Raw genomic sequence first — 56,049 nt, 5'->3', positions numbered from 1 at the left:
TCGATGCGTGCCATCGCTTCCTCCTCAGGCCGCCAGCTTCGACGCAGTCACCGCGCGGCCGTTCTGGTCGAAGACCATGATGTGGCGCGGGTCGATGAACACCTCGACCTCGTCGTCGGTCTCGAAATCGAGGATGCCGTGCGCGAGCATCACCCAGCGCGCGTCGGCGAAGTCGAGATGGACGAAGCTTTCCGAGCCGGTGATCTCGGTGATGGTAACCTTGGCCCGCACCGGCACGGCGCCGGGGTTGGGACGCTCCAGCGACAAATGGTGCGGCTGGAAGCCGATCGTGTAGCTGGCATCCGGAATGCCGAGCAGTTCGGGCGGCACCGGCAGCTTCACGCCTCCTTCGAGAAGGAAGTCCAATCCCTTCTTGGCGAGCACAATGGTGTTGAGCGGAGGGTCGGCGAAGGTCCGCGCCGTCACCAGGTCGACCGGCTTGCGGAACACCTCGACGGTTGGGCCGAACTGCGTGACGCGACCTTCCGAAAGCGTTGCCGTGTTGCCGCCGAGCAAAAGCGCCTCGTGCGGCTCGGTCGTGGCATAGACGAAGATGGTGCCCGCCGCGGCGAAAATCTTCGGCAGTTCGGCGCGCAATTCCTCGCGCAGCTTGTAGTCGAGATTGGCGAGCGGCTCGTCGAGCAGCACCAGGCTGGCGTTCTTGACGATGGCGCGGGCGAGCGCCGTGCGCTGCTGCTGGCCGCCCGAGAGGTTGAGCGGCGTGCGGTCGAGATAGGGCGTGAGTTTGAGAAGTGCCGCAGCGTTGCGGACCTCCTTGTCGATCCTGGCCTGTTCGATGCCGGCAACCCGAAGCGGCGAGGCGATGTTCTCGTACACCGTCATCGCCGGATAGTTGATGAATTGCTGGTAGACCATGGCGACGTTGCGCTTCTGCACCGGCTGTCCGGTGACGTCCTTGCCGTCGAACCACACCGAGCCGGAAGTTGGCGCGTCGAGCCCGGCCATCAGCCGCATCAGGCTGGTCTTGCCGGAAAGCGTCGGCCCGAGCAGGACATTCAGCGAGCCGTGCTGAAGCGTCAGCGACACGTCGCGGATATGCTCCTGCGCGCCGACCGTCTTCGTCACGTTCCTCAGTTCCAGCATCACGCCTCCTCCCAGGCCTTGCGCATCAGCGCTCGATCCTCATTCCGCCGCGGCGACATGGCGGCTGCTCAACCCGCGCATGAATTCTTCCAATGCCGCCGTCTGCTCGCGGCTGAAATGCAGGCCGCGTTTGGTCCTGCGCCACAGCACGTCCTCGGCGGTGATCGCCCACTCGTTCTCGACCAGGTAGCGCACCTCGGCTTCGTAGAGGTCGGCACCGAAATTGCGGCCGAGATCGGCATTCGACTTGGCGAGGCCAAGCAGCTTCTCCGCGCGCGTGCCGTAAAGCCGGGTCAACCTGCGTGCCAGCCGTTGGTCGAGGAACGGATAGGCGTTCTTGAGCCTCGATACCTGCGCGTCGAACCCGGTCGCCGGAAAATCGCCGCCGGGCAGCGGCGCGTTGGCGGTCCATGGCTTGCCGCGCTTGCCGAGAAAGCCTTCGATCTTCTCCAGCATCGATTCCGCCAGCCGGCGGAACGTGGTAATCTTGCCGCCGAAGGCGTTGAGCAAGGGGGCAGCACCCTCCCCGCCATCGGCCTTCAGCACATAGTCGCGCGTCGCCTCCTGCGCCTTCGAGGCGCCGTCGTCATAAAGCGGGCGCACCGCCGAATAGGTCCAGACGATGTCCGAACGCTTGACCGGCTGGGCGAAATATTCGCTCGCGGCGGCGCAAAGATAGTCGATCTCGGCATCGCTGATCTTCACCTCATGCGGATCGCCCGGAAAGTCGCGGTCGGTGGTGCCGATCAGCGTGAACTCTTCCTCGTAAGGAATGGCGAAGATGATGCGCCCGTCCTTGTTCTGAAAGAAATAGGCGCGCGGATCGTTGAACTTCTTGCCGATGACGATGTGGCTGCCCTGCACCAGCCGAACATTGTGCACATCGTTCTGGCCGACCGATTTTGCCAGCACCTGATCCACCCAGGGCCCGGCGGCGTTGACGAGAAGACGGGCGCGGACTTCCTCGGTCTCGCCGGTCAGCACGTTCTGGATCTTGATCGTCCACAGCGCGCTCTCGCGGCGCGCGCTGACCACCTTGGTGCGAGTGCGGATGACGGCGCCGCGGTCGGCCGCGTCGCGGGCATTGAGCGCCACCAGGCGGGCATCGTTGACCCAGCCGTCCGAATATTCGAACGCCTTGCGGAACAGCGGCTTCAGCGGCTTGCCGGCCGGATCGGTGGCCATGTCCAGCGTCTTGGTCGCCGGCAGCAGCTTGCGCCCGCCGATATGGTCGTAAAGGAAAAGGCCGAGCCGGATCAGCCAGGCCGGACGCAGGCCCTTGGCGTAGGGCAGCACGAAGCGCATCGGCCAGATGATATGCGGCGCGTTCTTCCACAGAACCTCGCGCTCCATCAGCGCTTCGCGCACCAGCCGGAATTCGTAGAACTCGAGATAGCGCAACCCGCCATGGATCAGTTTGGTCGAGCCGGAGGAAGTCCCGCTGGCGAGATCGTTCATCTCGGCGAGGTATACGGAAAATCCGCGGCCAACGGCGTCGCGGGCGATGCCGCAGCCATTGATGCCGCCGCCTATGACAAAAATGTCATGGATCGGAGATGCGTCCACAGGGTTCCTCCACGATTTCGCATTGCACCATTTTTGTGTTTCGCGAAACCGTGGCGGGATTATTTCGAACTCGATCCGAATGTCAAACGAAATATCACAGATGCGTGAGATGTCCGTGAAGAGACTCTATCCGAGCGCTGTCTCGATCAAACGAACCTCCGTTTCCTCGCAAATCCGGCGCACCGAAGGAATGTCGCAACGGTCGGTGATGAAGGTGTTCACCTGCGACAGGTGACCAATGCGAACCGGCGCCGTGCGCTCGAATTTTGTCCGGTCGGAGACGAGAATCACATGACGCGCATTGGCGATGATGGCCTGCGCCACTTTCACTTCGCGAAAGTCGAAGTCGAGCAGCGCGCCGTCATGGTCGATGGCCGAGGCGCCGATGACGGCGTAGTCGACTTTGAACTGGCGAATGAAATCCACCGCGGCCTCACCGACGACGCCGCCGTCGGAGCCGCGCACAACGCCGCCGGCGATCACCACCTCGATCGAAGGATAGATCCGCATCCTATTGGCAACGTTGATGTTATTGGTGATGACCATAAGCCCGTTATGGTCGAGAAGCGCCTTTGAGACGGCTTCCGTCGTGGTGCCTATATTGATGAACAGCGAGGCGTTGTCGGGAATGAGCCTGGCCGCGGCGCGGCCGATCGCTTCCTTCTCATCGGCAGCGATTTTGCGCCGCGCCTCGTATTCCATGTTCTCGATGCCGGACGGGAACAGCGCCCCGCCATGGATGCGCGTCAGCAACCGCTGGTCACAGAGGTCGTTGAGGTCCTTGCGGATGGTCTGCGGCGTCACGCTGAAATGTGTCGCCAGGTCGTCGACCAGCACCCGGCCGTTGTCCTTCGCCATCTGGATGATCTCGGCGTGGCGTGGCGAAAGGAACATCCGCTACCCTTCATTTTCGTTTTTTCCGTCTATATCGGAAAACGAAAGTGATGGAAAGGGGCAAGCCGGCTAACGAAATTCACCTTCTCGCAAAGGCAAACCGGTCCGCAATCAGTTTGTCGCCTCAAGGGTAAGCCGACGGGCAATCTCTGTGACGACATCGAAGGCCGCATCAATATCGCCGGCCGTGGTCTCGAACTGTCCCGCCTGAAAGCGGATCGCCACCCGACCATCGACGCGCGTTTGCGTCAGATAGATGCGTCCGTCCGTGTTGATGGCATCGACGAGACGCAAATTGTGCTCGTCTGGATCGGCACCCTGAGGGGCGCGATGGCGGAACGAGAACAGCGACAGCATCGGCTCGGTGACGAGCTCGAAATCCGCTTCCCCGACCAGCCGTGCGGCAAGGCCCTCGCTCCAGGCTATATGGTTTCGGATCATCTTGCGCAATCCTTCCAGCCCGTGGGCGCGCAGCAGGAACCAGAGTTTCAGCGCACGGAAGCGGCGGCCGAGCGGCACCGACCATTCCGAATAATTGATGATGCCGTCATGACCTCCGGTCTTGAGATAGTCCGGCTTGATGGCCAGCGTGCGCACAAGGTCTTCCGGTTGGCTGACGAACTGGATCGAGCAGTCGAATTGCGCGCCGAGCCATTTGTGAGGATTGAAGACGATGGAATCGGCGCTCTCGACACCGGCCCAGAAATGCCGGTACTCCGGGCAGATCATTGCCGACCCGGCCCAGGCCGCATCGACGTGCAGGTAAAGGCCGTGCCGCTTCGCCACAGCCGCTACGGCAGCGATGTCATCGGTGCCGCCGGTGCTGGTGCCGCCGACGCAGGCGATAATGCCCGCCGGCAGCAGGCCGGCCTCGCGATCGGCGATAATTGCCGCCTCGAGCGCCGGCGTGTCCATCGCGCGAAAACGACCGGTTACCGGGATACGGATGAGATTCTCCTCGCCGATGCCGGCGACCCAGATCGCTCGGTCGATCGAGGTGTGAACCTGGTTGGAGCAATAGACACGCAGCTTCGCCTGGCCGGCGAGACCTTGTCTGTTTCCCTGCCAGTCAAGCGCCCGCTCGCGTATGGTGAGCACCGCGGCAAGCGTCGCCGACGAAGCCGAATCCTGAATGACACCGGAGAATCCTTCGGGCAGGCCCAGCGCCTGGCGCATCCAGTCGACGATACGCGTCTCGAGCTCTGTCGCCGCCGGCGAGGTCTGCCACAGCATGCACTGCGCGGCCATCGCCGAGACGAGATACTCGGCCACCACCGAGACCGGCGCCGCATTGGCCGGGAAATAGGCGAAGAAGCGCGGATGCTGCCAATGCGTCATCCCGGGCACGATCTTCGTTTCGAAATCGGCGAAGATTTTTTCCATCGGCTCGGCCGTCTCGGGCGGCGACTCTTCGATGCTCCTGAATATGTCGCCGGGCGCGATCGCCGGCCGCACCGGACGATCGCGCAGGCTGGACCGGTAGTCCACGCCCCAATCCGCGGCTCGCCTCGACCAATCGCGGAATTCTTTCTTGTCCATGTATCCTCTCAGCAGCCGCCGGACCTTGATCGGCCCGCCACTTCGACCATGTTAAATATAATGAGGCAACCGCTTCGTAGGCGAACGCCCTAGCCGGGAAAATCGGGCAGGCTGGCGAAGGCCGCCTTTAGCGCGTTGGACCAGCCATCCGATATCGTTCGGTAATATTGGTCGTCATGACCGATCCGCTTCTTCAGGCCGACCTTGAAAGCATCCAGTTCCAGGAAGAGCAGGTCGAGCGGCAGGCCGACCGACAGGTTCGACTTCAGCGTCGAGTCGAAGGAGACCAACAGCAGCTTCACCGTCTCGGCCAGGCTCATCGTACGGTCATAGGCACGGATGATGATCGGCTTGCCGTATTTGGTCTCGCCGATCTGGAAGAATGGCGTGTCGTCGGTCGACTCGATGAAATTGCCCTCGGGATAGATCATGAACAGCCGGGGTTGGCTGCCCTTGATTTGGCCGCCGAGGATGAAGGAGGCGTTGAAATAGGAATCCGCCTGATCGCCGGCCGGCGAAGAGTGTGCGATCACCTCTTTCACCGTCTCGCCGACCAGCCGCACCGTCTGGTACATTGACGGGGTCTCGAGCAGCTTCTCGTGACGGTCGCCGGCCGCCTTGTTGCGCTCGTCCAGCAGGCTGACCACGGCTTGCGTCGTGGCAAGATTGCCTGCAGACATCAGCACGATGACGCGCTCGCCAGGCTCTTCCCAGACATGCATTTTCCTGAAGGTCGAAATCGAATCCATGCCGGCATTGGTGCGCGTGTCCGACATGAACACGAGTCCACGATCGATCTTGAGGCCGACGCAATAGGTCATGGTCGCTCTTCTGGTGAATCTTGGCAGAGACTACTGCTCTACCGTGACGGTGACGGCAAGCTTCTCTTCCGCTTGCCCCAGCAGTATTCCCGACACAGGCGAGGCATCGCTATAGTCCCGACCCGCCGCCACTCTTACATAGCGTTCGTCGGGAGAGATACCGTTGGCGGGATCAAAGGCAACCCATCCCAGGCCCGGCACATGCGCTTCTGCCCAGGCATGGCTTGCCGCCTGCTCGACCGAGGCATCCATCATCAGATAGCCGCTGATATAGCGCGCGGGGAAGCCCATCACGCGCGCCACGGCGGTGAAGATGTGGCTGTGATCCTGGCAGACACCGGCCTTCAGCGTTAGCGCTTCTTCCGCCGGCGTCACGGCGCTGGTCGTCCCGGGCTTATAGGCGACGCGCTCCCGGATCGCGCCCATCAGCTTGTGCAGCCTGTCGATATCCGTCCCCTCCCCGACCGAAGCGGCCAGGTCGCGAATGCCGTCGCCGACGGTCGTAAGCGGCGTTTGCTGGCTGAACAGCCAGAGCGGCGCGAAACCATGATGCGCACCGGACACACCGGCGGTGTCGCGCGTCGTCACCTCGCCCGCCGCCTCGACTATGATGGTGTGCTGGCCGCCCTCGGCGCTCACCAACTGCGTGTCATTGCCGAAATGGTCCGTGAAGCGAACCTCCTCTCGCGCGCCGTCGATTTTGATCACCCAGGACGCAACCGTCTGAGTCGATCCGCTAACCGGCATCAGGCGCAGCCGCTGCAACAGGTACTGCACCGGTGCATCGTAGCGGTACTCGGTCCGGTGTGTGATCTTGAGCCGCATGGCGCCTGTCTCTCCAGCGCTCAGTAGAACCGGTAGTCCAAGGCGATCTCATCCCCCAGCCTGGTGTTGTCACGAATGAATTCCGCCAGGAATTCATGCAGGCCGTGGTCGAAAATATCCTTGATCGACCCTTTCTTCAGCATCGTCTGAATTTTCTCGGCGGTGGCGTGGCAGGCATGGCGCTCGCCATAGTCGTCGGCGAGGAATCTCAGATGCTCGCCCAGGAAGCGATAGCAGAAGGTCAGCGAGCGCGGCATGCGGACATTGAGGATCAGATAGTCGGCGATGTTGGTCGGCTTGTAGTCCGCGTCATACACCCACCGGTAGGAGCGGTGCGCCGACACCGAGCGCAGGATCGATTCCCATTGATAATTGTCGAGTGTCGAGCCCACCCAGGAGATCGACGGCAAGAGCACATAATATTTCACGTCGAGGATGCGGGCCGTGTTGTCGGCGCGCTCCACATAGGTGCCGAGCTGCGAGAAGTCGAAGATCTCGTTGCGCAGCATCGTGCCGTAGAACGAGCCGCGGATCAGCGCCGTCTCGCGCTTGATCGCGTCGAGCACCGTCGGCAGATCGCGCTCGTCGATCGGCCGTGCCAGCATCCGCTTCAGCGACATCCAGGCCTCGTTGATGCTCTCCCAGGTCTCGCGCGTCAGCGCTGTGCGCACCATGCGCGCATTGTTGCGCGCCGTCTCGATCGAGGCCATCGTACTCGACGGATTCGAAGTGTCGCGCAGCAGGAAATCCGAGACGTTGGCGACGGTGTAGTCCTGGTATTTCTGCGAGAAGGCAAGGTCGGAACCGGCGCTGAGCAGGACGGAGTTCCATTCCTCCGACGCGTTCTGCGTGCGCGTCAGCGCCATGCGCAGGCCGGCATCGACCAGGCGCGCCATGTTTTCGGCCCGCTCTATATAGCGGTTCATCCAGTAGAGACCGTTGGCGGTGCGGCCGAGAAGCATGTCAGCTTGCTCCGGTGTCGAGCGAATAGCGAATAGTGAGTAGCGAGTAGCGAAAAAAAGATTTCATGATCTCTGTTGAAGGCTCCTGATCATCGATCGCAGCATTTTTCCGATTTCGTCAGTTTGGCCACCTTCCAAACAATTAGGTCTCTGTAAGAATTGATTGCGTCGGATTCCCCTCTTTCCCTATTCCCTATTCGCTATTCGCTACTCTCTATTCGCTCTTTAATCATCCAACACCCACGTATCCTTCGTCCCACCGCCTTGCGAGGAGTTGACCACAAGCGACCCCTCCTTGAGCGCGACGCGAGTCAGGCCGCCCGGGACAATCTGGATACGATCCGAAACCAGCACGTAAGGCCTAAGATCGACATGGCGCGGCGACAGCCCCTTCTCGGTCAGGATCGGGCATGTCGACAGCGCGAGCGTCGGCTGGGCGATGTAGTTGCCGGGTTTGGCCTGCAGCTTCTTGGCGAACGCCTCGCATTCCTTCTTGGTCGCCGCGGGGCCGACCAGCATGCCGTAGCCGCCGGAGCCGTGCACTTCCTTGATGACAAGCTCGCCGATGTGCTCCAGCACATATTTCAGGCTGTCGGGCTCCGAGCAGCGCCAGGTCGGGATGTTGCCGAGGATCGCCTTGCGGCCTGTGTAGAACTCGACGATCTCGGGCATGTAGGAATAGATCGCCTTGTCGTCGGCAATGCCGGTGCCCGGCGCGTTAGCGATGGTGATGTTGCCGGCCCGATAGACATCCATGATGCCCGGCACGCCGAGCGCGGAATCCGGCCGGAAGGTCAGCGGATCGAGGAAGGCGTCGTCCACGCGCCGGTAAAGCACGTCGATCTGCTTGTAGCCTTCGGTGGTGCGCATCGTGACATGGCCGTCGACCACGCGCAGATCCTGTCCTTCGACCAGTTGCACCCCCATCTGGTCGGCGAGGAAGGCGTGCTCGAAATAGGCGGAGTTGTAGCTGCCCGGCGTCAGCACCGCGATGGTCGGCGCGCCCTTTGCGCTCTGCGGCCGCACCGCCGCCAGCGACTGGCGCAGCAGTTGCGGGTAGTTCTCGACCGGCCGCACCTTGATCTGCTGGAACAGCTCCGGGAAGAGCTGCATCATCGTCTCGCGGTTCTCCAGCATGTAGGAGACGCCCGACGGCGTGCGGGCATTGTCCTCGAGCACGTAGAATTCATTCTCGCTGATGCGCACGATGTCGACGCCGATGATATGGGTGTAGACGCCGGCCGGCGGTCTCACACCGATCATCTCCGGCAGGAACGCTTCATTCTTCGCCACCAGCTCCTTGGGAACGCGCCCGGCGCGCAGGATTTCCTGGCGGTGGTAGATATCGTCGAGAAAGGCGTTGAGCGCCTGCACGCGCTGCTCGATGCCCTGCGTCAGCCGGCGCCATTCCTGGCCGGAAATGATGCGCGGGACGATGTCGAAGGGGATCAGCCGTTCGGAAGCTTCCTGCTCGCCATAGACGGCGAAGGTGATGCCGGTCTTGCGGAAGACGCGTTCGGCGTCCTCCATTTTCTGGGTGAGCCTGGCCGGGTCCTGTTCCTTCAGCCAGCGATCATAAGCCTGATATGGTCTTCTCAATCCGGAGACTTCCGGAAGCATTTCGTCGAACGCTGCCAATCGCGTACTCCCCTCTGAAGCCATTTCACTGGCCCGGCTGGAGAAAATCAAGCGCAATCGATGATTTGGGCGGCGCTGGCGGCCGTCCTATGCAAATTGCCTACGATTAGGGCAGCGGGAGCGACGCCGGGTCAGTTCATGCCCGGTGAGCGGGCATCAAACGGCAAATCAGAACGCCCGGAAAGTGACGATGGTGAAGGTGTCCTTGATTCCAGGCAGGATCTGCACCCGTTCATTGATGAAGTGGCCGATGTCTTCCTCGTCGTCGACATAGAATTTTGCGAGCAGGTCGTAATTGCCGGCGGTCGAATAGATTTCGGAGGCGATCTCGGCATCGGCGAGCGCGCTGGCGACCTCATAGGCTTTGCCCAGATCGCACTTTATCTGCACGAAAAATGCCTTCATTTCCCAGTCCTGCCAGTCTTCGCGAATGAGCGGCCCTTGTGGCAGACTGGCGACGGGCTTTCAAGCATCAGGCTGCACGCGCCTTGGCGGCCGCTTGCCGCAACTCCGCCATCGGCATGCCACACTGGCCCGGGGACTCCACCAAGGACAGTTCGGGAACACCTCAGGTCAGGTCCTAGCGGAGGCATCCATGCAGGCAAGAAATCTGCGAAACGGTGAAACCACGGCACGCCGGCCAGCGTATGATAGTTGTTCCACGCGAATTCTGGAGACAGGCCATGCGCCGCGTATTGTTCGCACTCGCTCTCGTTCCGATGGTTCTTGCATCCATGGCCTTCGCCGGTGACGCCGAGATCAAAGCGGCGCAAACAGTCATCGACAGCCAGCTCAAGGCCTTTCTCGCCGATGACGGCGCCACCGCCTACAGCTTCGCCGCGCCAAATGTGAAGCGGATCTTCCCGACCGTCGACACCTTCATGAACATGGTGACCAACGGCTATGCGCCGGTGCGCAGGCCGCAGAACTATTCCTTCGGCAAGGTGGAGCAGACCGGGCCGGCCTCGATCGTCCAGCAGGTGCTGATCGTCGGGCCCGACGGCAAGGACTATGAGGCGGTGTACACGCTCGAACAGCAGCCCGACGGCAGCTTTAAGATCACCGGCTGCAGCCTGCGCGCCGCGACTTCGGTGAGCACATAAAAGCGTTCATAGCGCCGGCAGATCGCCCCTCGCCCAGCATTCCGAAATCTCGGCAGCGCGCGTCTCGAAGGCTTTTGCCTCGATCGCGGCGCGGATGTCCTGCATCAGCTTCTGGTAGTAGGACAGGTTGTTCCAGGTGAGCAGCATTGCGCCGAGCGACTCCTGCGAGCGCACGAGATGATGGAGATAGGCGCGCGAATAGTCGCGCGCGGCCGGGCAGTCGCTTTCCTCGTCCAGCGGACGCGGATCGTCGGCATGGCGGGCGTTGCGCAGGTTGATCTTGCCGCGGCGCGTATAGGCCAGACCATGGCGGCCGGCGCGCGTCGGCATCACGCAGTCGAACATGTCGATGCCGCATGCCACGGATTTCAAGATGTCGTCCGGGGTGCCGACACCCATCAGGTAGCGCGGCCTGTCGGCCGGCAGTTCCGGGCAGGTTATGTCCAGCATCTCCAGCATCACCGCCTGCGGCTCGCCGACCGCCAGCCCACCGACGGCATAGCCTTTGAGGTCCATCGCCGCCAGCGCCTGCGCCGAACGCACGCGCATCACAGCACTGTCGCCGCCCTGCACGATGCCGAACATCGCCTTGCCCGGCTGATCGCCGAACGCCGCCTTGCAGCGTTCGGCCCAGCGCAGCGACAGTTCCATGGCGCGCTCGATTTCCTTCGGCTTGGCGGGAAGCGCCGTACACTCGTCGAGCTGCATCTGGATATCGGAATCGAGCAGCCCCTGGATTTCGATTGACCGCTCCGGCGACATCTCGTAGCGCGCACCGTCGATATGCGAGCGGAAGGTGACGCCGGTTTCGCTAAGCTTCCTCAGCTTCGACAGCGACATTACCTGGAAGCCGCCGCTATCGGTCAGGATCGGGTGCGGCCAGCGCGCGAATTCATGCAGGCCGCCGAGCTTCGCCACGCGCTCGGCGCCTGGCCTGAGCATCAAATGATAGGTGTTGCCGAGGATGATGTCGGCGCCGACGCCGCGCACCTGATCCATATACATGGCCTTGACGGTGCCGCCGGTGCCGACGGGCATGAAGGCCGGCGTCCGGATCTCGCCGCGCGGCATGCTGATGAGGCCGCGCCGCGCCCTACCGTCGGTGGCGAGCAGCTTGAAAGAGAAAGTCTCAGCCATCGAATTCCTTGTCGTGCACCGGGGCGCCGGGTGCCTGCTCGTCGAGCGACTGCCGGTAGCGGATGCAGCCGCGCATGAATTTCGGCCACGGCGGCACGGCGATCGCCGGCTCGGTCTTCTCCGGCAGCAGGTTCCAGAGGTCGGGATGATGCCAGCAGAGGTCATGGCCGGTCGCATCGCGATGCGCGCGGATACCGGCGCGCAGCTTCGTCACTTCCGCGATGAGCGCCTCGCGGTCCATTCTCTCTAGATCATCGTCCATCGCTCGTCTCCGCTCGGCAAAGCAGGCTGGAGTCCCCGTAGGAGTAGAACCTGTAGCGGCTCTCGATGGCATGCGCATAGGCCGAACGCATCGCCTCCAGCCCGCTGAAGGCCGAGACCAGCATGAACAGCGTCGAGCGCGGCAGATGGAAATTGGTCATCAGCATGTCAGCTGTCTTGAAGCGGTAGCCGGGGGTGATGAAGATATCGGTCGGCCCGGACCAGGCCTCGATCCTGCCATCCTCAAGCGCAGCACTTTCCAGAAGGCGCAGCGAGGTCGTGCCGACGGCGACAAGCCGCCCTCCCCGCGCCCTTGCAGCGTTGAGCGCGTCTGCCGTTTCTTGGCTCACCAAGCCCATTTCCGCGTGCATCTTATGGTCGGCGGTGTCGTCGGCCTTAACCGGCAAAAAAGTGCCGGCGCCGACATGCAGCGTGACGAAGCGCCGCTCGATGCCCTTGGCTTCGAGCGCTGCAAACAACTCCGGCGTGAAATGCAGGCCGGCGGTGGGGGCCGCGACCGCGCCCTCTTCCCTGGCATAGATGGTCTGGTAGTCGCTGCGGTCGCGCTCGTCGTCATCTCGCTTCGAGGCGATGTATGGCGGCAATGGGATATGGCCTACGGCGTGCATTGCCTCGTCGAGAAAGACGCCCGAGAGGTCGAAGCCGAGCAACACCTCGCCCGCCTCGCCTTTCTCGATCACCGTCGCGTCGAGCTGGCCGAGAAAGCAGGAATTCTGGTCGTGGCCGAAATGAATGCGGTCGCCGACGGCGATGCGCTTGCCGGGCCGCATGAACGCCTGCCAGCGGTCCGGCGCCACCCGCATATGCAGCGTGGCCTCGACCTGCGCCATAGCCTCGCCGCGCTTGCGGATGCCTTTCAGCTGGGCCGGAATGACCTTGGTATCGTTGAATACCAGCACGTCGCCTTCTCTCAGCAGCGACGGCAGATCGCTGACGGTGCGGTCGCGCAGCGTTTCGCCCGGTTTGACCACCAATAGCTTGGCGCTGTCACGCGGCTCCGCCGGGCGCAGCGCAATGCGCTCCTCCGGCAGGTCGAAGTCGAAAAGATCGACGCGCATCAGTAGAGCCGGATGAGCAGCGCTCCAACGAGCAGCAGCACGGCGCCGGCCACGCGGCCAAGCGAGACCTCGCGCACGGCAACACCAAGGAAGCCTGCACGGTCGACCAGCATGCCGGCGATCAGTTGGCCGGCAACCAGGAAGGCCATCAGCGCCGCCGCGCCGATGCGCGGCGTAAGAATGGTGGAGAGCGTGACGTAGAATCCGCCGAGCATGCCGCCGGCGACGAACAGCCAGGGTGCCGGCGCCTTCCAGTCGAGCGAGAGGCCCTGCAGCTTCACCACGGCGATCGCGATGATACCGAGAACGACGGCGCCCGACAGGAACGAGAAAGCGGCGGCCGCGACCGGAAGGCCGAGGCCGCGCGCCAGTTGCGAGTTGATCGGCGCCTGGATGGCGATGAAGGCGCCGGACAGGATGCCGAGCAGGGACCAGACTGCGCCCATCATCGTACTATGCCTTACTTGACGTCGGCCGCGACCTTCAGCGACACGATCTTGTCGGGATCCTGCACCGGCTCGCCGCGCTTGATCTTGTCGACATTCTCCATGCCTTCGATAACCTGGCCCCAGACCGTGTACTGGCGGTTGAGGAAGGAGGCATCGTCGAAGCAGATGAAGAACTGCGAGTTCGCCGAGTTCGGGTTCTGCGCACGCGCCATCGAGCAGGTGCCGCGGCCGTGATTGGCGTTGGAGAATTCGGCCTTGAGGTCCGGCTTGTCGGAGCCGCCCATGCCGGCGCGCGACGGAGCAAAGGTCGGCTTCGAGGAGTTGCCGAACTTGACGTCGCCGGTCTGAGCCATGAAGCCGTCGATGACACGGTGGAACACCACGCCGTCATAGGCGCCCTCGCGCGCCAGTTCCTTGATACGCGCGACATGACCGGGCGCAAGGTCCGGATACATTTCGATGACGACCTCGCCCTTGGTCGTTTCCATGATGAGCGCGTTCTCGCGGTCCTTGATCTCAGCCATGTCAGAAAATCCTTTTGAAAATCGAGCAGTTACTTGTTGTCGGCAGCGATGCGGACTTTGATCATGCGGTCCGGGTCCTTGACCGTGCCGTTGTCCGCCTCATCGCCCTTCTTGATCTTGTCCACCAGATCCATGCCGCTCTCCACCTTGCCGACAATGGTGTACTGCCCGTCGAGGTTCGGCGCCGGCGCGAACATGATGAAGAACTGGGAATTGGCCGAGTTCGGGTCCTGCGAGCGGGCCATGCCGACCACGCCGCGGGTGAATTGCTCGGTCTGCGAGAACTCGGCAGGCAGATCGGGAAGGTCGGATCCGCCCGTGCCGACAGCCTCGGGATTGAAACCCTTCTTCATGTTGCCGAACTTGACGTCGCCGGTCTGGGCCATGAAGCCGTCGATGACGCGGTGGAAGGCGACATTGTCATAGGCGCCCTCGCGCACCAGCTTCTTGATCTGCGCCACATGCTTCGGCGCCAGATCGGGACGCAGCGCGACGGTCACGTCACCGTCCTTCAGCGTGATGATCACGGTGTTTTCCTTGTCGGCGGCCGAGGCCGGCAAGGACGCCGCCAAAACGCCGGCAAGCACGACAAGCAACGAAGCGAGCTTTTTCAGCTGCATGAGGTTCTCCGAAAGTCTTTGTTTGGGTGCATGTCGTTGCCCCAAAACCGGGATTCACCTTTGGGCGACATGCACTATTTCGCGAATTTGGCAGTGAGGGCGCCTACGACGGCCGCCGGCACGAACGGGCGGATGTCGCCGCCCATCGACGCAATCTGGCGGACAAGTGTGGCGGTAATGGTGCGCACAGACGGGCTGGCCGGCAGGAAAACCGTCTGCAGCTCCGGCGCCATGGTCTCGTTCATGCCCGCCATCTGCATCTCATAGTCGAGATCGGTGCCGTCGCGCAGGCCGCGGATGATGATCGAGGCGCCATGCTTCCTGGCGGCGTCGATGACCAGCCCATCGAAGGAGACGACCTCGATGCGGTCGCTGTCGCGGCCGAATTCCGCCTTGGTCGCGGCCTCGATCAGCTTCACGCGTTCCTCGAAGGAAAACAGCGGCGTCTTGCCGGGATGAATGCCGATTGCAGCGTAGACGGTGTCGGCCACGGCAAGCGAAGCCTTCAACACGTCGAGGTGACCATTGGTCAGCGGGTCGAAGGAGCCGGCGTAAAGGGCGGTGCGTTCGGTCATGGCAGGCTTCTAGCGAGCCTCTCCGACAAAGGCAAATCCCATTGCTGCACCCGGTCGTGAACCTTTTCACGGACGTCAACGACAGACGAATGCGACAATCACGAACGCTTCACGCAGCATTCACCAGCTTGCCGCTTCAGGAGATGAAACCAAAGCACCATCTTTATCGTTGTGATCGCAGGAGAACACGCAAATGCTGATCTACATGCTTGCCACTGCAATGACCATTGTGATGCTGATCGCCACCGCATTCGGGTTGCACCAGGAAGCGGCACGGGTGCGCATCAAGACCAACACCAAGCGGCTCGATGGCTTCGTAGGCCGCAACCTGTACCATCGCCGCTGACTTCCAGCCATGATCGCACCGGCCCGGGGGCCGGTGGCGCGCAGTAAGGCTATTCGGGATTTCCCTCGCCCGGATCTTCTGCAGTGTCGGCTTCACCCGAAGGCGCTTCCTCGGCTTCCTCGTCCGACTGCGGCTCCGAAATCCGCTCGACCGACACCACCTTCTCACCCTCGGCGGTGTTGAAGATGGTCACGCCCTTGGTGGCGCGGCTGGCGAAGCGGATGCCATCGACCGGAACCCGGATGACGGTGCCGCCATCCGATACCAGCATGATCTGATCGTCGTTGCCGACCGGGAAGGTCGCGACCAGCCGGCCGATCTCGGCCACTTTCGAGACATCCGTGGCGCGGATGCCCTTGCCGCCGCGACCCGTCAGGCGGAAATCATAGGACGAGGAACGCTTGCCGTAGCCGTATTCGGTCACCGTCAGCACAAGCTGCTCGTGCATCTTGAGGAATTCGTAGCGCTCGTCGGAAAGCTCGGCTTCCTCGCCGATCTCCTCATTGGTCAGCGCGATCTCTTCCTCCTCGGCTGCACCGCCGGCGGCAAGCCGACGCTCGGATGCCGCACGCTTGAGATAGGCCGCGCGCTCAGCCGGTGAAGCATCTACATGTTCGATCACCGACATCGAGATCACGCGGTCGGTTTCGGCCATGGCGATGCCGCGCACGCCGACGGAATTGCGGCTCTGGAAGACGCGCACATCGGAGACCGAGAAGCGGATGCACTGGCCGGAATTCGCCGTCAGCAGCACGTCGTCATTGTCCGTGCAGGTCTCGACGCCGAGGATTTCGTCGCCTTCCTCCTCCAGCTTCATGGCGATCTTGCCGTTGCGGTTGACCTGGACGAAGTCGGACAGCTTGTTGCGCCGCACGGTGCCGCGCGTGGTTGCGAACATCACGTCGAGCTCGCCCCAGCTCGTCTCGTCCTCCGGCAGCGGCATGATGGTGGTGATGCGCTCGCCCTGCTCGAGCGGCAGCATGTTGATCAGCGCCTTGCCGCGCGACTGTGGGTTGCCGACCGGCAGGCGCCAGACCTTTTCCTTGTAGACGATGCCGCGCGAGGAGAAGAACAGCACCGGCGTATGCGTGTTGGCGACGAATAGCCGGGTGACGAAATCTTCTTCCTTGGTCGACATGCCGGAGCGGCCCTTGCCGCCGCGACGCTGCGCCCGGTAGAGCGACAGCGGCACGCGCTTGATGTAGCCGGAATGGCTGACCGTGACGACCATGTCCTCGCGCTGGATCAGGTCTTCGTCTTCCATGTCCGCCCCGCCCTCGGCGAGTTCCGTGCGGCGCGGCGTGCCGAACTCGTCACGGACGGCGATCAGCTCGTCCTTGACGATCTGCTGGATGCGCGCGCGAGAAGACAAGATGTCAAGATAATCAAGGATTTCAGCGCCGATCTTGTTCAACTCGTCGGCGATCTCGTCGCGGCCGAGCGCAGTCAGGCGCTGCAGGCGCAGGTCGAGGATGGCGCGGGCCTGCTCCTCGGATAGATTGTAGGTGCCGTCCTCGTTGATGCGGTGGCGCGGATCATCGATCAGCTGGATCAGCGGAGCGACGTCGTGCGATGGCCAGCGCCGTTCCATTAACTGCTCGCGCGCCGTCTGCGGATCTGGCGCGGTGCGGATCAGCTTGATCACCTCATCGATGTTGGCGACGGCGATGGCGAGACCGACCAGCACATGGGCGCGCTCGCGCGCCTTGCGCAGAAGATATTTCGTGCGCCGGCTGATAACCTCCTCGCGGAAGCCGACAAAGGCCTTCAGCATGTCGATCAGCGTCAGCACTTCCGGCTTGCCGCCGTTCAGCGCGACCATATTGGCGCCGAACGAGGTCTGCAGCGGCGTGAAGCGGTAAAGCTGGTTCAAAATGACGTCGGCGACCGCCTCGCGCTTGAGCTCGACGACGACACGGTAGCCCTGGCGGTCGCTCTCGTCGCGGATGTCGGAGATGCCCTCGATGCGCTTCTCGCGCACGAGTTCGGCCATCTTCTCGATCATCGCCGCCTTGTTCACCTGATAGGGAATCTCGGTGATGATGATCGATTCACGGTCGTTGCCGCGCGCCTCGATGTTGACGCGGCCGCGCATGACGATCGAGCCGCGGCCCGTCGAATAGGCATTGTAGATGCCGGAGCGGCCAAGCACGATGCCGCCGGTCGGGAAATCCGGACCGGGCACGATCTCCATCAGCGCAGGCAGGTCGATCGCCGGATTGTCGATGATGGCGATGGCGCCGTTGCAGACTTCGGCCAGATTGTGCGGCGGGATGTTGGTGGCCATGCCGACGGCGATGCCGCCCGAGCCGTTGACGAGCAGGTTCGGGAAGCGGGCCGGCAGCACCTTGGGCTCGGTGGCGGAGGCGTCGTAAGTGTCCTGGAAATCGACGGTTTCCTTGTCGATGTCCTCCAGCAGCTCATGCGCAACCTTGGTCAGCCGGGACTCGGTGTAGCGCATCGCCGCCGGTGGGTCGCCGTCGATCGAGCCGAAATTGCCCTGACCGTCGATCAGGGGCACGCGCAGCGACCAATCCTGGGCCATGCGCACCAGCGCGTCATAGATCGAGGCATCGCCATGCGGATGGTATTTACCCATCACGTCGGCGACCGGGCGCGCCGACTTCACATATTTGCGGTTCCAGTGATAGCCGCTCTCATGCGAGGCATAGAGGATGCGGCGGTGCACCGGCTTCAGGCCGTCGCGCACGTCGGGCAGCGCCCGACTGACGATCACGCTCATGGCGTAATCGAGATAGGAGCGCTGCATCTCCTCGATGATCGAAATCGGCTCGATGCCGGTGGGGCCGCCCTCCGGCCCGCGCGGTGTCTTCTGGTCGGTCAAATCAGGTCACAATCCAGTCGGGAATCACTCGCCGCTTATATAGGAAGCCGGGCTGAAACTCCAATGGCTACGACACTTTTCCAAAGACAATTTCGGCGGCAATTTCAAATGGATACCGCTGATTGCGACGATATGGCCAAAGCCACACTTTGAGCTCGCAGGCCAAGTCGATCTCGAACGGCCTTGGCTAATGCCCGCGTCTGCCCGCCCGTTTGCAGCGGTAGGCGCCGGGCGCTTCTCCCATCTCGCGCCGGAACCTCCGGTTGAAGGTCGAAAGGTCGTTGAAGCCGGCATCGAAAGCAATTGTCGAGATCGCTTCGTTCGACGCGCATAGCCGCACCGCGGCCCGATGCAGCCTGGTCCTCAGCAGGAACTGATAGGGCGTCATGCCGGCGACATGACGGAACGTGCGCAGGAAATGATACGGGCTGGTCGCCGTGCCGTCGGCGAGTTCGGTCAGCGAAAGCGGGCGATCGGCGTTGAGCTCGATCAAACGCACCGCCTCGGCTACGCGTTTCTGGTCGCGGGCGCTGGGTGTCCAGGCAACCTCAGACGAATTGGCCGCAGCCCCGACCACCGCGCAGGCAATGCGCAGACCGAGTTCCTCGAACGCCTCGCCGTCGCCCGTTTGCTGCGCCGCCTCCGCTTGCGCCAGCAACGGCGCCAGCACCGGCAAGGGCGGCAGGCGTGGGTCGGCAAAGCCGAGCCGGCTTGCGCCCGGCACATCGGCGACGACGCGCTCCATATAGGCCGGCGAAAAATGGAAGGAGAGGCAGCGGTCGCCCGCGCCGTGCTCGTGGCCGCACTCGTAGCAGGCGCCCGGATTGCCGAGCAGGATGGCGCCTGGAGCAAGCATTGCGGTGCCCTGGCGCGTCCGGTAGCGGAACGTGCCTCTGGTCACGGCGGCGACGCAGAAACCGCGATGCTGTTCTTCAAACGGGCGGTCGCCGGCGCGAGCCGTGCAGATCACGTCGGATACCTGCCAGCCATGCCCTGAGGCCAGGTTTTTCTCAGTCGTCGCCATCGCGAAAAAATAGCAATTTTTCCCAAGCCCAGAACCCCGCCATACCCCTATTGCTCGCCTCTCCTGACAAACGAGGCAGCAGCCATGACCGATCCCTTTGCCGAAGCCCTGCACAGCGGCGCTCCCAATCCGGATCTCGCCGAAAAGCTGAAACTCTACGGCCGTTTCATCGGCGCCTGGACCTTCGACGCCACGCGCACGCTGGAGGACGGCACCAGGCTAACCGGGCGCGGCGAGGTGCATTTCGGCTGGGTTCTGGAGGGCAAGGCGGTCCAGGACGTCTGGATCCTGCCGGCGCGGAATGCCGGGGTGCAAGCCTCTCTCGGGCCATGGACCTTCTACGGCACGACGTTGCGCGTCTACGACCCCGGCGCGGACGCCTGGCATATCTTCTGGAGCGATCCGCGCAACCAGTATTACAGCCGCCAGCTCGGCCGCGCCGAAGGCGACACAATCGTGCAGATCGGCGCCGACGGCACCGGCTCCTCGGTGCGCTGGAGCTTTTCGCACATCACCGAGAACGCCTTCCGCTGGCTTGGCGAGCGTTCGCATGACGGCGGCAAAACCTGGCGCATGGAGGTCGAGTTCCTGGCGCGGCGCTCGACTCCAGCCTGACCGATCAACCACCTGTAATCATGGAGAAAACGATGCTTGACCATATCTCGATCGGCGTCCGCGACTGCGACGCCTCGAAACGCTTCTACGACGCCGCTTTGGAGCCCCTCGGCTACTCGTGCCTCAGCCAGTCACCCGGCTCGCTCGGCTACGGCGCCAGGACCGTAGAACTCTGGGTCAATGAGGCCGGCCGGCCGGTCCGGGCCGACGCGGACTCCGGCCTGCACTTCTGCTTTGCCGCACCGACACGCGCCGGCGTCGACGCTTTCCATGCGGCGGCCTTGCTTGCGGGTGGCAAGGACAATGGCCGGCCCGGCCTGCGCGCCGCCTATGGCGACAACTACTACGCCGCCTTCGTAATCGACCCTGACGGCTACCGGCTCGAGGCTTATTGCAGCAAAGCTGAATAGCCGGCTGAAATCCTCCCGTCCTGTTCCCACCGCTCCCGCTTTGCTCTACGAATGCAGGGCTTGGGCTTCGCCAGGCGGGAGGGGACCAGCGATGCCGAGCTTCGACACCCTGTTCAACGCCTTCGTCACCATCCTGGTGACCATCGATCCGCCCGGGCTGGCACCGCTCTTCCTCGCCGTCACGCGTGGCATGAACCGGGACGAGCGCCAGCAGGTCTCGGTGCGAGCTTCGGTGATCGGCTTTCTGGTGATGGCGTTGTTCGCCGTCGCCGGCGCCTCGATCCTGTCGGTGTTCGGCATCACGCTGCCGGCCTTCCGCGTCGCCGGCGGCTTCCTGCTTTTCTTCATCGCCTTCGAAATGGTGTTCGAGCGCCGTCAGGACCGCAAGGAGAAGATCGGCGACGTCGCCATCACCAAGGACATGATCCACAACATCGCCGCCTTTCCGCTGGCGATCCCGCTGATCGCCGGTCCCGGCGCGATATCGGCGACAGTGCTGCTGTCAGGACACTTCGAGGGCTTTGCCGCGCAAGCGGCGCTGGTCGGCATCATCGCGATCTGTCTTGTGCTCACCTTTCTGGTGTTCGTGCTGGCAGAGCGCATCGACCGCATCCTCGGCCAGACCGGCCGCTCGATCCTGACGAGGCTGCTCGGCGTCATCCTGGCGGCGCTTGCGGTGCAGTTCGTCGCCGACGGCGTCAGGGCGCTGATGGCTGCCTGAGCAGCATCCCTACTGCCTTATTTCACCGCTGTATCGACCACCTCGAAATCATGCGTGACGGCCGCCGTCTTGGCCATCATGGCGGTGGCCGAGCAGTATTTCTCGATCGACAGGTCGATCGCCCGTTTCACCTTGTCGCGCGACAGCGCGCGACCCTTGACGATGAAATGCATGTGAATGCGGGTGAAGACGCGGGGTTCCGTCTCGGCACGATCCGCGTCCAGCTCGACCACGCAGTCCTCGACCGCCTCGCGACCTTTTTCGAGGATGTGGACCACGTCGTAGGCCGAGCAACCGCCGGTGCCGATCAGCACCAGCTCCATTGGGCTCGGCCCTGGCGTCCGGCCTTCCGGCCCACGCGCCGTGCCCAGCACGACTTTGTGACCGCTGCCGGACTCGCCGACAAAGGTGCGTTCCTCAACCCATTTGACGCGTGCTTTCACGATGATCTTCCTTAGACGCTGCTTTGCAAGCGGACTATCGCCGCAACTATCAACTATAGGCAATTCCGGACGGAAAACCGCGACGCACTTTCGCTCGAAATTGTTTATTGGCCGAATACGACCGTGTGCATGATGCGGCCGGGCACCAACGTGAAGATGCCGGCGCCGATCAGCGCAAATAGGTAGAGCTTGATCATGGCGCTGCGATGCGCGGCCACTTTATGGGTGTGCGCATACCAGACCGCCAGCGGGGCGGTGACAACCACCAGGATCGACAGGATGTGGATCGGGCTGAACGGCCCGATCAGGCGTATCTGCTGGATCCAGAAGCTCGAGACGGCGACGACCAGCATCAGCGCGGCCCAGGCATAGCCCAAGACGCGGTGGCGTGTCGTGCCTTTCGGCAATGCCAATTGCGCCCCGCCTATCGCCAGCGCGGCGAAGGCGGCGAACGCGTGCCATGGAATGGGAGGAGGCGCTGTCAGCAACGGTCCGAGCGACATCGCGCCTTCCCCTCAAACGACGATTGCGAGACCTTCAGAACGGAATCTCGTCATCCAGCTCGCGCGACGAACCACCGCCACCGCCCCTGGAACCGCCACCGCCGCCACGGCTGAAGTCTTCGTTCGGGCCCGACTGGCCGAAATCGGAACCCCGGGTGTTGCCGCCGCCGGCATAACTGCCGACCTGGCCGCCGCCTTCGCCGCGCGCGTCGAGCATCTGCAGCTCGCCACGGAATTTCTGCAGTACGACCTCGGTCGTGTAGCGATCGTTGCCGGTCTGATCCTGCCATTTGCGCGTCTGCAGCTGGCCCTCGACATAGACCTTCATGCCCTTCTTCAAATACTGCTCCGCCACCTTGGCGAGCTGGTCGTTGAAGATGACGACATTGTGCCACTCCGTCTTTTCCTTGCGCTCCCCGGAATTCTTGTCGCGCCAGCTTTCCGACGTGGCGATGCGGATGTTGACGACCGGGTCGCCCGAATTCAGGCGGCGGATTTCAGGGTCCGCCCCGAGATTGCCGACCAGAATGACCTTGTTGACGCTACCCGCCATCGTACTTCTCCGCGCTCATCCGAAACAAATTTTAAGTCGCTCACCTTACAGCCTGCGGTTCGCCCATGCCCGCGAAGGCTGGCTTTTCCCACAAGGTTTTTTGTTCTCTTTTCGTTCTAGTCTTGACCGCTGTTTCTGTCAAGGAATGTCAGCAACAGGTAGTATTCCTGAGCAGGAAACAAAGGGGACATCGGAATGAACGTTGTTTCGCATGAGGATCAGCCGCGCGAAACGTGGCGCGCCGGGGTCGAAACCCGCATGCATGTTGCCGCCGCCAATGGCGCGGCTGGCCTTTGCATATTCGAGCAGTGGGTCGGACCGGGTTCCGGCGCACCAACGCATGCGCATAAAGTCGAGGAAGTACTGACGGTGATTGCCGGCGAAGCCGAAATGTGGGTCGACGACCGACGGGCCGTGCTTGCCGCCGGGCAGTCCCTGATCATTCCCGCGCACCGCAAGCATGGCTTTCGAAACGTGGCTTCCGGCACGCTTCACATCCATGCCGTGCTCGCATCGCCAATCTTCGAGGCAAGCTTCGACGGAGCGGCGGAGCCGGTGAGACGCTGGACGGCCTAAAACGGCGCTTGCCAAACCAATAAGTATCGACTTATGCTTTGCGCATGACCGAAGCAGAGATTTTCCGGGCCCTGGCCGATCCGACACGCCGCGCCGTCTACGAGCGGCTCGCGGCCGGCGAATTGACGGTGTCCGAGCTGCGCGCCGGCGTGAGCGTGTCGCAGCCGGCCGTCTCGCAGCATCTTGCCGTGCTGCGCGGCGTCGGACTGGTGATCGAGCGGCGCGCCGGTCGCAACGCCTATTACCGCGCCGACCCTCAAGGGCTCGATCCCTTGCTCGGCTGGATCGAACGCTACCGCGCCTTCTGGCCGGAGCGCATCGAGCGTTTGAAGCGGGTTCTAAAGGAAATGGACCAATGACGACTGCCAAACACCCGGCAGCGGCCAACGCGCCGCTCAGCTTCGAATGCGAGCTTCCCGATCCGCCGGAAAAAGTCTGGCGGGCGCTCACCGAGCCGGAACTGCTCGCCGCCTGGCTGATGCCCAACGACATCAAGCCGGCGATCGGCGAGCGCTTTGCCTTTGCCGGACCAAACGCGCCGATCGAGTGCGAAGTGCTCGAGGCCGAGCCCGGCAAGCTGCTGCGCTATTCCTGGCGCGAGCGACCGGGCGTGGACGCTGCCGACCGGCTACCGGCATTCGACGGTCCCATCTTCGACAGCATTGTCACCTTCACGCTCGCGCGCACGGTTTCCGGCGGCACGCATCTCAGCATCGTCCATGATCGTTTCGCGACGGTCGCGCAACCTGTCGTCGCCGTTTCCGGCGCCGGCTGCGGGATTTCGCTCCACGCGCGCAAGAGCCCAGCTGCCGCCAACGCGCCAAGCATGATGCTGCGCGCGGCTTGACTAAAGAACCGAGGAGATCTGCGATGAGCGCCTTTGCCAATCTCGTGCCGATGGTGATCGAGCAGTCGAGCCGCGGCGAACGCGCCTTCGACATTTTCTCGCGGCTGCTGCGCGAACGCATCGTTTTCATCAACGGTGAGATCAATGACGGCGTGTCGGCGCTGGTCTGCGCGCAGCTCCTGTCGCTGGAATCGGACCATCCCGACAAGGAGATATCGATCTACATCAACTCGCCGGGCGGCGTGGTGACCAGCGGCTTCGCCATCTACGACACTATGCAGTACATCTCCTGCCCGGTGTCGACGGTGTGCATGGGCTTTGCCGCCTCGATGGGTTCATTCCTGTTGATGGCAGGCTCGCCCGGTCGGCGCATCGCGCTGCCCAACACCAGGATCGTGCTGCATCAGCCGCTCGGCGGCTTCCAGGGCCAGGCCTCCGACATCCAGCGCCACGCCGAGGACATCCTGCGCACCAAGCGCCACATGACGGAACTTTACGCCAAGCATTGCGGCCGGACCTATGACGAGGTCGAGCGCACGCTCGACCGCGACTATTTCATGACCGCCGAGGAAGCGAAGGCCTGGGGCCTCGTCGACCATGTCTACGACACGCGCAAGAAGGCGGCCTGACCGCGCGGCAAATTGATTGCGGCGCGTCTGGCCTCGCCTTCGGCGCGCCTCTATAGTTCGCGCATGATCCGAGCGCGTTCCTTGACGAATCTGGGTTTTGCCGTTGTCGCAGTCGCCGGCGTGCTTGCGGTCGGCACCGCCGCTTTTGCAGACGACAATTCGACACAAAAACTGCCCGGCGTGAGCAGCGACTACCGCATCGCCAAGCCCGCGCCGCAGCCCGAGCCTGACGACGCACTACCAGCCGGCAGCAACGGTACGTTCAAGATCGGCGACACCGATGTCAGGATTTCGGGCAGCATAACCATCGACATGGCAACGGGTGGCATCAGGCCTCCCAACCACTGAAGCTTACCCCGCATTGCGGACGCCAGCGACGGACCTCCGGCTCGCAAAATGCAAGCCCCGCCACTGCTTCCGCAGGTGGACGGGGCTTTCATGGATCTGAAACCCAATTTTAGCCGGGAGTGGACTGCCGGCGTTCTGTTTCGGATGCAACGCGGCTTTCAGCCGACGATCCGACTATGGTCTCTGATTGTAGGAATCGGCAGGTCACGTTTTTCGGGAGGCGCTCACGCCTACCCTGGCACTATGCCCGCCGCGGCTCCATCGCTTCGTGGAGCCTCAAGGGACTGTCCGGTGGCGTCATGCTCCGCTCCTGGTCCGTTGTGGCAATGTCGTCCGAAGCGCAAATCGCTGAAGCCTGCGGCGTCTCGCAGGCCACCTCTGGGTGACGAGGCCATCGACAGACGGCCGGCTTCGTTGACGCCTTTGAGACTGCCCCCATGGGTCCGAGACGTCAACCGTTGAAGAGCCGGTTACAGAAAAATGTGATCGATCGGAGGTTACGTCCAGGTAAGTCGAATGCCTTCGACTGATCGGTCGCGACGGTTTTTGCAGCCGCTGTTTCCACAGCGCTTTGTCAGGAGGGTGTTCGGCCTTTGTTCTTTCCGCTTGCCCGCTCGCGCGAAAGGCGGTTAAACGCTTTGGTCGAGATTGTGGCGTCTCTCGACGCGGCGACGAGATTACCTACATAGGGGATGGCCGGGACAAACCCGCCAATCCAGCAAATTCCAGACCTGAGGCGGCGACCGGCGATGGCCGACCAAAAATATCTTTCCATTCGCGGCGCGCGCGAACACAATCTCAAGAACGTCGATCTCGACCTGCCGCGCGACAGCCTGATCGTCATGACCGGCCTGTCGGGATCCGGCAAGTCGTCGCTCGCCTTCGACACCATCTATGCCGAGGGTCAGCGCCGCTATGTCGAAAGCCTTTCGGCCTATGCCCGCCAGTTCCTGGAGATGATGCAGAAGCCGGACGTCGACCAGATCGACGGCTTGTCTCCCGCCATCTCGATCGAGCAGAAGACGACCTCGCGCAACCCGCGCTCGACAGTCGGCACCGTCACCGAAATCTACGACTATATGCGCCTGCTCTTCGCCCGCGTCGGCATTCCCTATTCGCCGGCCACCGGCCTGCCGATCGAAAGCCAGACGGTCAGCCAGATGGTTGACCGCGTGCTGGCGCTGGACGAGGGCACGCGTCTCTACCTACTGGCGCCGATCGTGCGCGGCCGCAAGGGCGAATACCGCAAGGAACTTCTGGAGCTGCAGAAGAAGGGGTTCCAGCGCGTCAAGGTCGACGGCGTCTTCTACGAGATCGCCGACGTGCCGGCGCTGGACAAGAAATACAAGCACGACATCGACGTGGTCGTCGACCGCATCGTCGTTCGCGGCGATCTGGCGACACGGCTTGCGGATTCGATGGAGACGGCGCTGAAGCTCGCCGACGGTCTTGCGGTGGCCGAGTTCGCCGACAAGCCGCTCGACGCCAGCCGGACGGGCGAGGACTCGGTCAACAAGTCGAAGAACGAGACGCATGAGCGCATCATGTTCTCGGAAAAATTCGCCTGCCCGGTGTCCGGCTTCACCATTCCCGAGATCGAGCCCAGGCTGTTCTCCTTCAACAATCCGTTCGGCGCCTGCCCGACCTGCGACGGCCTCGGCAGCCAGCGCGCCATCGACGCCAACCTCGTTGTGCCGGACGAGAATGTCTCGCTGCGCGATGGCGCCATCAGCCCGTGGGCGAAATCGACCTCGCCCTATTACGCGCAGACGCTTGAGGCCTTGGGCAAGGCCTATGGCTTCAAGCTCGGCGACAAGTTCAAGGATCTGAGCGCCGAGGCGCAGCAGGCCGTGCTGCACGGCACGGGCGAGCGCGAGATCACCTTCCAGTATGACGACGGCCTGCGCTCCTACAAAACGACCAAGACCTTCGAGGGCGTCATCCCCAACCTCGACCGGCGCTGGAAAGAAACGGAATCGGCCTGGATGCGCGAGGAGATCGAGCGCTTCATGTCGGCCACCCCCTGCCCCGCCTGCAACGGCTACCGGCTGAAGCCGGAAGCGCTCTCGGTCAAGATCGCCGGCAGGCACATCGGCGAGGTCACGGAGCTGTCGATCCGCAAGGCCGACCAGTGGTTCACCGATCTGCCGGCGCAGCTCAACGAGAAGCAGAATGAGATCGCCGTCCGGGTGCTGAAGGAAATCCGCGAGCGCTTGCGTTTCTTGAACGATGTCGGCCTCGACTATCTGACGTTGTCGCGCAATTCCGGCACGCTGTCGGGCGGCGAGAGCCAGCGCATTCGTTTGGCCTCGCAGATCGGCTCCGGCTTGACGGGCGTGCTTTACGTCCTGGACGAGCCGTCTATCGGTCTGCACCAGCGCGACAATGCCCGCCTGCTCGATACGCTGAAGCACCTGCGCGATATCGGCAACACGGTGATCGTCGTCGAGCATGACGAGGACGCCATCCTGCATGCCGACTATGTCGTCGATATCGGCCCGGCCGCCGGCATCCATGGCGGTGAGATCATCGCGCAAGGCACGCCGCAGCAGATCATGGCGACGCCCGCCTCGATCACCGGCAAGTATTTGTCGGGCGAGCTCGAGGTCGCGACGCCGGCGGTGCGCCGCGAGGCGAAAAAGAACCGGCGTATCAAGGTCGTCGGCGCGCGCGGCAACAATTTGAAGAACGTCACGGCGGAGATCCCGCTCGGCACTTTCACTTGCGTCACCGGCGTCTCCGGCGGCGGCAAGTCGACCTTCCTGATCGAGACGCTGTTCAAGGCGGCCTCACGCCGCATCATGGGCTCGCGCGAGCATCCGGCCGAGCATGATCGCATCGAGGGCCTGGAGTTCCTCGACAAGGTCATCGATATCGACCAGTCGCCGATTGGCCGCACGCCGCGCTCCAACCCCGCCACTTATACCGGCGCCTTCACGCCGATCCGCGATTGGTTCGCCGGTCTGCCGGAGGCCAAGGCGCGCGGCTATCAGCCGGGCCGTTTCTCCTTCAACGTCAAGGGCGGCCGCTGCGAGGCGTGCCAGGGCGACGGCGTCATCAAGATCGAGATGCACTTCCTGCCCGACGTCTACGTCACCTGCGACGTCTGCCATGGCAAGCGCTACAACCGCGAGACGCTGGACGTGCTGTTCAAGGGCAAGTCGATCGCCGACGTGCTCGACATGACGGTCGAGGAAGGCGTCGAGTTCTTCTCGGCGGTGCCCGGCGTGCGCGACAAGCTCGATACGCTGAAGCAGGTCGGGCTCGGCTACATCCATATCGGCCAGCAGGCCACGACGCTGTCCGGCGGCGAGGCGCAGCGCATCAAGCTGGCCAAGGAACTGTCGCGCAAGGCGACCGGTAAGACGCTCTACATCCTCGACGAGCCGACCACCGGCCTGCATTTCCACGACGTCGCCAAGCTGCTCGAAGTGCTGCATGAGCTGGTCGACCAGGGCAACACGGTGGTGGTGATCGAGCACAATCTCGAAGTCATCAAGACAGCCGACTGGGTGCTCGACCTCGGCCCCGAGGGCGGCGACGGTGGCGGCGAGCTGGTCGCCTCCGGCACCCCGGAAGCGATCGTGCGCGAAAAGCGCAGCTACACCGGCCAGTTCCTGAAGGAGCTTCTGGAGCGGCGCCCCGGGGGCAAGCGCGAAGCGGCCGAGTGAGCGAGTGGGTCGGCAAGCGTTTGGAACAGTCTCAAATGAAGATCAGGCAAGCGCTTGCAGGTGATCTCCAAGCTGTCGTCGCGATAACCACGGACGCCTACGCCCCCTATACCGCCCTGTTCGGCGCGCCACCGATCCCGGTGACCGAGGACTATGCACCCCGCATTGCGCGCGGCGAGGTCTGGCTGCTGGAGGATGGTTCCGATCTGGCCGGGCTGCTTGTCCTCGAGCGGCACGACGATCATGCCATGATCTTCAGCGTTGCCGTTTCGCCGGCCTTCCAGGGCAGGAAACTCGGCATCGCGCTGCTCGACTTCGCCGACGAGCAGGCGCGGTCATGGGGCGTGCCGGAGGTGCGGCTCTACACCAATTCGCGCATGGAGCGGAACATCGCGCTCTATTCGGCTTACGGCTATCGGGAAACGGGTCGCCGCGCCAACCCTTACCGGCCAGGATGGATATTGGTCGACATGGCCAAGCCGGTCGACAAAGCAGCCTGAGCCGCATTCAAAACTCGGAGGAGGAAGACGATGAGCCAAGGCAAGATCCGCTCCGGCATGGGCGGCTGGACCTTCGAGCCCTGGGACACCTCCTTCTATCCGGACAAGCTAGCCAAGGCCAAGCAGTTGCACTATGCCAGCCGCCAGGTGCCGAGCATCGAGGTCAACGGCACCTATTATTCCAGCTTCAAGGAGCCGACCTTCGTCAAGTGGGCGAACGATACGCCGGACGGCTTCGTCTTTTCGCTCAAGGGCAACCGCTTCGTCACCAACCGCCGCGTGCTCGGCGAGGCCGGGGAATCGATAATGCGCTTCCTCGGCTCGGGCATTGTCGCGCTCGGCGACAAACTGGGACCGATCCTGTGGCAGTTCGCGCCGACAAAGAAGTTCGATGCGGACGATCTCGAGGCCTTCCTGAAGCTGCTGCCCGACAAGCAGGACGGCGTGCCGCTGCGCCATGCGCTCGAAGTGCGGCATGACAGCTTCATCGTGCCGGAATTTCCGGCTCTGGCGCGCAAATACAATGCCGCCATCGTCTATGCCGACCACGCCAAATATCCGGCGATCGCCGACGTCACCGGCGATTTCGTCTATGCGCGCCTGCAAACCGGCAGCGACGACAATCCCGATTGCTACACGCCGAAAGGGCTCGACGAATGGGCCGGCCGCGTCAAGACCTGGGCGGAAGGCAGGCAGCCGGCCGACCTGCCGCGCGCCGATCCCAAGACCGACGCGCCGGTCAAGCCGCGCGACGTGTTCGCCTATTTCATAAGCGAGGGCAAGGTGCGCGCGCCCTTCGGTGCCATGGCGCTGATGAAGCGGGTGGCGGCCTAAACTGCCGCGGCTCTTTGTTGGAACGCCGGAAGTTTGCCCGGCGCCGAACGCCGTCGGCGGTTGGCTTGTCGGAACCTGCCGGCCATGTTGACCGTTCTGTCCCAGCCGATCGCGAGGTCGGCGGAGGGTTATCTCGCCGAAAGATTCGGTACGGCGACCCTCGCGAAACGCTCGCCACATCCCGCAGCGTCGGAAAGGAGCGAGGGAAGATGGCCGTCATTCTCGGTGCGTTGCTTACCATCGCAGGCGTCGTCTACATGGCAGGCGCCACTTTGAGGCGCGGACGCCTGAGTGACCCGGCATCTACAGCGCCGGACCGTCCGGCGCCGAACCTGGCAACACCAGGCCCCACACTGGAGCCGCGGCGACGCGGACTCCGTTTCCTCGGCCTGTCTCAGAATTGGCCAGGTCTGGTGATGATGGCGGTCGGCATCATACTGCTGTTGTCGGTGTTCGTCCTCTGACCTTACGGAATGTCGGAGTCTTCGCTCGCAGCCGCGTGCTCGACATCCACCGCAGCGCCTGAAGCTCAGAGCAATTCCGGAACGGTTGAAGTCTTGCTGCTCAAACCGTCAGTGGTGCCCGATCACTTCGTTATAGGCGTCGAGGTCGACGTAAAAAACCTTGGTTATTTCGCCGAGCAGATCATCCTCGTCGTAGCCCTGCGACATCAGGATGTTGATCGCCGTCATGATATCGACCCGCTCGGTCAGCCGCCGCTTCTGATAGTCCTCGACAAAACGTTCCATCGCCTTCCCCTGGCAAGCTTTTGTTGGACGCATCGACCGACAATCACTGCGGGGAAAGCTAGGCAGGCTTGCTTGCGCGGACCTTGCGGGCGGAGCCCGCGCCATCCCCCTTCATCTCGACTGATACGGAAAGAGCCCGACTCACCAAGGCCATGAAAGACTAGCATGCGCTATTGGTCGCGCCAGAGCCGTCGAACACTTCGTCATCCTTCCGCGTAACGACTCGAACCGGAGCGAAGACCCAAGGATCCATTCCGTTACTTGGAAGCGTCATAAACGGTGCATAATCCGCAATGATCTAGGCGTCCGCACGAGGAATCTATTCTGCATCGCGAGACCGGCGACGGCGTGCGTAGCTTCGGCCGCTTCACCAGCGCCCGCCCGAGTGGCGAGCTGCCGCTGGTCACCGCACAGGTCGCCGCCGCGCCGCGAAGGCATCTGCCTCAGCACCGCAAACACCTCGAAGACATGCGAAGGAATGTTGCGGTCGCCGCGCCGAAGCGGCGCGAAGCCGGACTTCAGATTTTCGAGGACCGTGAGCAGCGGAGAAATCTCCCTGCCCTGCGGCACGATGCGATGCCCGACCGGGCGCGGTCATACGCCGCGCTCCGGTCGAGCGCCTTCCCCTCGAAGGCAACCCTTCCGCTCGTCAACCGGTGATGGTTGACGATCCGATCTCATCAAACTTGGTTGCAAGCGACGTGCCAAACGCGGACGCATGCGGGGATCAGGAGAAATAGTCATTAAATACAAACACTTCGCGCTTGAGAAGCGAATAAAACGACGCCGATCAAGCACCCTGGGTTTGAGAAAACGTTGCGCAACTCTGCCTAGATTTTGCCCAAATTATGAAATTGCCCAATGCTTAATCTCGTCTCCCTGCCGGCACTCGCCGGCCAGTTGCGGGGCAGCGGCAAAATGGGGCAAGGTCGCCGCCGAAATGAGCGACCGCATGGCCTTCCCGATTCGCATTCTTCTGAGCTTGCTGCTTCTTGCGTCGGCCGTGGGCAAGGCCCGCGCGGACTTCGCCGAAGGCAAGCTTCCGGACGGCGTCTATCATTGCGAGGTCTATCTGCTCGGCCTCTTCATCAATCTCGGCGACATCACCATCAAGGGCAATGTCTATAGCGGCCCAGTGACCTTCGGCACGTCGGGAACCTACAACTACCAGATGGACGCCAATGGCGAGATCAGCTGGCTCGGCCCGCTCGGCGGCTATACGAGCGGCGGCAACTCGATCTCGCTGACACAGGCGACGCTCGACGATCCAGGCGCTCCCTCCTTCGACATCATCATGAAGCAGCAGGACGGCGCCTTTACCGCCTCCACCTGCACGAAACATTGATCGAACAAGGAACTTCGCTTCGATGCTGCGCACAACCTGCCGCTTTATCTGCGGGTCGCCGGCCGACAGCCGAGGGGCAGTTGAAGCGGAAACCGCCTAAGCAGTGACCGCGACTTCCAGTGCCAGGCGGGTCATGTCGGTGAACAGCGCCTGGCGTTCGGAATACTCGGTCTGCTCGTCGGCGGCGACGTGGTCGACCACGGTCAGCAGCGATAGGGCGCGCGCGCCGAACTGCGCCGAGATGCGGTAGAGCGCGCTGGTTTCCATATCGACCGCCAGCGCGCCGAGCGCCCTGGGCTCGTCGAAGCGGGCGCGGCCATCGGGATGATGGAAGATGTCGCTGCAGACGGTCAGGCCGGCGCTGCAGGCAATGCCGAGATCGGCGGCCCGCTGCAGCGCCAGCGCATGGAGCGCCTCATCGGGGCCGGCCGGCTGGTAAAGTCCGAACACCTGCCCGCTGATCGGGCCCTCGGCGCGCACGGCGCTTGAAACGACCAAGCCCCGCAGCGGAACGTCGTCCGACAATGCGCCGCATGTTCCTGTGCGGATCAGCGTCTTCACGCCATGATAGTCCAGCAACTCATGGGCATAGATCAGGAAAGAAGAGACGCCGATGCCGGTTGCCTGGATGCTGACCGGCTTACCGCGGAAACGGCCAGTGAAGCCGAGGGCGCCCCGACGGAGATTGATGCAGCGCGGCGCCTCCAGAAAAGTTTGCGCCATCCACTGCGCGCGCTCGGGGTCGCCCGGCAGCAGCACCGTTTCGGCATAATCTCCCCTGCCCGCCTCGATGTGCGGCGTCACGCGCTATCACCCCCATGACAGGACCCATCCGATCGCCATCATGGCAGGCTCGCTGCAATGTGCAAGCGATAGCTGTTTAAGACATGTCGCCTAAAAGGGCGCAGCGCTTTTGGGGAAACGACCTGCATCAAGCAATGATCTGAAGCGCGTCGCCTGATCTGCTTCACCGATGCGCTTTAAGATTCCAGCACGTCTTTGACGATCGTCGCCAGTTGCTTGAGCGAGAATGGTTTGGGCAGGAAGCCGAAATGCGCGTCGGCCGGCAGGTTTTTGGCAAAAGCGTCCTCGGCATAGCCGGAAACGAAGACGAATTTTATGTCCGGCTGGCGCTTGCGCAATTCGCCGAGCAGCGTCGGCCCGTCCATTTCCGGCATCACCACATCGGACACGACGATGTCGACCTTGCCGCCGAGTGCCTCGAAGACCTCCAGCGCCTCGACGCCGGAGGAAGCCTCGTGAACGGTGTAGCCGCGCGAAGTCAGCGCCCTCACGCCGCCCATGCGAACGGCGTCCTCGTCCTCGACCAGAAGCACGGTCGCCGAACCTGAGAGGTCCTTCGCCGTGTCGGCCGGCTTGGCTGGAGCTGCCGCCGCCGCAGTGTCGGCAGATTCGCTCGCCTTCTTCACCTCCGTCACGTGACGCGGCAGGAAGATCCGGAACACCGTGCCCTTGCCGACTTCGGAATCGCAGTAGATGAAGCCGCCGGTCTGCTTGATGATGCCATACACCATCGAGAGGCCAAGGCCCGTTCCCTTGCCGACCTCCTTTGTGGTGAAGAACGGCTCGAATATCTTCTTCAGCACCTCCGGCGCGATGCCGCTGCCCGTGTCCTCGACCTCGACCAGCACATAATCGGCCGGGATAAGCTCGCGATACGGGAACGATTTGCACTCCTCGGCCATGACGTTGCGGGTGCGCACGGTAAGATCGCCGCCGGTGGGCATCGCATCGCGCGCGTTGACGGCGAGATTAACCACCACCTGCTCGAATTGGCCGATGTCGACCTTGACCGGCCACAGATCGCGCCCGTGGTCGATCTTCAGCCTGATATCGTTGCCCACCAGGCGGGCAAGCAGCATGCGCAGATCGGCAAGCACATCGGTCAGGTTGAGAACTTCCGGCCGCAAGGTCTGCTTGCGCGAGAAGGCCAGCAACTGCCTAACAAGCGACGCCGCCCGGTTGGCGTTCTGCTTGATGTTCATGATGTCGGGGAAGGACGGGTCCGACGGCCGGTGGTTGGTGAGCAGGAGGTCCGACGCCATGATGATGGCGGTGAGCACGTTGTTGAAGTCGTGCGCGATGCCGCCGGCAAGCTGGCCGACCGCCTGCATCTTCTGGCTCTGGGCCATCTGGCCCTCGAGCGCCTTCTGCTCGGTAGTCTCGACGGCGTAGACGATGGCCGATTCCTCAGCACCCTCGCTACCGGCGCCGTCGGCGACCGCATTCACGTAGAAGCGGATGTGGCGCTCCTCATGGCCGGGCAGCAACGAGTCGATCGGCTCGATATTGGCCTGCCGCTGCCGCGCCTTCTCGAAGGCGGCGGCGAAGGCCGGCCGGTCGCGTTCATGCACCACGCTCTCAAAACGCACACGCCGGTCGACAGCGTCCCGGTCGACGACGGACGAAAACAGCGACAGGAACGGCGCATTGGTGCGCAGAATGCGCCCGCCGGCATCGACGCCGGCTATCGCCATCGGCGTCGAGTTGAAGAATCGCGTGAAGCGCACCTCCGAGGCGCGCAGGTCGGCGGACGCGTCCTCTCCCTGGGTGCGGTTGAGCACGATGGTGCGCGTCGGCCCGTTCACTCCTTCGCGGCTTGCCGAAACGCGGTGCATGAAGCGGACCGGCAGTGCCTGGCCGCTCATTGTCGTCAGATCAAGGTCGATGACGGCGTTGCGCGTGGCGCCGGGATCAGCCTTGACCGAGCGGACGAGCGCCATGCCGTCGCCGGCGACGATCTCCGGCAGCGTGACCGCGCCCGGGGTGAAGCTGGCAAGGTCGATGCCCAGCCATTCGGCAAGCGTCGCATTGATATAGGTGACGCGGCCTTCCTGGTCGGCCGAGAAGAAGCCTGCGGGCGCGTGGTCGAGATGGTCTATCGCCTTTTGCAGGTCGAGGAAGAAACGCTCCTGTTCCGCCCGCTCCTGCGAAATGTCTGCGATCTGCCAGGCAAGCAACGGCAGCCGCTGGCCCGGCACGTTGAAGGCGCGCGCGCGGACGCGGTACCAGCGCGCGCCCGGCTCGGCCCCAGGCTTGATCGATTGCGCCAGGCGGAATTCACCGTCGCCGGCCTGGCCGTCGCGCAGGCCGGACGCCAGCCGGTAGATGGTCATTGAAGCCTCGGGGACGTCCGAAAGCAGCCCCTCGACCGTCTTGAGGTCGGCCGCCGAAGCGGCACCCGTCATCTCGGCATAGGCCCGGTTGGCGTAGATTACGCGACCCTTGGTGTCGGTGACCAGGAGGCCTTGCGACATTGAATCGACGAACGCTTTGGACAGCTCGTCTCCGGTTGAACGCGGCGCGATCTGCACGAAGCCGATCGCCGTCGCGAACAGAAAGCCGACGCCGATCATGGCGAGCACGCCAAGCATGCCGAGCAGGAACGGATCGCCGAGGCGCTCGCGGAACAACCCGAAGACGACCGCCGCGCCGGTCAAAACGACGATGAAGATGATGAGCCTGGCGATGGCGCCCGGACGCGTGTTTTGGTCGACGATCGGTACCGGATAGAAATCGCCGCGCGTTTCCTTGGCCATGTGCCCCCTGCTCGTGATTCCGATGCCCCGACACCCGCGAACGGCCGGTTGAATCACATTCTCCTGTAGCGGAAAAGGCCCGGACGGCAAATGTCCGATAAAATCAACGATTCATGTTTCAAACTGTTCACGATGGGTGATGTCGCCTTGCGGAGGCTAGTCCCTAAGGTCTAGTGTCGCGTCACTTCAAAGGCGATTGGGTGCACCGATGCTGCAGTGGCTGGATAGCGTAGCGGGGCCGGGTTACGTCGCTGCAATTCTATGGACGTTCGCGGCCCTTGTTCTGCTGGTCGTGGTCCTGCTCGTCATCAAGGTAGTCCGCAACCTGACTTTCGGCACCTTCGTTGCCGGAGGCCGGAATCGCAAGACACGGCTCGCCGTCATGGACGCCACCGCTGTCGACAGCCACCGCCGGCTGGTGCTGGTGCGGCGCGACGATATCGAACACCTCATCCTGATCGGCGGCCCGACTGATGTCGTGGTCGAGCGCGACATAAGGCTGGCAGCACCTCGCCGCCCGGCGCTGACCGGAGACAGCGGCCAGCAGCAGACCGCCGCGCCGCGCCCGCGGGCGCCTCAGCCCGCACCCGCCCCGGCCCGGCAGCCGACCGCACCGGCGCCGGCTCCCGTGAGCGAGCCCGTGTCGCGCCCGCGCGCGGCGCCCCCTCCGGCAAAGCCGCTGGTATCGCCTCCCCCAGCCGCGAAAGTCATGCCGCTCCCTGCGTATGGGACGAATGGCACTGGCCGGCAGGCCCCGCCGCAGCCCTCCAACGACTCGATCGACGACACACTGATGCACGAGCTCGAGGCATCGTTGGAGGAGTCCCATTCCAAACCGGCAAGCAAGCCGGCGGCGAAGCCCTCGCTCGATGACGAGATGACCAAGCTTCTCGGCGAGCTGGCCAGCCACAAACGCTGACTCGGAAGGATTGGCCGCTCAAGAAAAGAAAATGGCCGGAAGATCCGGCCATTTTCGGCAAAACCTGCGTCTGTCCAACTCGCGTCAGTCGTCGCGGTAGACCTTCTCGCGGCGCTCGTGGCGCTCCTGCGCCTCGATCGACAGCGTTGCGATCGGGCGGGCGTCGAGCCGCTTCAGCGCGATCGGCTCGCCGGTTTCCTCGCAATAGCCATAGGTGCCTTCGTCGATGCGCTGCAGCGCGGAGTCGATTTTCGAGATGAGCTTGCGCTGGCGATCGCGGGCGCGCAGTTCGATGGCTCGGTCGGTTTCGGAAGAGGCGCGGTCGGCTAGGTCGGGATGGTTGGCGTTTTCTTGCTGGAGGATTTCGAGTGTTTCACGCGCTTCGCGAAGGATGTCATTCTTCCATGTGATAAGCTTCTGGCGGAAGTATGATTTCTGCCGTTCGTTCATGAACGGCTCGTCTTCGGAGGGTACGTAATCGGCGGTAACGATGTCGTTCATTCGACTCACCCAACAACCCCAAATTTGGCGCCTATATATTCGCGGACAAGGGGCTGCACAAGCGGAAACAATAACAGTTTCACGCATTTGTTAGTCTTCGCAGCAGCAGGCATTCGCGGCGGCCATTTCTCAACGGTCGAGATCGAAATCATCAGCGATTCGGCGCGGTTGCGCGTCCTATGCCATTGTGCACGACACCGTTCTGGTGACTAATCGCCAAAACGCTCAGCGTATTCAACATAAAGGGGGAGCCGGTTGAGCAGACTTTATCTGTTGAGGCATGCCAAGGCCGGATGGGCGCTGCCCGGCGTTCGTGACTTCGATCGTCCGCTCGACGAATCGGGCATGGCCGACGCTGAGGCGATGGGTGACGCCATGCGGGCCCGCGACTACGTGCCGGATGTCACTCTCTGCTCCAACGCCAAGCGAGCACGGCAGACCCTGGAAGGCCTTGCGGGCCGCACCGACACCGGCCGGGTGCTGTTCTTCGACACACTCTACAGCGAAGATGCCGCCGGTTACCTCGAAATCATTCGTAAGAACAGCGGGGCCGGCTCATTGCTGGTGATCGGCCACAATCCGATGACCGAGGACCTAGCCATGGCGGTGTCGGGCGACGGCGATGAGACCGCGCGAGGCATGCTCAACCACGGCTTTCCCACTTCCGGACTCGCCGTCGTGCGTTTTCCCGGCAATCTCGGTGAAGCAGGCCAAGGCCGTGGTTATCTCGAGGCCTTTCTCAGTCCCGCCGATCTCTGACACCATTTCAAACGCCTTGCCCAAGGCCTATATCGGGCCCTGACGGGCGACCCAGAGGCAGATTTGGCATCATCGCTGACCACTTTCACCGACGAGGCGAGGATTGCGCTCGACACGTTGTCGGGCCGGGCCGCCGGGCTCTTCTCCCCATCCCTGCGACTGGGCGTCACCGGCCTCTCCCGCGCCGGCAAGACGGTGTTCATTTCCGCTCTCGTCCATAACCTTATCCATGGCGGGCGGCTGCCGCTGTTCGAAGCGCAAAAATCGGGCCGCATCGCCCGCGCCTTGCTCGAGGAGCAGCCGGACGACGCCGTCCCGCGCTTCCAGTACGAGGACCATGTCGCGGCCCTGGTCGACGACCGTGTCTGGCCGGATTCGACGCGCGCCATTTCAGAGCTGAGGCTGACCATCGAATACGAGTCGGCCTCCGGCTGGAACCGGCTGTTTTCGGCCGGAAAGCTGTCGATCGACATCGTCGATTATCCCGGCGAATGGCTGCTTGACCTGCCGCTGCTCGGTAAATCTTTCGCCGATTTTTCGCGCGAGGCGGTGGAGTTGGCCGCCCTGCCGGTCCGCTCCGACCTGTCACAGGCGTGGCAGGAGCTAGCCTCCTCGCTCGATCCGGACGCCGACGCGGACGAGATGACGGCGCGCCGTCTCGCCGAAAGCTTCGCCGCCTATCTCAAGGCTTGCAAGCTCGACGAACGTGCGCTGTCGACGCTGCCGCCGGGTCGTTTCCTGATGCCGGGCGATCTCGAAGGCTCGCCGGCGCTGACCTTCGCGCCGCTGATGAAATTGTCCGAACGGCGCCGCCCCGGATCGCTGCAGGCGATGATGGAGCGCCGCTACGAGGCCTACAAGACGCATGTCGTAAAACCGTTCTTTCGCGAGCATATCACCCGTCTCGACCGCCAGATCGTGCTGATCGACGCCATGCAGGCGCTCAACGCCGGCCCGGCCGCCATGGCCGACCTCGAACGGGCCGTCACCGAAATCCTCTCCTGCTTCCGACCCGGGCGGGGCAATTTCGTCACCGACCTGTTTTCGAGGCGCATTGACCGCATCCTGGTGGCGGCGACCAAAGCTGACCAGTTGCACCACGAAAGCCATGACCGGTTGCAGGCGATCGTGCGCCGCCTGGCCGACCGCGCGGTCGCGCGGGCCAATTTCAGCGGCGCCGATGTCGATGTGGTCGCCATGGCGGCGGTGCGCTCGACCCGCGAGGGCATCGTGAAGCAAGGCCGCGAGACATTGCCGGTGATCATCGGCACGCCCTTGAAAGGCGAGAAGATCAACGGCGAGACATTCGACGGCAAAGCCGAAACAGCCATATTTCCCGGTGACTTGCCGGAAAAGGTCGATCCCGTGTTCGACGCTTCCGGGCAGCAGGCGGAAAACAATGAACCGGCGATCCGTTTCGTGCGCTTTCGTCCGCCGAAGCTCGAGCGGACGGCCGAAGGCGTCACGCTGTCTTTGCCGCATATTCGCCTCGACCGCGCGCTTCAGTTCCTGATCGGAGATCGTCTGGCATGAATCCGCCCCGCAAACCGGCGGCCTTCCGCATCGAGCCCGAGTCCGCGCCAAGGCACGAGGCGCCGCAGAAGCGTGGCGCCGAACAGCCCGTGCGCAGGCCACGCGCCGCCAGGGCCGATGTCGCCGTCGTCATTCCCTCGGAGATCGACGTTTTCGACCAGCCGGATATTGAGCAGGCCCCGCCGCCACCGGCTACCGCTCCAAGGAGGCGCTCGCTGCTGGCACGCCTGTTTTTCGGAGCTTTCGGCGTGCTTGTCTCGCTCGCGGTCGGCTTGTGGATGGATCAGCTCATCCGTGATCTTTTCGCGCGCGCCGAATGGCTGGGCTGGCTGGCGGCCGGCATGGCGGCCATCGCGCTTTTGTCGCTGCTTATCGTCCTGATCCGCGAGTTCCTCGCCATCGCACGCCTCGCTGAGGTCGAGAAACTACAGCGACGGGCCGTGGATGCGGTTGCGCGCGACGACCCCAAGGCCGCGCGCGCTTTGGTCGACGAGCTTTCCGCCTTTGTCGCAGCTAAACCGGAGACCGCGGCCGGCCGCCGCTCGCTCGCCGAATTGCGCGGCGAGATCATCGATGGCGCCAATCTGGTGCGGCTCGCCGAAACCGAGATCCTGTCGCCGCTCGATGCCCGCGCCAAGATGATGATCCTGGAGGCCGCGAAGCGCGTCTCGCTGGTGACGGCGGTCAGCCCGCGCGCGTTGGTCGACGTCGCCTATGTCGTGTTCGAAGCCGGCAGGTTGATCCGGCGCCTGTCGGAACTTTATGGCGGCCGTCCCGGTACGCTGGGCTTCTTCCGCCTGGCGCGCGGTGTGCTCGCCCATCTCGCGGTGACCGGCTCGATCGCCGTCGGCGACAGTTTCGTGCAGCAGATCGTCGGCCACGGCCTTGCCGCGAAGCTCTCGGCAAAGCTTGGTGAAGGCGTCGTCAACGGCATGATGACGGCGCGCATCGGCATCGCGGCGATGGAAACGACGCGCCCGCTGCCGTTCATTGCGGTAAAGCGACCGGGGCTAGGCGATTTCCTCTCGGCATTGACCTCGTTCGCGTCGCGAAAGGATGGCCAAAGCGAGCAGTAAGGTAAATGCAGAAACGGTCGCCAGTGACGAAGCATTAACCAATCTTCTTCATGGTCACTCTGGTTCCAACAGCAGACTCGTTCGTGCCGGGTGTTGTCAATGAGAAGCGTAATCTTGTCCTGCGTCATGACCGCAACGGTTGCGGCCGCCGTACCGCTCGGCCTCGTCGAAAGGGCCTTTGGAGCAGAGGCTGACAAGCAGTTTTTCCGCTCGGTCGAAGGCAAATGGGTCGGCCCTGGCGAAATCATCGCCGGCAAATACAAGGGCACGAAATTCACCTGCAATTTCAACGGTTCCACGCCGGACGGCAAGGTCGGCATGACGCTGGACGGCGACTGCCGGGTCGGCGTTTTCACCCAGAAGATGTCGGCGACGGTCGAACGCCGGGGCCGGGATGGTTACAAAGGCACTTTCATGGGCGGCTCGACCGGCAACGGCATGGACATTGTCGGCGGCAATGTCGTCGATCCCCAGAAGGTCGTCTTCACCATTAACCGCAACCAGTTGAACGGCGTCATGCAGGCGCGCGTCCCCGATGACAATTCGATGACCGTGACGGTCGCCGTGCGCGTCGACAAGCAACTGGTGCCGGTCATCGGCATGAGCCTAAAGCGGGTCGACACGGTCGAAGTCGGCTCGATCGCGAAGAACTGAGCAAAGCGCGATCGAGGAAGACAAAAGGCGGCAGCCAATGGCCACCGCCTTCTTTCGTTTGACTTGGCTCAACCCTTGATGGCGGCAGTCACTTCGTCATATGCCTTGCAGGCTTCGTCCAGCGTCGTGGCATTCTGATATTTCGTCGTCACGGCCTGCACCTTGGCCGTCAGATCAGCCGCCTTGCTCGGATCCTTGGTGATTGCTTCCTGAAGCGCGGCAGCCATGTCCTGCGCCTTCTTGGCGGCGATCTCCTGTGTGCACTCCGGTCCCTTCGAACAGGCCGAAACGGCCAGCGCCGCAGCGCCAACGGCAACGAGCAAAAACTTCTTCATGTCAGTCATCTCCTCAAAAAAGGCAGCGGCCCATCGCCGCTGCCCTCCAATGGCTGAAGCTCCATAGCCAAAGCCTATCGGCCTTAACCTTTGATTGTGGCGGCGCGCAACGACCGGGCTGCGTAAACTTGTGTACGAAGCTGCAGCGCGAGTTTGTCTGACGGCACACGCTCGTTTTCGGGCAGACACCCCTGCTCTTCCTGCCAGGCCCCCTGCCCTTGCCTCGCACTCCCGCTGCATGCAAGGAGTGCTGAAACGAAAGGACGGCAGTCATGGCGGCTGAAGCATCGGGCAGCGATCTCGTACAGGTAGTGGCGCTGCTCGCTGCCGGCGTGGTCGCCGTGCCGATCTTCAAGCGCATCGGGCTGGGCTCCATCCTCGGCTATCTCGCTGCCGGTGTGGTCATCGGGCCGTTCGGCCTCCGCATTTTTTCCGAATCGGAAGCCATCCTTCACGTCGCCGAGCTTGGCGTCGTCATGTTCCTGTTCATCATCGGCCTGGAAATGCAGCCGTCGCGGCTCTGGGGCCTGCGCCGGGAAATCTTTGGTCTCGGCGCGCTGCAGGTTGGCGTCTGCGCCGTTCTGTTGACGCTCGTCGGCCTGGCCGGAGGCTTTCCGATCGCGCAATCCTTCGTCGCCGGCGCCGGCTTCGTGCTGACCTCGACCGCGATCGTCATGCAACTGCTCGAGGAGCGCGGCGAGATCGCCGCGCCCAAGGGGCAGCGCATCGTCTCGATCCTTCTGCTCGAAGACCTGATGATCGTGCCGCTTCTGGCGCTGGTGGCGTTCCTGGCGCCCGGGGGCGCGGAGACCAGCCTGTCTGAGCGCTTGACCGAAGTGGGGATCGGGATCGCGGCGATCGTCGGTCTCGTCGTGGCCGGTCGCTATCTGCTCAACCCGCTCTTCCGCATCCTAGCCGATGCCCGCGCCCGCGAAGTGATGACGGCCGCCGCCCTGCTGGTGGTGCTTGGGTCGGCGCTAGCCATGCAGCTTTCCGGTTTGTCGATGGCGATGGGTGCGTTCCTCGCCGGCGTGCTGCTCTCCGAATCGACCTTCCGCCACCAGCTCGAAGCCGATATCGAGCCGTTTCGCGGCATCCTGCTCGGCCTGTTCTTTCTTGCCGTCGGCATGTCGCTCGACCTTGAAGTCGTCGCCCAGAACTGGCGCCTAGTCGCCATTTATGTCGTCGCCTATATGGTCATGAAGGGGCTCGGCATCTATCTGGTCGCGCGTATGCTCAAGAGCGGCCATCGCGAGGCGCTCGAGCGCGCCGTCTTCATGGCGCAGGGCGGCGAATTCGCCTTTGTGCTCTATTCCTCGGCCGCCGTCGTCGGCATCATCGACGGCCAGGCCAATTCCACGCTGACCGCAATCGTCATCATCTCCATGGTGCTGACGCCCGTGGCTATCTTGGCACTGCGCTACCTCACCCCGCGCGACGAGCAATCGCTGGAAGGCGTCGACATCGCCGACGGGCTAACCGGCAGCGTGCTGATCATCGGCTTCGGCCGCTTCGGCCAGATCGCCAGCCAGCCGCTGCTTTTGCGCGGTCTCGACGTCTCGATCATCGACAATGAGGTCGAGATGATCCAGGCGGCGGCCGATTTCGGCTTCAAGGTCTATTACGGCGACGGCACGCGGCTCGACATCCTGCGTGCGGCAGGCGCTGGCCGCGCGCGCGCCGTGCTGATCTGCGTCGACAAACCGGACGTGGCCGTGCGCATCGCGCAATTGATCAAGGCGGAATTCCCGCTGGTCACTATCCTGGCGCGTGCCTTCGACCGCGGCACCGCGCTGCAACTCATCCGCGCCGGCGTCGACTATCAGTTGCGCGAGACCTTTGAATCGGCGCTGGTCTTCGGCGGCTCGGCCCTGGAAGCGCTGGGCGTCGATCCGGAAGAGGTAGCCGAGGTGATCGAGGACGTCCGCCGCCGCGACACAGCTCGCATCGAGACACAGCTCGCCGAAGGTATCCGCGCCGGCCAGCGCTTTCTCAAAGGCAATATCGGCACGCCGATCCCGACCCCGCTCGCGCAGCCGCGCCGCGCCGGCCGAGCGCTGAACGAAGAGACGGCCGGCGTGCTGAACAAGGCAGAGACGAAGAGCTGAGGAGCAACGCATGGCAGAACTCGACCCGCGGGCGCTTGCCGTCACCAAATTCTGGCGCGATGCCGGCGAGGACGCCTGGTTCGAAAAGAACGACGCGTTCGACTCGGGTTTCCGCGACTGCTTCCTCGAGCTGCACCACGCCGCCGCCCGGCGCGAATGCGACGCCTGGAGCGAGCATGCCGAAGGATCGCTGGCGCTGATGATCCTGCTCGACCAGTTTCCGCGCAACTGCTTCCGCGGCACCGGGCATATGTATGCGACCGATCCGCTGGCCAGGCATTTCGCCGACCGGGCGATCGCCGCCGGTCAGGATCTCGAGTTCGAAGAAGCGCTTCGCGTCTTCCTCTATCTCCCCTTTGAGCATTCGGAGTCGCTCGCGGATCAGGAACGCTCGCTCGAACTCACAGCGGCGAGGGCGCCGGATTATCTCAAATACGCCAAGGAGCACCTGGAGATCATCCAGCGCTTCGGGCGCTTCCCGCATCGAAACAAAATGCTCGGCCGCGAGACGACGCCAGAGGAAAAGACGTTTCTCGAGGGCGGCGGTTTCTCCGGCTGATAGCCGGACCAATTCCAGAAAGTGTAGCGATTTTCCGCCCAGAAAATTGCTTGAAAACAAACGGCTCAGCCGAGCCACCACTCCCGGCCGGACGGCAGCCGCTCGATCCCCGAAATATCGACGGCGCCGAGCCGCTCCGACACGCTTTTGTTGCCGACCACAAGGTCGGGCGCGATCTCGGCCAGCGGCGCCAGCACGAAGGCCCGCTCCAGCATGCGCGGATGGGGAACCTCAAGACCCATCTCGTGGATCACCCGGTCACCGAACACCAGAATGTCGATGTCGATCAGGCGCGGCCCCCAACGTTCCTCGCGCACCCGCTTCAGGCGCCTCTCGACGTCCAGGCAGAGATCGAGCAGGCCGCGTGGCGAGCGCGCGGTTTCGATGCCGGCCGAGGCATTGAGAAAATCCGGCTGGTCGAGCTTGCCCCACGGCGGCGTCCGGTAGAGTGAGGAAACAGCGGTGACGCGCGTCTTGTCGTCGCCGTCCAGCATGCGCAGCGCCGCGGCCATGGATTTCGCCGGATCGCCGAGATTCCCGCCGAGGCTAAGGTAGACGGCGCTATTGAGGCCAGACAACTGTCACCTCGACATGATCGAGCACGCCCGGAACCGGGGCGTTCGGCTTGCGCACCGTAATTTCCGCTTTCCTGATCTGCGGAAAGCGTGCCGCCAGCGCTTTCGCCACTTCCAGCGCCAGCGCCTCGATCAGGAAACGCCGGTGCCCGGTGACGATCTTCTCGATGACCGCGAAGGCGATGCCGTAATTGACGGTATCCTCGATCGAATCGTCCTCCAGCGGCCGGCTGGGCTCGACGGTGAGTTCGGCGTCGACATAAAAACGCTGACCGAGCGTCTCCTCCTCGTCCAGCACGCCGTGCCGGGCAAAGAAGGCGCAGTTCTTCATGCGGATGACATACATCGTCAGCGTCCGGGAGAAAGTTTTCCTCGCGCCAGCATAGCATCGGCCATCGCCAGCGCATCCACGTTGATTGCGACATCGTGGACGCGAAAAAGATCGGCTCCCTTGAGCCGCAGAATGACGCTCGTGGCCGCCGTGCCGACAGCGCGCTCAGCGGGCTCGCGCCCGGTGACGCCGCCGATAAAACGCTTTCGCGACGTTCCCGCCATCAGCGGAAAGCCAAGCGCCTGAAGCTCGGAGAACCGCGCCATCAGATCGAGGTTTTCCTCGGTCGTTTCCTTGGCAAAGCCGAAACCGGCGTCGAGCACGACCTGGTCATCGGCAACATTTCTGGCGCGCGCGATCTCCAGCGATTTGCTGAGGAACAGAAGCTGGTCCTCGATCACGTCCGGCAGCTTCTGGCGTTCACGGCCGGTGTGCATGATGATCAGGCCGGCGCCGGTCTCGGTTGCGACTCTCGCGATGCCGGGCTCGCGCTGCAGTCCCCAGACATCGTTGACGATATGCGCCCCCGCAGCGACGGCCCGCCGCGCGGTGTCCTCGCGATAGGTGTCGACCGAAATCAGCGCCTCGCCCGATGCCGCGAGCGCCTCGATGACCGGCAGCACCCGCGCCTGCTCTTCTTCGGCGCTGATCGGGGCAAAACCGGGCCGCGTCGATTCCCCGCCGATGTCGATGATGGCCGCGCCTTCTTCCGCCATGCGGCGCGCCTGGGCTATCGCCTTCTCCGGCGCGATGAACAATCCCCCGTCGGAAAAACTATCCGGCGTGACGTTGAGGATGCCGACCACGACCGACTTGGGGCCGAGGTCGAGATGGCGTCCATGCGCGAGCTGCCACCGCCTTGTCGTCATTGTCCATCAACCATGCGTGATCCGCGCGAAATCAATTTCGTTGCGCCGGCAACGGCCGTAAAGCAAGGTGCGTGAAGAGGCAACATGATGAACCGTTCCCTGCTCTGCGCCCTGATGCTCACGCTCGCCGCAACGCCGGCCGCCACGGCGAATCTGGTGAAGACCTACAGCTATTTCAGCGTCGGCGGCCGCACGCTGGACGACATCGAAAAACAGCTGACGAAAAACGGACCGGAAGTGAAGAGCACCGGCTCCCGGCATCCGGGCGCAACGCAGATGGCTTTCACCACCCGCGTCAGCTACGCGCAGACCGCGAATTCCTGCCGGATCGCGAACGCGCAGGTGACCGTGAAGGTCAAGGTGATCCTCCCGGAATGGCGGCGCCCGCGCAAGGCGGATCCGCAGGTCAGGCTGTTCTGGGATACGCTGTCGGCCGACATCAAGCGCCACGAAGAGCGCCATGTCGAGATCGCCAAGAATCACGCGCGCGAACTCGAGGACGCGCTGAAGGCGACTTATCCGCAAAGGACCTGCGAAGCCGCGAAGGCCCAGGCCGCCCAGATCTCGGCCGCCATCCTCGCCAAGCACGATCGCGCCCAGGTGCAGTTCGACCGCGTCGAAAGCGTCAATTTCGAGAGCCGAATCATCCGGCTCCTGCGCTACCGGATGCAGCGCACCCAAAGCGGGCGGTTGCCGCCGGCTTGACCATTGGACCGGTGGTGCCGGCGAAAGCCAACACCGCCGAAACAATGGTGCCAGATTCCAAAAAACTTTCGAGCATCGGTCGAAAACGGCCTATATCGACCGACATATATCGGGTTTGCCGTCCGGCGGACTTTGGAAACCGAGATACGAATGACGGGCGCAGGACGCCCCGCACCGGCTGCTTCTTGCCGACGGCGCACCGACCTTGAAAGAGTGACGCATGGACCAGACCGTCGACAATCGCACGACGATGAGGACAATGGCCCCGCCGTCGATCAGCGAGAGCGAGAAGAACGCCATCATCGGCGGCGTGCTCTTGTCGATGCTTCTGGCGGCGCTTGACCAGACCATTGTGTCGCCTGCCTTGCCGACCATCGCGCGCGCGCTCGGCCACGCCGAATACCTGCCCTGGATCGTGACCGGCTATCTGCTGACGGCCACTGCGATGGCGCCGCTCTACGGCAAGATTTCCGACGTCTACGGTCGCCGGCCGGTCATCTACGCCGCCATCCTGATCTTTCTTTTGGGATCGCTGGTCAGCGCCCTGGCCCCCAACATGCTGGTGCTGGTCATCGGCCGGGCGATCCAGGGGGCCGGCGGCGGCGGCCTTTTCGCGCTGACGCAAACCGTCATCGGCGATCTGGTGCCGCCACGCGAGCGGGCCCGCTACGCCGCCTGGATCTCCGGCACCTGGGCGGTCGCCAGCGTCGCCGGCCCGCTGCTTGGCGGTGTCTTCGCAGAGCATCTCCACTGGTCGTTGATCTTCTGGATCAACCTGCCGATCGGCTTCCTGGCGATGGCCATCATCAACAATCCGCTGAAGAAGTTGCCGATCGCGGCCAAACATCACCGCATCGACGGGCTGGGCGCAGTGCTCTTGGTGATCGCCACGGCGCTGCTGCTTCTGGCGCTCAACTGGGGTGGCAGCACCTATCCGTGGTTCTCGCCGGAAATCCTTGGGCTGGTGGCCTGCTCGGCCGTGTTCTGGGCGTTGTTCGCGCTGCGGCTGCTGAGGGCCAGTGAGCCTTTGATCTCGCTCGAGGTGCTGGGCAACCGGATCGTGCTCGCCGGCACGTTGTCGATGTTCCTGCTGCAGGCGGCAAACATCGGGGCGTCGGTTTACCTGCCGGTCTATCTGCAATCGGTTGTCGGGCTCTCGGTCAGCGAATCCGGCATTGCCATGCTGGGTCTCCTGCTCGGCACTGTTGCCGGTGCCACCTTCAGCGGCCGCATGATCCCGCGCTTCGTCCACTACAAGCGCATTGCCATGGTCGGCGTCAGTTTGGCGATCGCGTGCATCGGGGTGCTGAGTGCCATTGCGACGCACGCCTCGCTGCTCGAAGTCGAAATCCTGACGACCCTCATTGGCCTCGGCAGTGGCACGACCTTCCCGGTCAGCACCGTCTCGGTACAGAACGCGGTCGATCGCGCCCATCTCGGTGTCGCGACCGGCGTCCTGACCTTCCTGCGCACACTGGGCGGCGCGCTTGGCGTCGCCCTGCTCGGCGCCGTCGCGCTCGGCTACGGCCTGCCGCTCGCCGCCGAGGGCTCGCAGACGCATATCGAGCTGACATCGGCAATGCCGTTCGTGATGATCTTCCTCACCGCCGGCATCACTCTTGTTCTGGCATTGATCGCGCTGGCGCTGATGCCGGAAAAGCCGCTGCGCGGCAAGGACGAGCACGCAGCGCCCGTGCTCGCCGAATGATCACGTCAATCGTGGACGCCGAGCTTCTTTTGCAGGCTGGTCGACGAGGTCGTGTACTGGAAGATGATGCGCTCGCCCGGGCTGACGATGCGTTTTGCGGCCTGCGCCATCAGGGCAACCTCATGGAACCCTGACAGAATCAGCTTCAGCTTGCCCGGATACCAGTTGATGTCGCCGATGGCGAAGATGCCGGGAACCGACGTCTGGAATTTCTCGGTGTCGACCGGGATGAGGTTCTCATGCAGGTTCAGCCCCCATTCGGCGATCGGCCCGAGTTTCATGGTGAGGCCGAAGAACGGCAGCATGCGGGTGCATGGCACCTCGATATCGCCATCGGGGCCACCCTTGATGGTGGCGGACGAGAGCTGGCCGTCGGCGCCCGCGAGCCCGCTCACCTGACCGACCAGGAATTCCAGCTCTTTCATCTCCTGCATGGCATACATCTTGTTGACGCTGTCGGGCGCAGCCCGGAATTCCGGGCGCCGGTGGACAAGCGTCACGCTTTTGGCGATTGGCTGCAGGTTGAGCGTCCAGTCGAGCGCCGAATCGCCGCCGCCGACGATGACGAGATCGTGGCCGCGGAAATCTTCCATGCGCCGGACCGAGTAGAACACGCTCTTGCCTTCGTAGCTCTCGATGCCCGGGATGGGCGGTCGCTTGGGCTGGAACGAGCCGCCGCCGGCGGCGATCACCACCACCTTGGCTTCGAACACCTCAGCCTCGTCCGTGGTGACGCGGAAGCTGCCGTCCTCGAGCTTTTCGAGGCTTGAGACCATCCGGTTGAAAGTGAAGTCCGGCTTGAAGGGATGGATCTGTTCGAGCAGCTTGTCGACCAGACCCTGGGCAGTGATCATCGGCCAGCCGGGAATGTCGTAGATCGGCTTTTCCGGATAGAGCTCGGCGCATTGCCCGCCGGGACGGTCGAGGATGTCGATGAGATGGCACTTCATGTCGAAGAGCCCGAGCTCGAACACGGCGAATAGGCCGACCGGCCCTGCCCCGACAATGAGTACGTCCGTCTTGATCGTGTCCGTCATCAGCTCCGCCCCATTTTGGGAATGCTGGCGACAGTGCATGAGCATTGGCTCGCTGCCAAGCAGCCACGGCAAAATTGGAAAGGGAGACTTGGTTCAGCCCTGCCGTTCGGGAACGCGCACGACCAGACCGTCGAGCGCGTCGCGCACCTTGATCTGGCAGGACAGGCGCGAGTTGGGCCGGACGTCGTAGGCGAAATCCAGCATGTCCTCCTCCATCGCTTCCGGCTCGCCGACCTCGCCCGTCCAGGCCTCGTCGACATAGACATGACAGGTCGCGCAGGCGCAGGCGCCGCCGCATTCGGCCTCGATGCCGGGCACCGCGTTGCGGATCGCGTTTTCCATGACGGTCGAGCCGTTCTCGGCCTCCACGTCGAATTGAGTACCGTCATTGGCGATGTAAGTCAGCTTGGCCATTTGTCACCTGAGGAGTCGCAGCCGAGATAATCACTCCGCCGGACAAGTCAACTGCGGCGCGAAAGCGCCACCGCATGACGTTTTTTCTGGATGTGCTCCCTGGAGGACTACCGGCTGATGGCGGCGATGAAGTCCCGCACTTCATCGATCAGCACGCCCAGCTTCCTCAGGATGCGACCATCCTCAGGCTGCTTTTCAATGGCTGCAGCGCATTCGGCGACGGCAAAGGCGCCGATGCCGCGGGCCGAGCCTTTCAGGCCGTGTGCAAGGAGCACCCGTTCCTTGGCATCGGCATCGACGATCTTGTCGCGCACCGAAAGCGCCTGCTGCACGAACAGCGCCAGCACCTCCTGTTCGAGCGCGCGATCATCCATCGTCTGCCGCGCAAGGTGGGCCATATCCACAGGTCGCGAACCTGCCGTTCCCGACACGTCGCCGCCGGGCATGGAAAACGCAATACCAATCTCGCCACGCATACGCACTGCTACTCCAAGAAGGGGCCCGGCCGGCGGCCCAAAAATAGGCGGATTCCCGTCGCCAACGGGTTAACGATTGCCGGGGAAAAATGTTGTCACGGAGGCAGCCAAATCACGCTCACGTTAACCTTATATTTAAAGTTTTACGTATCGCCGGGAATGCATGTTTTCTTTACCCGTGTGTGTCATTACGATACGAACGTCCATTTTCAGCCTCCTGTCTGGGACCAGACAAGCCAGAATCAGGCCAAAATCATAAGTCCCGCGGCAGCTAGTACAGGGTAGCGAAGGCATGGCTAAGAAACCGACGACGACCAAATCTCTCGAGAGCGACGTGGCCGCGGAACTGGAAAAGGCGCTTGACCTTGACCTGAACGGCGACGAAGGCGGGCTCGACATGGCGGCGTCGATGGAAGATCTTGAGGCCCAGATTTCGGCGGCCGCGGATGAACTGGCGCGCGAAGGCCGCAGCCATAGAATCGAGCCGGCAAATGAGCCTCAGGCCGCGAAGGCGGCGCCCCAGCCGAAGCCGGCGGAACTGCGCCCGCTCGAATCGCGCGCCTCGCAACCGAACGGTTTTACGCCGGCTCCCGCCGGTTTCACGCCGGCCAATGACGATCGCCAAAAGGATTACCGGACGCTTCTGCATGGCCTCAACCGGCGCGCTTCGAGCACCGTCTACTGGGTGATCGCGTTCATTTCACTCGCCTGGATCGCAGGCGCCGGCGGCCTCGCCAACCTGCTGTTTGGGCCGAGCATCTGGCAGATCCGCACTCTCGACCAGTTCTTCGCCCGCCCCGAGCTGATCGGCCTGGCGGTCGCGGCGATCATCCCGGTCATCCTGTTCTGGGCCTTCGCCGCCATGATCCGGCGCGCGCAGGAAATGCGCATCGCCGCGCAATCCATGACCGAAGTGGCCTTCCGCCTCGCCGAGCCGGAAAACCTTGCCCAAGACCGCGTCATGATGATCGGTCAGGCCGTTCGCCGCGAGGTCGCCGCCATGGGCGAAGGCATCGAGCGCACTTTGGCCCGCGCCGTCGAGCTCGAAACCCTCGTCCACAGCGAAGTCAACCAGATCGAGCGCTCCTATTCCGAGAACGAAGCGCGTATCCGCTCGCTGGTCGACGGGCTGGGCAGCGAGCGCGAAGCTGTCGTTAGCCATGCCGAGCGCGTGCGCGCTTCGATCCACGGCGCGCACGAGACGCTGCGCGACGAGATCGGTGCCGCCAGCGATATCATCCGAGATTCGATCCTCAATGCCTCGACCAAGCTGTCGATGACGATCAACAATTCGGGTGACACGCTGATCGATCGCATCAACGAGAGCTCGCTGTCGATCTTCGACTCGGTGGAAACCCGGCTCGACACGATCACCGACCGCCTGTCGACCTCGGGCGAGGCCTTCGCCAGCCTGCTCGACACCCGCATCGCCAAGCTGACCGACACCACGGACGGCCTTACCCGTTCGCTGACCGATCTTCTTGACGATCGCACCAACGGCATGGTTTCGCTGCTCGGCGGCGCCGCCCGCACACTGAACTCCGAGTTCGAAGCAAGCCTCAGCGGCATCGAGCGGACGCTGGCCGAGCGCGGCCAGGCGCTGATCAGCGAGTTCCAGACCCGCGCCGAAGCACTCGACACCGGCACCCAGAAGCTCAATGCCGCGCTCGAAGCGCGTGCCCGCCAGATCAACGAAACTCTGGTCGAACGTGCGCGCGAGATCGCCAACACCTTCGCCGAGAGCAAGGACCAGCTGTCGTCGATGATCGATCAGGGCAAGACCCAGATCGGGGCCGACATGGCCGACATCATCTCGTCGACCTCTTCCATGCTCGAAGCCCGCGCCACGGATTTCGCCGGACGCATGGAGGCGGCCCGCCATGTCGTGTCGCGCGCCTTCGATTCCGACATCCAGCGCCTCGCCGATGCTCGCGCCGGCATTGACGAAGCCATCGAAGACCACAGCCGGAAGCTCTCCGACAGCAGCAACCGTATGGCCGCCGCCATGCAGGAGGACCTCGCGAAATTCGCCGAGAGTCGCGCCGGCATCGATGAGGCCGTGGCCAGTCAGGTCCAAAAACTGGCCGAGGGCCGCAGCCTTATCTCTCGCGCGCTGGAAGAGGACCTGCGCAAGGTCAACGAGTCCCACGCGGCCATCGACGCCTCGCTCGGCGCCCATCTCGAGCAGCTCCAAGAGAGTCGCAACCGCCTCTCCCAGGCGCTGAACGAAGACTCCGGCAAACTCGTGCAAGCCCGCACCATAATTGACGAAATGGTCGCTGGACATGTCGGCAAGCTGGCCGAGGGCCGCAACATTCTGGCGCGCGCGCTGGAGGCCGATCTCGGCAAACTGGCGGACAGCCGCGCCTCGATCGACGGCCTGGTCGCCGGCCAGGTCGAGAAGATCGCCGAGGGCCGCGCCGTGCTCGCCAAGGCGCTGGAGACCGACATCGCCGGGATAAGGGACCTGATCGAGACCCATTCGGCCAAGCTCGCGGAGGACAGGGGTGAACTCAGCCGCGCGCTGGAGGGCGACCTGAGCGGAATCCGAAGCCTGATCGACAGCCACGCCGGCAGGCTTGTCGAGGACCGCAGCCTGCTGTCCCAGACGCTTGAATCCGATCTCGCCAAGTTGGCCGAGAGCCGCGCCTCGATCGACGGCCTGGTCGCCGGCCAGGTCGAGAAGCTCGCCGAAGGCCGCGATATCTTGAAGCGTGCCCTGGAAGCCGACATCAACACCATCAGGGGTGCCATTGCGGGACACTCCGAGAAGGTGCAGGAGGAACGCGCTCAGCTGTCGCAGGCCCTGGAGGCCGACCTGCAGACCGTCGGCGGCGCGATCTCCGATCACCAGAACAGGCTCGTCCAGGACCGCGCCGTGCTGTCGAAGTCGCTCGAGGACGATCTGGCCAAGCTGGCCGAGAGCCGTTCCAGCATCGATGGCTTGGTGGCCGGCCAGGTCGAGAAGCTTGCCGAGGGCCGCGATATCCTCAAACGCGCTCTGGAAGCGGACCTCAACACCATCCAGGGCGCCATCGTCGATCATTCGCAGAAGATCGCCGACCATCGCGCCGAGCTGTCGCGCGTCCTGGATGCCGACATGGCCAATGCCAGCGGCCTCATGCAGACCCACGCCGACAGGCTGGTCCAGGACCGCTCGACCCTGTCCAAGGCCTTGGAGGACGATCTCGCCAAGCTGGCCGAAAGCCGGTCCTCGATCGATGGTCTGGTCGCTGGCCAGGTGGAGAAGCTGGCCGAAGGCCGCGATATCCTCAAGCGTGCGCTCGAAGCGGACCTCGCCAAGCTCGCCGAAAGCCGCGCCTCGATCGACGGCCTCGTCGCCGCCCAGGTGGACAAGCTCGCGGAAGGCCGCGATGTCCTCACGCGCGCCCTCGAGGCCGACCTGGCCAAGCTCGCCGAGAGCCGCGCCGGCATCGACGGGCTGGTCTCCGGCCAGGTGGAAAAGCTCGCCGAGGGTCGCGACATCCTCAAGCGGGCGCTTGAATCCGATCTGCAGAAGCTGGCGGAAAGCCGCTCGGAGATCGACGGCGTCATCGCCGGTCACATCGGCAAGCTGTCCGAAGGCCGCGACATGCTGGCCCGCGCGCTGGAAGATGACCTCGTCAAGCTCGCCGAAGCGCGCAAGGACGTCGACCGTTCGGTGTCCGGCCATATCGACCAGATCGCGGCCAAGAGCAGCGACATCTCGGCGGCGATCGCTGCCGATGTCGAGAAGATCGAGCAGGCCTTCAGCCGCCAGACCGGCATCATCGAAGAACGCGCCGGCACCATGGAGCGTGCGCTTTCGGCCGGCGTCGACAATGTCCGCGGCGTCCTCGAAAAGACCGCCGTCTTCGTTGCCGGCGCGCTGCGCGACAAGGTGATGGAAATCACCAGCACGCTTCACGAGCAGGCGGGCGCCGCCTTCAGCGACGCCGATCGCAAGATCGCCGAACGCGCCGAACAGACTTCGGCTGCGCTGCTCGCCCGGGCCGAAGAGATTGCCAACGCCTTCGAGCAGGCCGACCGACGCCTGCACGAGCGCGCTCAGGACACCTCGAGCATGCTGATGGCCCGCGCCGATGATGCGTCCAACGCGCTCATGGCCCGTGCCGAGGAAACCGCCGACAAGCTCGCCGCCCGCGCTGGCGAGATCGCCGGCACCTTCGACGCCGCCGACCAGAAACTGGTCGCCCGCGCGGTCGAAACGGCGCAGTCGCTCGCAGCCCGCGCCGGCGACATCCTGCGCAACTTCGAGGGCGCGGACGAGCGCCTCAGCATGCGCATCACCGAATCGGCCGAAGCGCTGGCCGCCCGCGCTTCGGATCTCGGCCGCATCTTCGACGCCGCCGACCAGCATCTGATCTCGCGCATTGCCGAAGGTTCGGAGGCGCTGTCGTCGCGGGCGTCCGAAATTGCCCGCATCTTCGACGACGCCGACAACCGTTTGGTGTCGCGCATCGCCAGCAGCACCTCGACCATCGGCGAACATGCCGACACCATTGTCGGCGCATTCGCCGCCACCGAGCAGCGCGTCGCCGACCGTGCCCGCCAGACCGGCCAGGAACTCGCCGTCCACGCCCGCGAGATCGAGCAGGCACTTGCCGGTGCCGACGAACGCCTGGCCTCGAGCGCCGCTGCGGCGGCGGCCCGTGTCGAGGAACAGGTGGCGAGCGTCGAGAACCGGCTCGCCTATGGCGCCGAAACGATGGGCCAGAAGCTCAACGAGCAGGTCTCCAGCGCCGAGGCGCAGCTCATCTCGCGCGCCAACGTCATTGCCGAAACCTTCACCGCGGTCGGCCAGCATATCGGCCAGAGCACCAACGAGGCGGCAAAGACCATCGGCGCCAACACCCGCGAGCTCAACACCATGCTTGCGGCGCGCTCCGCCGAAATGTCGAAGATTCTCGACGAGACGGCGCGTCCTCTGGTCGAGCGCTTCGCCCAGGGCGGCTCCGAGCTGCAAAAGAGCATGGAAGAGGTCACCGAACGGGCGACCGAGAAGCTGCGCAGCGAAAACGCGGCCCTCGTCAATGCGCTCGCCAACCGTACCGCGGAGACGCTCTCGGCGGTCGAGGGCGCTCGCTCGACGCTGGCCGACAGCGTTGCCGACCTTATCGGCCGCATGACCACCTCCAGCGCGCAGCTCAGCCAGCTCATCGACCAGGCGGCCGTCAATCTCGGCCAGGTCGAGGAGCGCCTGAGCGGCAGCACGCAGAGCTTCGCGGCGACCACCGAGAAGGCGGCCCAGACCTTTGCCAGCTCGGCGCGCCTCGTTGATTCCAACACGACGCGGCTCACCGATCTGTCGTCGGCGACGTTGCGCGAGGTCGCCTCGATCGCGACCAAGTTCGACGAGCACAGCCGCCTGCTGTCGAGCGCCTCGGACCTGCTGAGCTCCGCGCAGAGCAATCTCGAGCACACGCTGGAGCGGCAGTCGTCGCTGGAAGACCTCGCCGTCGGTCTGGTCAAGAAGTCGGAAGACCTCGAGAAAGTCATGCGCTCCTTCGAGACTCTTGTGGGCCAGACGATGCAGAATGCCGAGGGCCGGACGATGGAATCGGCGGAGAAGATTCGCACCGCCATCGCCGAGGTCGTCGATTCGGCGACGCGCCGCTTCGCCGACGCGACCGAGGAGATGCGGCGCACCGCAGGTTCCATCAAGAGCGAGCTGGACCTCACCCGCGCCGAGCTCAAGAAGGGCGTCATCGAGATGCCGGAGGAGGCCAAGGAATCGACCTCGGCCATCCGCCGCGCCGTCGCCGAGCAGATCAACGCGCTCAAGGAACTGTCGGATATCGTTGCGAAATCCGGCCGCAGCGGCAGCAGCGAGACCGGCGAGCCGCGCGCCCTGCGCCCCGCGCCGCAGTCGCC

General features: G+C 63.5%; 58 protein-coding genes and 1 pseudogene (1 of these 59 only partly in view). 25 read left to right on the top strand and 34 right to left on the bottom strand.

The features are described 5' to 3' along the window. From A9K71_RS07275 to A9K71_RS07230, 10 genes are all read right to left on the bottom strand, one after another. Positions 1–14: the start of an ABC transporter ATP-binding protein gene (locus A9K71_RS07275; RefSeq protein ID WP_066992531.1), read on the bottom strand. It extends 1,054 nt beyond the left edge of the window; the window shows 14 of its 1,068 coding nt (coding positions 1–14); the start codon lies at positions 12–14; its stop codon lies beyond the left edge, outside the window. 10 nt (positions 15–24) lie between these two features. Continuing rightward, positions 25–1,104 carry an ABC transporter ATP-binding protein gene (locus A9K71_RS07270; RefSeq protein WP_066992528.1) on the bottom strand — a complete coding sequence of 360 codons (1,080 nt, stop codon included), beginning with the start codon at positions 1,102–1,104 and terminating at the stop codon, positions 25–27. A gap of 39 nt (positions 1,105–1,143) precedes the next feature. After that, positions 1,144–2,670 carry a glycerol-3-phosphate dehydrogenase gene (glpD, locus tag A9K71_RS07265; protein WP_066992526.1) on the bottom strand — a complete coding sequence of 509 codons (1,527 nt, stop codon included), beginning with the start codon at positions 2,668–2,670 and terminating at the stop codon, positions 1,144–1,146. Positions 2,671–2,796: 126 nt separating this feature from the next. Beyond that, complete coding sequence (locus tag A9K71_RS07260) at positions 2,797–3,564, bottom strand: DeoR/GlpR family DNA-binding transcription regulator (protein ID WP_066992523.1); 768 nt, start codon at positions 3,562–3,564, stop codon at positions 2,797–2,799. Positions 3,565–3,675: 111 nt separating this feature from the next. Next, positions 3,676–5,103: a pyridoxal-dependent decarboxylase gene (locus A9K71_RS07255; protein WP_066992520.1), complete on the bottom strand. Its 1,428-nt coding sequence runs from the start codon at positions 5,101–5,103 to the stop codon at positions 3,676–3,678. A gap of 89 nt (positions 5,104–5,192) precedes the next feature. Beyond that, positions 5,193–5,924 (bottom strand): peptidase, encoded by a 732-nt coding sequence (locus A9K71_RS07250; protein ID WP_066992517.1) that lies wholly within the window; start codon positions 5,922–5,924, stop codon positions 5,193–5,195. Between the two features lie 30 nt (positions 5,925–5,954). Next, positions 5,955–6,749 carry a transglutaminase family protein gene (locus A9K71_RS07245; RefSeq protein ID WP_066992514.1) on the bottom strand — a complete coding sequence of 265 codons (795 nt, stop codon included), beginning with the start codon at positions 6,747–6,749 and terminating at the stop codon, positions 5,955–5,957. Between the two features lie 20 nt (positions 6,750–6,769). Then, positions 6,770–7,711 (bottom strand): alpha-E domain-containing protein, encoded by a 942-nt coding sequence (locus A9K71_RS07240; protein ID WP_066992511.1) that lies wholly within the window; start codon positions 7,709–7,711, stop codon positions 6,770–6,772. A 225-nt stretch (positions 7,712–7,936) separates the two neighbouring features. Beyond that, complete coding sequence (locus tag A9K71_RS07235) at positions 7,937–9,349, bottom strand: circularly permuted type 2 ATP-grasp protein (protein ID WP_066992507.1); 1,413 nt, start codon at positions 9,347–9,349, stop codon at positions 7,937–7,939. A gap of 168 nt (positions 9,350–9,517) precedes the next feature. Beyond that, positions 9,518–9,754: an Lrp/AsnC ligand binding domain-containing protein gene (locus A9K71_RS07230; protein WP_066992504.1), complete on the bottom strand. Its 237-nt coding sequence runs from the start codon at positions 9,752–9,754 to the stop codon at positions 9,518–9,520. 278 nt (positions 9,755–10,032) lie between these two features. Here A9K71_RS07230 and A9K71_RS07225 point away from each other — a divergent pair, with 278 nt between their 5' ends. Next, positions 10,033–10,452 (top strand): DUF4864 domain-containing protein, encoded by a 420-nt coding sequence (locus tag A9K71_RS07225; RefSeq protein ID WP_066992501.1) that lies wholly within the window; start codon positions 10,033–10,035, stop codon positions 10,450–10,452. A 6-nt stretch (positions 10,453–10,458) separates the two neighbouring features. On the opposite strand, the gene tgt is transcribed toward A9K71_RS07225, so the two are convergent. The 7 genes from tgt to coaD form a co-directional block, all read right to left on the bottom strand. After that, positions 10,459–11,589 carry a tRNA guanosine(34) transglycosylase Tgt gene (tgt, locus tag A9K71_RS07220; RefSeq protein ID WP_066992499.1) on the bottom strand — a complete coding sequence of 377 codons (1,131 nt, stop codon included), beginning with the start codon at positions 11,587–11,589 and terminating at the stop codon, positions 10,459–10,461. Then, on the bottom strand, positions 11,582–11,851 hold the full coding sequence (locus A9K71_RS07215; RefSeq protein WP_066992497.1) for a hypothetical protein: 270 nt from the start codon (positions 11,849–11,851) through the stop codon (positions 11,582–11,584). The genes tgt and A9K71_RS07215 overlap by 8 nt, the downstream gene beginning before the upstream one ends. Next, entirely contained in the window at positions 11,841–12,929 is a 1,089-nt protein-coding gene (gene queA, locus A9K71_RS07210) for a tRNA preQ1(34) S-adenosylmethionine ribosyltransferase-isomerase QueA (RefSeq protein WP_066992494.1), read from the bottom strand. Before queA ends, A9K71_RS07215 begins: the two co-directional genes overlap by 11 nt. After that, a complete protein-coding gene (locus A9K71_RS07205) occupies positions 12,929–13,378 on the bottom strand; it encodes a DMT family transporter (RefSeq protein WP_066992491.1) in 450 nt (149 codons plus the stop codon). The genes queA and A9K71_RS07205 overlap by 1 nt, the downstream gene beginning before the upstream one ends. Before the next feature lie 11 nt (positions 13,379–13,389). Continuing rightward, positions 13,390–13,902 (bottom strand): peptidylprolyl isomerase, encoded by a 513-nt coding sequence (locus A9K71_RS07200; RefSeq protein WP_066992487.1) that lies wholly within the window; start codon positions 13,900–13,902, stop codon positions 13,390–13,392. A gap of 29 nt (positions 13,903–13,931) precedes the next feature. Beyond that, positions 13,932–14,522, bottom strand: coding sequence for a peptidylprolyl isomerase (locus A9K71_RS07195; RefSeq protein ID WP_066992484.1), 591 nt, complete (start codon positions 14,520–14,522; stop codon positions 13,932–13,934). Between the two features lie 74 nt (positions 14,523–14,596). Further along, positions 14,597–15,097 carry a pantetheine-phosphate adenylyltransferase gene (gene coaD / locus A9K71_RS07190; protein WP_066992481.1) on the bottom strand — a complete coding sequence of 167 codons (501 nt, stop codon included), beginning with the start codon at positions 15,095–15,097 and terminating at the stop codon, positions 14,597–14,599. Between the two features lie 193 nt (positions 15,098–15,290). Here coaD and A9K71_RS30000 point away from each other — a divergent pair, with 193 nt between their 5' ends. After that, positions 15,291–15,443: a hypothetical protein gene (locus A9K71_RS30000; RefSeq protein WP_082953674.1), complete on the top strand. Its 153-nt coding sequence runs from the start codon at positions 15,291–15,293 to the stop codon at positions 15,441–15,443. Between the two features lie 49 nt (positions 15,444–15,492). Here A9K71_RS30000 and gyrA read toward each other — a convergent pair whose 3' ends face one another. Both gyrA and A9K71_RS07180 read right to left on the bottom strand, forming a co-directional pair. Continuing rightward, positions 15,493–18,288, bottom strand: a complete 2,796-nt coding sequence (gene gyrA / locus A9K71_RS07185; RefSeq protein WP_066992478.1) for a DNA gyrase subunit A — start codon at positions 18,286–18,288, stop codon at positions 15,493–15,495. Between the two features lie 187 nt (positions 18,289–18,475). After that, entirely contained in the window at positions 18,476–19,312 is an 837-nt protein-coding gene (locus tag A9K71_RS07180) for an AraC family transcriptional regulator (protein WP_066992475.1), read from the bottom strand. Between the two features lie 84 nt (positions 19,313–19,396). Between A9K71_RS07180 and A9K71_RS07175 the strand changes: the two genes are divergently transcribed. The 3 genes from A9K71_RS07175 (at position 19,397) to A9K71_RS07165 (ending at position 21,058) form a co-directional block, all read left to right on the top strand. Next, positions 19,397–19,927: a hypothetical protein gene (locus A9K71_RS07175; RefSeq protein ID WP_066992469.1), complete on the top strand. Its 531-nt coding sequence runs from the start codon at positions 19,397–19,399 to the stop codon at positions 19,925–19,927. Between the two features lie 32 nt (positions 19,928–19,959). Next, complete coding sequence (locus A9K71_RS07170; RefSeq protein WP_066992772.1) at positions 19,960–20,337, top strand: VOC family protein; 378 nt, start codon at positions 19,960–19,962, stop codon at positions 20,335–20,337. Between the two features lie 91 nt (positions 20,338–20,428). Continuing rightward, positions 20,429–21,058 carry a MarC family protein gene (locus tag A9K71_RS07165; RefSeq protein ID WP_066992466.1) on the top strand — a complete coding sequence of 210 codons (630 nt, stop codon included), beginning with the start codon at positions 20,429–20,431 and terminating at the stop codon, positions 21,056–21,058. 17 nt (positions 21,059–21,075) lie between these two features. On the opposite strand, the gene A9K71_RS07160 is transcribed toward A9K71_RS07165, so the two are convergent. The 3 genes from A9K71_RS07160 to A9K71_RS07150 form a co-directional block, all read right to left on the bottom strand. Further along, complete coding sequence (locus A9K71_RS07160; protein WP_066992463.1) at positions 21,076–21,501, bottom strand: OsmC family protein; 426 nt, start codon at positions 21,499–21,501, stop codon at positions 21,076–21,078. A 104-nt stretch (positions 21,502–21,605) separates the two neighbouring features. Continuing rightward, complete coding sequence (locus A9K71_RS07155; protein ID WP_066992460.1) at positions 21,606–22,004, bottom strand: DUF2306 domain-containing protein; 399 nt, start codon at positions 22,002–22,004, stop codon at positions 21,606–21,608. A 34-nt stretch (positions 22,005–22,038) separates the two neighbouring features. Next, the gene (locus tag A9K71_RS07150) at positions 22,039–22,557 is read right to left on the bottom strand and encodes a single-stranded DNA-binding protein (RefSeq protein WP_066992458.1); all 519 of its coding nucleotides are present in this window, start codon (positions 22,555–22,557) and stop codon (positions 22,039–22,041) included. Between the two features lie 195 nt (positions 22,558–22,752). Between A9K71_RS07150 and A9K71_RS07145 the strand changes: the two genes are divergently transcribed. From A9K71_RS07145 to A9K71_RS07105, 9 genes are all read left to right on the top strand, one after another. Beyond that, entirely contained in the window at positions 22,753–23,133 is a 381-nt protein-coding gene (locus A9K71_RS07145; protein WP_066992456.1) for a cupin domain-containing protein, read from the top strand. A gap of 44 nt (positions 23,134–23,177) precedes the next feature. Next, a complete protein-coding gene (locus A9K71_RS07140; protein WP_066992453.1) occupies positions 23,178–23,492 on the top strand; it encodes a metalloregulator ArsR/SmtB family transcription factor in 315 nt (104 codons plus the stop codon). Then, positions 23,489–23,980 (top strand): SRPBCC domain-containing protein, encoded by a 492-nt coding sequence (locus tag A9K71_RS07135; RefSeq protein WP_066992450.1) that lies wholly within the window; start codon positions 23,489–23,491, stop codon positions 23,978–23,980. Before A9K71_RS07140 ends, A9K71_RS07135 begins: the two co-directional genes overlap by 4 nt. A 23-nt stretch (positions 23,981–24,003) precedes the next feature. Further along, positions 24,004–24,609, top strand: coding sequence for an ATP-dependent Clp protease proteolytic subunit (locus A9K71_RS07130; protein WP_066992448.1), 606 nt, complete (start codon positions 24,004–24,006; stop codon positions 24,607–24,609). An 81-nt stretch (positions 24,610–24,690) separates the two neighbouring features. Next, positions 24,691–24,957, top strand: coding sequence for a hypothetical protein (locus tag A9K71_RS07125; protein ID WP_095777817.1), 267 nt, complete (start codon positions 24,691–24,693; stop codon positions 24,955–24,957). 749 nt (positions 24,958–25,706) lie between these two features. Beyond that, on the top strand, positions 25,707–28,628 hold the full coding sequence (uvrA, locus tag A9K71_RS07120; RefSeq protein WP_066992442.1) for an excinuclease ABC subunit UvrA: 2,922 nt from the start codon (positions 25,707–25,709) through the stop codon (positions 28,626–28,628). Positions 28,629–28,663: 35 nt separating this feature from the next. Then, on the top strand, positions 28,664–29,128 hold the full coding sequence (locus A9K71_RS07115; protein WP_066992439.1) for a GNAT family N-acetyltransferase: 465 nt from the start codon (positions 28,664–28,666) through the stop codon (positions 29,126–29,128). A gap of 30 nt (positions 29,129–29,158) precedes the next feature. After that, a complete protein-coding gene (locus tag A9K71_RS07110) occupies positions 29,159–29,962 on the top strand; it encodes a DUF72 domain-containing protein (RefSeq protein WP_066992436.1) in 804 nt (267 codons plus the stop codon). Positions 29,963–30,171: 209 nt separating this feature from the next. Beyond that, positions 30,172–30,426 (top strand): hypothetical protein, encoded by a 255-nt coding sequence (locus tag A9K71_RS07105; protein WP_066992433.1) that lies wholly within the window; start codon positions 30,172–30,174, stop codon positions 30,424–30,426. A gap of 108 nt (positions 30,427–30,534) precedes the next feature. Here the strand turns inward: A9K71_RS07105 and A9K71_RS29995 are convergent, their stop codons facing one another. After that, the gene (locus tag A9K71_RS29995) at positions 30,535–30,711 is read right to left on the bottom strand and encodes a hypothetical protein (protein WP_082953673.1); all 177 of its coding nucleotides are present in this window, start codon (positions 30,709–30,711) and stop codon (positions 30,535–30,537) included. A gap of 353 nt (positions 30,712–31,064) precedes the next feature. After that, positions 31,065–31,398, bottom strand: a pseudogene (locus A9K71_RS33000) (ATP-binding cassette domain-containing protein); the annotation flags it as partial. Between the two features lie 265 nt (positions 31,399–31,663). Here A9K71_RS33000 and A9K71_RS07095 point away from each other — a divergent pair. After that, positions 31,664–32,056 (top strand): hypothetical protein, encoded by a 393-nt coding sequence (locus A9K71_RS07095; protein ID WP_066992768.1) that lies wholly within the window; start codon positions 31,664–31,666, stop codon positions 32,054–32,056. Between the two features lie 96 nt (positions 32,057–32,152). Here A9K71_RS07095 and A9K71_RS07090 read toward each other — a convergent pair whose 3' ends face one another. Together A9K71_RS07090 and A9K71_RS07085 are read right to left on the bottom strand one after the other, a co-directional pair. After that, the gene (locus tag A9K71_RS07090) at positions 32,153–32,860 is read right to left on the bottom strand and encodes a purine-nucleoside phosphorylase (RefSeq protein ID WP_066992426.1); all 708 of its coding nucleotides are present in this window, start codon (positions 32,858–32,860) and stop codon (positions 32,153–32,155) included. A 176-nt stretch (positions 32,861–33,036) separates the two neighbouring features. Further along, complete coding sequence (locus A9K71_RS07085) at positions 33,037–35,616, bottom strand: PAS domain-containing sensor histidine kinase (RefSeq protein WP_066992423.1); 2,580 nt, start codon at positions 35,614–35,616, stop codon at positions 33,037–33,039. A 208-nt stretch (positions 35,617–35,824) separates the two neighbouring features. Here A9K71_RS07085 and A9K71_RS07080 point away from each other — a divergent pair, with 208 nt between their 5' ends. Next, positions 35,825–36,535 (top strand): flagellar biosynthetic protein FliO, encoded by a 711-nt coding sequence (locus A9K71_RS07080; RefSeq protein ID WP_066992420.1) that lies wholly within the window; start codon positions 35,825–35,827, stop codon positions 36,533–36,535. Positions 36,536–36,619: 84 nt separating this feature from the next. On the opposite strand, the gene dksA is transcribed toward A9K71_RS07080, so the two are convergent. Then, positions 36,620–37,036 (bottom strand): RNA polymerase-binding protein DksA, encoded by a 417-nt coding sequence (dksA, locus tag A9K71_RS07075; RefSeq protein ID WP_040972254.1) that lies wholly within the window; start codon positions 37,034–37,036, stop codon positions 36,620–36,622. A 255-nt stretch (positions 37,037–37,291) separates the two neighbouring features. On the opposite strand from dksA, the gene A9K71_RS07070 reads away from it, so the two are divergent. From A9K71_RS07070 to A9K71_RS07055, 4 genes are all read left to right on the top strand, one after another. Then, complete coding sequence (locus A9K71_RS07070) at positions 37,292–37,795, top strand: histidine phosphatase family protein (protein ID WP_066992417.1); 504 nt, start codon at positions 37,292–37,294, stop codon at positions 37,793–37,795. 63 nt (positions 37,796–37,858) lie between these two features. Then, on the top strand, positions 37,859–39,328 hold the full coding sequence (locus A9K71_RS07065) for a YcjX family protein (protein ID WP_066992414.1): 1,470 nt from the start codon (positions 37,859–37,861) through the stop codon (positions 39,326–39,328). Then, a complete protein-coding gene (locus A9K71_RS07060; protein WP_066992411.1) occupies positions 39,325–40,404 on the top strand; it encodes a TIGR01620 family protein in 1,080 nt (359 codons plus the stop codon). The genes A9K71_RS07065 and A9K71_RS07060 overlap by 4 nt, the downstream gene beginning before the upstream one ends. Positions 40,405–40,530: 126 nt before the next feature. After that, positions 40,531–41,058, top strand: coding sequence for a hypothetical protein (locus A9K71_RS07055; protein ID WP_245299552.1), 528 nt, complete (start codon positions 40,531–40,533; stop codon positions 41,056–41,058). Between the two features lie 68 nt (positions 41,059–41,126). On the opposite strand, the gene A9K71_RS07050 is transcribed toward A9K71_RS07055, so the two are convergent. Beyond that, on the bottom strand, positions 41,127–41,393 hold the full coding sequence (locus A9K71_RS07050) for a hypothetical protein (RefSeq protein ID WP_066992405.1): 267 nt from the start codon (positions 41,391–41,393) through the stop codon (positions 41,127–41,129). Between the two features lie 272 nt (positions 41,394–41,665). Here A9K71_RS07050 and A9K71_RS07045 point away from each other — a divergent pair, with 272 nt between their 5' ends. Both A9K71_RS07045 and A9K71_RS07040 read left to right on the top strand, forming a co-directional pair. Next, positions 41,666–43,501, top strand: a complete 1,836-nt coding sequence (locus A9K71_RS07045) for a monovalent cation:proton antiporter-2 (CPA2) family protein (protein WP_066992402.1) — start codon at positions 41,666–41,668, stop codon at positions 43,499–43,501. A 10-nt stretch (positions 43,502–43,511) separates the two neighbouring features. Further along, on the top strand, positions 43,512–44,060 hold the full coding sequence (locus A9K71_RS07040; RefSeq protein ID WP_066992399.1) for a DUF924 family protein: 549 nt from the start codon (positions 43,512–43,514) through the stop codon (positions 44,058–44,060). Between the two features lie 65 nt (positions 44,061–44,125). Here the strand turns inward: A9K71_RS07040 and folK are convergent, their stop codons facing one another. Genes folK through folP form a run of 3 tightly spaced genes read right to left on the bottom strand, consistent with a single transcriptional unit; the run spans position 44,126 to position 45,835 of the window. After that, the gene (gene folK / locus A9K71_RS07035; protein WP_066992396.1) at positions 44,126–44,638 is read right to left on the bottom strand and encodes a 2-amino-4-hydroxy-6-hydroxymethyldihydropteridine diphosphokinase; all 513 of its coding nucleotides are present in this window, start codon (positions 44,636–44,638) and stop codon (positions 44,126–44,128) included. Next, on the bottom strand, positions 44,622–44,981 hold the full coding sequence (gene folB / locus A9K71_RS07030; protein WP_066992392.1) for a dihydroneopterin aldolase: 360 nt from the start codon (positions 44,979–44,981) through the stop codon (positions 44,622–44,624). The genes folK and folB overlap by 17 nt, the downstream gene beginning before the upstream one ends. Positions 44,982–44,983: 2 nt before the next feature. Further along, the gene (folP, locus tag A9K71_RS07025; protein WP_066992390.1) at positions 44,984–45,835 is read right to left on the bottom strand and encodes a dihydropteroate synthase; all 852 of its coding nucleotides are present in this window, start codon (positions 45,833–45,835) and stop codon (positions 44,984–44,986) included. An 84-nt stretch (positions 45,836–45,919) separates the two neighbouring features. On the opposite strand from folP, the gene A9K71_RS07020 reads away from it, so the two are divergent. Continuing rightward, entirely contained in the window at positions 45,920–46,540 is a 621-nt protein-coding gene (locus A9K71_RS07020; protein WP_066992386.1) for a DUF922 domain-containing protein, read from the top strand. A gap of 220 nt (positions 46,541–46,760) precedes the next feature. Then, positions 46,761–48,248 (top strand): MDR family MFS transporter, encoded by a 1,488-nt coding sequence (locus A9K71_RS07015; RefSeq protein WP_066992383.1) that lies wholly within the window; start codon positions 46,761–46,763, stop codon positions 48,246–48,248. Between the two features lie 5 nt (positions 48,249–48,253). On the opposite strand, the gene A9K71_RS07010 is transcribed toward A9K71_RS07015, so the two are convergent. The 3 genes from A9K71_RS07010 to A9K71_RS07000 form a co-directional block, all read right to left on the bottom strand. Continuing rightward, a complete protein-coding gene (locus A9K71_RS07010; protein ID WP_066992380.1) occupies positions 48,254–49,285 on the bottom strand; it encodes an NAD(P)/FAD-dependent oxidoreductase in 1,032 nt (343 codons plus the stop codon). A gap of 93 nt (positions 49,286–49,378) precedes the next feature. Continuing rightward, entirely contained in the window at positions 49,379–49,699 is a 321-nt protein-coding gene (locus A9K71_RS07005) for a 2Fe-2S iron-sulfur cluster-binding protein (protein WP_066992377.1), read from the bottom strand. A gap of 107 nt (positions 49,700–49,806) precedes the next feature. Further along, entirely contained in the window at positions 49,807–50,175 is a 369-nt protein-coding gene (locus A9K71_RS07000; protein WP_066992375.1) for an Hpt domain-containing protein, read from the bottom strand. 292 nt (positions 50,176–50,467) lie between these two features. Here A9K71_RS07000 and A9K71_RS06995 point away from each other — a divergent pair. Then, positions 50,468–56,049: kinesin (locus tag A9K71_RS06995; RefSeq protein WP_066992373.1), on the top strand; the 5,582-nt coding region annotated here is incomplete at its 3' end.

This window comes from Mesorhizobium sp. WSM3873, assembly GCF_001672445.1.
Taxonomy (GTDB): domain Bacteria; phylum Pseudomonadota; class Alphaproteobacteria; order Rhizobiales; family Rhizobiaceae; genus Mesorhizobium.
The sequence above is the reverse complement of the archived record's forward strand: the minus strand, read 5'-3'. Positions and strand labels throughout refer to the sequence as shown.

Coding starts and splice junctions, on each gene's coding strand:
- A9K71_RS07270 (WP_066992528.1), bottom strand. CDS start 1,104: ATGCTGGAACTGAGGAACGTGACGAAGACGGTCGGCGCGCAGGAGCAT.
- A9K71_RS07260 (WP_066992523.1), bottom strand. CDS start 3,564: ATGTTCCTTTCGCCACGCCACGCCGAGATCATCCAGATGGCGAAGGAC.
- A9K71_RS07255 (WP_066992520.1), bottom strand. CDS start 5,103: ATGGACAAGAAAGAATTCCGCGATTGGTCGAGGCGAGCCGCGGATTGG.
- A9K71_RS07250 (WP_066992517.1), bottom strand. CDS start 5,924: ATGACCTATTGCGTCGGCCTCAAGATCGATCGTGGACTCGTGTTCATG.
- A9K71_RS07245 (WP_066992514.1), bottom strand. CDS start 6,749: ATGCGGCTCAAGATCACACACCGGACCGAGTACCGCTACGATGCACCG.
- A9K71_RS07240 (WP_066992511.1), bottom strand. CDS start 7,711: ATGCTTCTCGGCCGCACCGCCAACGGTCTCTACTGGATGAACCGCTAT.
- A9K71_RS07230 (WP_066992504.1), bottom strand. CDS start 9,754: ATGAAGGCATTTTTCGTGCAGATAAAGTGCGATCTGGGCAAAGCCTAT.
- A9K71_RS07225 (WP_066992501.1), top strand. CDS start 10,033: ATGCGCCGCGTATTGTTCGCACTCGCTCTCGTTCCGATGGTTCTTGCA.
- tgt (WP_066992499.1), bottom strand. CDS start 11,589: ATGGCTGAGACTTTCTCTTTCAAGCTGCTCGCCACCGACGGTAGGGCG.
- A9K71_RS07215 (WP_066992497.1), bottom strand. CDS start 11,851: ATGGACGATGATCTAGAGAGAATGGACCGCGAGGCGCTCATCGCGGAA.
- queA (WP_066992494.1), bottom strand. CDS start 12,929: ATGCGCGTCGATCTTTTCGACTTCGACCTGCCGGAGGAGCGCATTGCG.
- A9K71_RS07205 (WP_066992491.1), bottom strand. CDS start 13,378: ATGATGGGCGCAGTCTGGTCCCTGCTCGGCATCCTGTCCGGCGCCTTC.
- A9K71_RS07200 (WP_066992487.1), bottom strand. CDS start 13,902: ATGGCTGAGATCAAGGACCGCGAGAACGCGCTCATCATGGAAACGACC.
- A9K71_RS07195 (WP_066992484.1), bottom strand. CDS start 14,522: ATGCAGCTGAAAAAGCTCGCTTCGTTGCTTGTCGTGCTTGCCGGCGTT.
- coaD (WP_066992481.1), bottom strand. CDS start 15,097: ATGACCGAACGCACCGCCCTTTACGCCGGCTCCTTCGACCCGCTGACC.
- A9K71_RS30000 (WP_082953674.1), top strand. CDS start 15,291: ATGCTGATCTACATGCTTGCCACTGCAATGACCATTGTGATGCTGATC.
- A9K71_RS07180 (WP_066992475.1), bottom strand. CDS start 19,312: ATGGCGACGACTGAGAAAAACCTGGCCTCAGGGCATGGCTGGCAGGTA.
- A9K71_RS07175 (WP_066992469.1), top strand. CDS start 19,397: ATGACCGATCCCTTTGCCGAAGCCCTGCACAGCGGCGCTCCCAATCCG.
- A9K71_RS07170 (WP_066992772.1), top strand. CDS start 19,960: ATGCTTGACCATATCTCGATCGGCGTCCGCGACTGCGACGCCTCGAAA.
- A9K71_RS07165 (WP_066992466.1), top strand. CDS start 20,429: ATGCCGAGCTTCGACACCCTGTTCAACGCCTTCGTCACCATCCTGGTG.
- A9K71_RS07155 (WP_066992460.1), bottom strand. CDS start 22,004: ATGTCGCTCGGACCGTTGCTGACAGCGCCTCCTCCCATTCCATGGCAC.
- A9K71_RS07150 (WP_066992458.1), bottom strand. CDS start 22,557: ATGGCGGGTAGCGTCAACAAGGTCATTCTGGTCGGCAATCTCGGGGCG.
- A9K71_RS07145 (WP_066992456.1), top strand. CDS start 22,753: ATGAACGTTGTTTCGCATGAGGATCAGCCGCGCGAAACGTGGCGCGCC.
- A9K71_RS07140 (WP_066992453.1), top strand. CDS start 23,178: ATGACCGAAGCAGAGATTTTCCGGGCCCTGGCCGATCCGACACGCCGC.
- A9K71_RS07135 (WP_066992450.1), top strand. CDS start 23,489: ATGACGACTGCCAAACACCCGGCAGCGGCCAACGCGCCGCTCAGCTTC.
- A9K71_RS07130 (WP_066992448.1), top strand. CDS start 24,004: ATGAGCGCCTTTGCCAATCTCGTGCCGATGGTGATCGAGCAGTCGAGC.
- uvrA (WP_066992442.1), top strand. CDS start 25,707: ATGGCCGACCAAAAATATCTTTCCATTCGCGGCGCGCGCGAACACAAT.
- A9K71_RS07115 (WP_066992439.1), top strand. CDS start 28,664: ATGAAGATCAGGCAAGCGCTTGCAGGTGATCTCCAAGCTGTCGTCGCG.
- A9K71_RS07110 (WP_066992436.1), top strand. CDS start 29,159: ATGAGCCAAGGCAAGATCCGCTCCGGCATGGGCGGCTGGACCTTCGAG.
- A9K71_RS07105 (WP_066992433.1), top strand. CDS start 30,172: ATGGCCGTCATTCTCGGTGCGTTGCTTACCATCGCAGGCGTCGTCTAC.
- A9K71_RS29995 (WP_082953673.1), bottom strand. CDS start 30,711: ATGGAACGTTTTGTCGAGGACTATCAGAAGCGGCGGCTGACCGAGCGG.
- A9K71_RS07095 (WP_066992768.1), top strand. CDS start 31,664: ATGGCCTTCCCGATTCGCATTCTTCTGAGCTTGCTGCTTCTTGCGTCG.
- A9K71_RS07085 (WP_066992423.1), bottom strand. CDS start 35,616: ATGGCCAAGGAAACGCGCGGCGATTTCTATCCGGTACCGATCGTCGAC.
- A9K71_RS07080 (WP_066992420.1), top strand. CDS start 35,825: ATGCTGCAGTGGCTGGATAGCGTAGCGGGGCCGGGTTACGTCGCTGCA.
- dksA (WP_040972254.1), bottom strand. CDS start 37,036: ATGAACGACATCGTTACCGCCGATTACGTACCCTCCGAAGACGAGCCG.
- A9K71_RS07060 (WP_066992411.1), top strand. CDS start 39,325: ATGAATCCGCCCCGCAAACCGGCGGCCTTCCGCATCGAGCCCGAGTCC.
- A9K71_RS07055 (WP_245299552.1), top strand. CDS start 40,531: ATGACCGCAACGGTTGCGGCCGCCGTACCGCTCGGCCTCGTCGAAAGG.
- A9K71_RS07050 (WP_066992405.1), bottom strand. CDS start 41,393: ATGAAGAAGTTTTTGCTCGTTGCCGTTGGCGCTGCGGCGCTGGCCGTT.
- A9K71_RS07045 (WP_066992402.1), top strand. CDS start 41,666: ATGGCGGCTGAAGCATCGGGCAGCGATCTCGTACAGGTAGTGGCGCTG.
- A9K71_RS07040 (WP_066992399.1), top strand. CDS start 43,512: ATGGCAGAACTCGACCCGCGGGCGCTTGCCGTCACCAAATTCTGGCGC.
- folB (WP_066992392.1), bottom strand. CDS start 44,981: ATGTATGTCATCCGCATGAAGAACTGCGCCTTCTTTGCCCGGCACGGC.
- folP (WP_066992390.1), bottom strand. CDS start 45,835: ATGACGACAAGGCGGTGGCAGCTCGCGCATGGACGCCATCTCGACCTC.
- A9K71_RS07020 (WP_066992386.1), top strand. CDS start 45,920: ATGATGAACCGTTCCCTGCTCTGCGCCCTGATGCTCACGCTCGCCGCA.
- A9K71_RS07015 (WP_066992383.1), top strand. CDS start 46,761: ATGGACCAGACCGTCGACAATCGCACGACGATGAGGACAATGGCCCCG.
- A9K71_RS07010 (WP_066992380.1), bottom strand. CDS start 49,285: ATGACGGACACGATCAAGACGGACGTACTCATTGTCGGGGCAGGGCCG.
- A9K71_RS07005 (WP_066992377.1), bottom strand. CDS start 49,699: ATGGCCAAGCTGACTTACATCGCCAATGACGGTACTCAATTCGACGTG.
- A9K71_RS07000 (WP_066992375.1), bottom strand. CDS start 50,175: ATGCGTGGCGAGATTGGTATTGCGTTTTCCATGCCCGGCGGCGACGTG.